The sequence below is a fragment of the Companilactobacillus formosensis genome (assembly GCF_005405305.1).
GTDB classification, from domain to species: Bacteria; Bacillota; Bacilli; order Lactobacillales; family Lactobacillaceae; genus Companilactobacillus; species Companilactobacillus formosensis.
The window spans coordinates 57,672-114,397 of the sequence record NZ_BJDU01000003.1 but is presented as its reverse complement, the minus strand read 5'-3'; the positions used below and the strand labels follow the sequence as shown (position 1 = coordinate 114,397).

Here is a 56,726-nt window from a genome sequence, read left to right as displayed (position 1 = left end):
ATATAAGTAGTTTTTTAATTGATTTATTAGTCAAAAGAACATAAATTTTGCGGTAAGAATTTAAATAAAAATTCTTGCAGGAGGAAATAATATGACCTATTTACTTTCATTTACCATAATTATGGTTTTCTTATTGATTGGTGAATGGGTATCAGCTGCCACAAAAGCTTTTGTTCCTTCGATTTTTATTACAGCCGTACTCTTTACCATCGGCTACTGGACGATTCTTCCAAAAAATGTTGTTCCACAAGCCTCTTATACCACTCAATTCGTTGGCGTTGCCATGTCATTGCTATTGGTTCAAATGGGGACATTGATGAATTTAAAGGAATTATTCAAGCAATGGAAAGCTGTCTGCATCGCTTTACTTGGCGTCGTTGGAACCTTAGCTTTGACTTTGACCATTGGTTCATTGTTTTTCAATTGGAAAACAGTTGTAGCTGCCGTTCCTCCATTAACAGGCGGTATTGTTGCCGCATTATTGATGACTAACGGTTTAAAGGCTGCTGGCATAACTACCTTAGTAGCTTTGCCAGTTTCAATGTTCATCATGCATTCAATGATCGGCTATCCTTTAACTTCAGTCCTTTTACGAAAAGAAGGTCTTCGATTAACTAAAATCTATCGAAAACAAAAAGATGATTCAAACTCTGAAGCTGTCAAAATCGTTCAGCAACACCAATCTTCAGAAAAACGACAAAAATTATTAATTAATTTGCCCACTAGATATCAAAGTCCAATTTTCATTATCGCTAGAGTCGCGTTGATAGCACTTTTAGCAAATTGGGTTGGGGTCTTAACTCACAATGTCATCAACGCTAATGTAATTTGTCTAGTTTTTGGTGTCATCGCTCATCAAGTGGGATTCTTGGAAACTGACGCTTTAAATAAGGCCAAAGTTTTCAATTGGCTGATGTATGGCTTACTAGCCTATATCTTTTCACAATTAAGCCTAACTACTCCACAAATTATCGGAAAAATCATTTTACAAATAGTTATTTTAATTCTATTAGGGATTTTGGGAATGTTCATTGCTTCATTTATTTTGGCTAAACCTTTTGGAATGAGCCGTGAAATGGCCTTTGCTTGCTCATTAACTGCACTTTTTGGCTTCCCAGCTGATTTCATTTTGACTACAGAAGTTTGCCACACGGTTGCTAAAGATCCTGATGAAGAAGCATATTTAACTGAAAAAATTCTTCCAAAAATGTTAGTTGGTGGCTTTGCGACAGTATCCGTTGCCTCAGTTATCATCGCCTCGGTATTCTTAAAATTACTCTAAAAAAAATCCTCCAATTCAAATTTTTGAATTGAAGGATTTTTATTATTGTTGATTAGGATTTAAAGTACTTAGCAATTGTTCATAAGCTGTTTCATACTTTTGAACATCACCGGCACCCATGAATATCATTACTGTATTGTGATATTCCAATAATGGTGACATGTCATCAAGTGTTAGAACATTACCACCCTTATGAATCTTGTTACCGAGATCTTTACTTGTAATATCACCATGTGCTTCACGAATTGAGCCAAAGATATTAGTCAAGTAAACTTCATCTGCCAAATCGAGTGATTTAGCAAAATCATCCATCAAGGCCAAAGTTCTTGTATAAGTATGTGGTTGGAAGACCGCAATGATCTTCTTATCTGGATACTTTTGTCTAGCAGCATCAATAGTTGCTTTGATTTCTTGTGGATGGTGAGCGTAGTCATCAATGATAACTTGGTCAGCAACTTTCTTTTCGCTGAAACGTCTCTTAACTCCACTGAAAGTTTGTAATTCACGGTTAATCAAAGAGTGGTCAAGATTTTCCATATGACCAACACCAATAACGGCTAATGAATTCAAGACATTGTGTTCACCAAATAGTGGAACTTGGAAGTTACCAATGTTTTCACCATTGATAGAAACATCAAATGATGAACCTTTAACGGTACGTTTGATGTTTGTAGCACGAATGTAATCTGATTCATCCAAACCATAAGTGTAAATTGGTGTATCAGCCTTGATTGATTTGGCGTGCTTGTCTTCACCCCAAATGAAAATACCCTTCTTAGTTTTTCTTGCTTCAGATTCAAAAGCATCAACAACATCGTTGATACCACCAAAGAAATAATCTGGGTGGTCAAAATCGATGTTAGTGATAATTAAGTAATCTGGTGAGTAAGCTAAGAAATGACGACGATATTCGTCAGCTTCGAAAACAAAGAACTTAGCATCTTTGATTCCTTTACCAGTACCGTCACCGATTAAGTAAGAAGTCTTAGCAATACCACTTAAAGTATGTGCTAATAAACCAGTAGTACTTGTCTTACCATGAGAACCGGCAATACCGATGGAAGTATATTCTGAAACTAATTTACCAACTAATTCTGGATATGTAATTACTGGTAAATGCATATCATTAGCTTTTTTAATTTCTACTTGATCATCGTTAAAAGCGTTTCCCTTAACTATTGTCAAACCTTCATGAATGTTCTTTTCATCAAAAGGCAAAATCTTGATTCCTGCTTGTTCAAGACCACGTTGAGTAAATGTATATTTATCAATATCTGATCCTTGAACTTCATATCCGAGGTCTTTAAGAATAAGTGCCAACGCACTCATTCCTGTTCCTTTAATTCCAACAAAATGATAGACTGTATTTTCCATAATAGCTCCTAATCTAATCGAACAAATTCTTTGCTGCTTCAAAATCAAATGCTTGTCCGGCTTTACCTTCATCAAGCACTAAAATTCCACGTTTTTGTGGTGCATTAGGAATACCCAATTCTCGAGCAGAACAAATCATTCCAAAACTATCTACACCACGTAATTCACCAGGCCAGATTTCGGCACCAGTAGGCATTACAGCACCAGGCAAAGCAACAACGACTAATTGTCCTTGATCAATGTTTGGTGCACCACAAACGATTTGAACCGGCTTATCGAAACCGACGTCAGTTTGAGTAATGTGCAAATGGTCTGAATCAGGATGTTCTTTGATTGCATCAACATGTCCAATTACAAACTTTGGACTATTGTCAGCTTCCAACTTATCAGAAAAACCTGCTTGTTCAAGAGCGTCGTTTAAGACTGCCACTTGTTGTTCATCGAGAAAGACTTGACCGGATTCATTTTGAATTCCAAGTTTTTCTCCGAGACCAAAGAAATTAAAACCAATTGCTTGGTCATTTTCTTCGTTAAAAATTCGTACTACATTATCTTTTTGAGTAGTGTCTTGAGTTGCAACATCTTCTTGTGTTTCAACAATCAAAACATCCCCTAAAACATCTGGATTATAAAAGCTTAATAGCAAGTTTTTTCCCTCACTTGATTAATTATTTGTTAACTACACTGTTAATAAAGGTCTCAACTTCTTCTTTAGTTTTTCGATCTTTATTTACTAGTCTACCAATTTCTTTGCCATTTTCAATAATAACAAAGCTAGGAATGCCCATAATTCCTAATTCTTGAGCAATTTCCATGTTATTATCACGGTTGAAACTGATCCAATTAAAATCTGAGTACTCTTTTTCTAGTTCTGGAAGCTTTGGTTCGATAAATTTGCAATCTGGGCACCAGTCAGCGTGGAAAAATAAGATATGCTTACCTTCCTTAGTTACTTCGTGCCAATCTTTTACACCATAGTCTTCAAATGTTTTCATGTTATTCACCTCATAAATAAGATACTTTTTATTTGTTAAACGGTCAATTAAGTGCTCTTGAGCCCGAGAATGATATATAATAGTGGTAATATATCAGTAAATCGAAATCAAGGAGTGATTTTTATGAGTAAAAAAGGTATCGGTTCATTAATCGTTGCTGGTACTGTATTGGCCGCCGGAGCAGCCGCAACAGTCTTAGTAAAACACCATCTAGATAGCGAAAAAATTATTGACAAAGTTAAGTCCGTTTTGGGCGAAGATAGTAAAGTCATCGGTTCATGGGTCGAACCATTCTACCAAAGAGTAGATGTTAATGGTCGTGCTACTTGGGGAATCGTTGGTGGCGTAACCACAATGGATGACTTCGATGTTGCCCAATATCACTTCATCGCTGATGCTTTAACCGGCGAATTGCTTAACATTAAAAAAGTACAATAAATTAAATTAATAAAACCAAATTTTAGAAATGGGCTTTCAGGTAATTGATCCTGAAGCCTTTTTTTGAGAACTTTTCTTCATATTCAGTTTCAATATTATTTTGATTGAGTGCTTCATCATTATGAAGATCTAATGAAATCTCATCAAATTTCATACCATAGTTATTCATACTGATCAAAGAATACTCGAACAAACCTTGATTATCAGTCTTGAAACGCAAATTACCATCGTCTTTTAAAATATATTGATATTGTTTCAAAAATGACTTATAAGTTAATCGACGTTTTTCATGACGAGTCTTTGGCCATGGATCAGAGAAATTCAAGTAAACTCCTGATATTTCATCTTCAGCAAAGTATTCTGATAGATCAGCACCATTAGCTAGCAACAATTGCAAGTTGGGTAATTTTAACTCAACTTGCTTTTTTAGTAGCAAAGCAATCGCACCTTCTTGAACTTCCATCCCAATATAATTATTTTGAGGATTTTGCTTAGCCAACTCGGTAATGAATCTTCCTTTACCAGAACCTACTTCAATAAACAAAGGTTGTTCTTTTTCAAAACGAGATTGCCATTTGCCAGGCATATTTTCTGGCTGAATGGAAATTAGGTCTAAGTTGTCATTGATCATATCCTTAGCCCAAGGTTTGTTTCTTAAACGCATAAATAATTACTCCATTAATCTAAATATTTTTTTAATTGTCTTGGCATGTAGAAATAGTTGACGAAGAACAAGACTGCTAACCCAGCCACGATGATAATCAAACTATTGATACTGAACCCAAACTTATATAATACTGCTAATGCACTGATAATCCACTGAATTAATAAAATAAACGTACTCAATTTAGTAAAATCATTGATTTTAGTCTTACCACTAATAGGATAAAGGCGTTGCATTAGATTTTGCATAACTTCTTTAAAGTAAGGTTTCAATTGGAACCCAACTAGATAAATAAATAACATTTCTACTACTAACGAGATATAGAAACTATCAATCAAGGCCAACATAATAGCTTGAATAATCGTCAAACGCAAAAATAGTCCAATATACTCATTATTTCTGACAAACCCTCTTGCAAACAAGTACAAATAAGTATTGCCACTGACTGGTTTAATCGACTTATATAAACCATCTAGCCACTTGCGACGCTTAATTTTGCTATTAACGCCAGGTACGTCAGTAAACAAGTTGTAGAAACGTTTGATACGAAACATTCTTTGATTCTCAGTTTCAATTGCATATTTCCATTGTAATTGTCCACTAGTCTCAAGTGTCTTAGTACGAGCGTTTAAATAAAGATAAAAGATCACTCCTACAATAATCATCAACCAACTGAAAAAATAGGTCGAAATTATTAGCGATACTAACAGTACTAAATTAGAAATCAAACGCATACTAGTATTGCCAAATTTAGCTTGACCGTACAATTCCATCAAATTAACGTTCAAAAATCCTAATTTATAAATAATTAAACCAATCGCCACTACGACAATATCTATTATTTTCATTCCACCTGCTCGAGAAGCAAATGCTGACAATAAGAAATTGACCAATATTAAAGTTACGATTGGCACAAAAACACTGTAATTTTTTGCTGCTTTAAAGTATTTATAAAATTCTTTTTCTTTAACTAGCAAGAAAGTACTATCTGGGTCTTCCAACAAGGTAGCAATGCCACCCACTTGAACTGCCAAAAATAGCAAAAGAATTACGATCGGCTTTCCCAGAATAATTGGTCCACTGATAGTTCCTAATAAATTAGAATACCAAAAACCTAAAGCTCCTATCAAAACAATAAACGCCAATACAAAATTATCGTTAAAAATCAATCTGAGATATTTGAATTGATTAAGTTGATGTCTTCTTAATCTTTCATTCCAAAGTTTTAACATTAGAGATCCTCATTTGACATCTTGAGATAAATATCATCAAGATTGGAGTCTTCTTGCATGTTGAACTTTGCCTTTAATTGATCCAAGGTACCATCGGCACGCACTTGTCCGTGATTGATCAAAACAAATTTATCGGCATGGTTTTGCACGGTAGCTAACACGTGAGTTGACATCAAAACTGAGCACCCTGCTTTTTTCTTTGCTTCAACAATATTCAACAAATCATTGACTGCCAACGGATCTAGTCCAGTAAATGGCTCGTCAATGATAAACAAACTAGCGTCGGTCATAAAGGCGCAGACGATCATAACCTTTTGTTTCATACCTTTTGAGAAATTCTGTGGGAACCAATCCAATTTGTTGTCCAAGCGAAAAGTTTTTAATAATTTATTCGCATTTTCCCACGTTTTATCTCGATCAAGATCATAAGCCATAATTGTTAAATCAATATGTTCCCTTAATGTCAATTCAGGATAAAGGATTGGCATTTCTGGCACATAAGCAATCTTTTTACGATACTTTTCCACATCGTCATGCAGACTAATGCCATCAATCAAGATTTGTCCACCACGTGGATTCAACAAACCGATGATATGTTTGATAGTTGTTGATTTACCAGCACCATTCAAACCAATCAAGCCAACAACTTGACCACTTTCAACGGTGAAGGTTTCTTTTTTCAATACTGATACTTGACCGTACCCTCCGGTCAGTTCTTTTACTTCTAAAGTCATGGATTAAACCACCTGTTATCTGTTTTTAATATGTGTATTATGATAGCATTATAGTAAATCTAATGCTGTTTTTTGAAAGGAGATTTTTACATGGATGATTGCGTCTTTTGCAAAATAATTAACGGAGATATTCCTAGTACAACGATCTACGAGGATGATGATATCAAGGCTTTCTTTGACATTTCTCAAGTAACACCTGGTCACACACTCGTAGTTCCTAAAAAACATGTCAAAGACATTTTTGCCTATGACGAAGATTTGGCAGAACGTGTTTTCAAGAAAATTCCTATGATTGCTCGTGCCATCAAGGCTTCTAACCCTAAGATCATTGGGATGAACATTTGCCAAAATAATGGTGAGATTGCTTATCAAAGCGTTATGCACTCACACATCCATTTGGTACCTCGTTATTCTAAAGATGATGACTTTTCAATGCATTGGGGAGACAACACTGGTTTAGCAAGTAACGAAGAACTCCAAAAACGTGCTGACAATATCAAACAACACTTGGAGGCCTAAGAATGAAATTCTCTACAGGATTTGTGATTGGAACTGTTTCAGGAATTGCTCTTGGACTATTTCAATCAAAAGATGCCACACCTAGTGTTAATGATACCAAGATATTTAAGAATATAAAAGATTTTAAAGATATATTAGCTGATTTGCAGAAAAACGCTGCTGTGGTACCAGAAGTAATTTCTGGAATTCAAAAAGACATCACTGACTACTCTACTAGCATCAAGCCTGATGTAGACGAATTGCAAAGTTCGATTGCCGAAATGAAAGCAAATCTGGCTAGTTTCAAGCAAAATTAGCCTAAATTATGAATTTTTTGTGATTTTTTCAATAAATGACAAACTATTCCTGAAGTTTTATGGTAGTCTTTTCAATTGTAGACATATTAATTAAGGATGTGTAAAGATGAATAAACGTTTAACTAAATGGATCTTAGCTATTGCTGGTCTATTTATGATAACAGTTGTTGCTGGATGTTCTGGTAACAAGACTGTTGCTACTCTTAAGGGTGGAAGAATTACCCAAGAAGAATACTACAAGGAAATGAAGAGTTCTTCATCAGGTAAACAAACCCTCCAAACTATGATCATCACTAAAGCTCTTGAAGATCAATATGGTAAGGATGTTTCCACAAAACAAGTTAACAAAGAATACAACAAGTACAAGAGTCAATATGGTTCATCATTCAGCTCAATTCTTCAACAAAACGGTATGACAACTGCCCAATTCAAGAAGAATATCCGTACTAACCTTCTTACAAAAGTTGCTTTGAAGAAGAATAAGAAAGTTACAAACAAGGATCTTAAGAAAGAATGGAAGAGTTACCAACCTAAGATTCAAGTTGCTCAAATCCTAGTAAGTAAGAAAGCTACTGCTGAAGAAGTTATTACAAAACTTCAAAACGGCGAAGACTTCTCAAAACTTGCTAAAGAATACTCAACTGATTCAGCTACAAAGAACAAAGGTGGTAAGTTAGCTGCCTTCGATAACGATAGTACAAGTGTTGATACTGACTTTAAGACAGCCGCATACAAGCTAGATAAAGTTGGCGATTACACAGATACACCAGTTAAGACAAGTTATGGTTACAGTGTTATCAAACTTCTTAAGAAACCTGCTAAGGGTAAGATGAGTGATCACACTGCTGAACTTAAATCTAAGCTATATGCTTCATGGCTACAAGATTCAACTGTTATGCAAAAGGTTGTTTCAAAAGTCTTGAAGAAGGCTGATGTTTCTATTAAAGATAGTGACTTGAAGGATGTTCTTTCAGGATATGTTTCATCATCATCTTCTAAGAAATAATAAATAATAAAAATGACGTTGAATTTTTTTAGCGTTATTTTTTTTGCAATATTTTCTTATGTTTATTCATCATTAGGAACAAAATGTTTTCTGAACTTTAATCTAAATTTATTTATTTTTATAATAAATTCTCCGTCTAAAACCTAACCTAGCCTAGAAAGTTTAGTTTCTTTAACTTTAATATCCAAGTTGTCTACTTTTCTATACGTCATTATGACAATGACATACCAGCTTATCTCCTCGCAACCCAACGTATTTTATGCTTGTCATATCAACGTTTTCAGGTATTATATGAATTGTAAGACGTTTTTAAAAGGAGGATGTTTATGGATTATCAAGAATTTAATGACCCATTGGTATACCGTCGTATCCTTTTAACAGTTGATGAGGATGACAATGAATCTACCATAAAAGCTTTTCGTTTTGCTACTACTATGGCACATGATTACGATGCTCGTTTAGGTATCGTTTCCGTTCTAGAGAGTGATGATATTAATATTTTTGATTCGCTGACCCCCGCAAAGTTAAAAGAAAAACGAGACGAATTACAGGATGTCGTTGATAATTACGTCAAGATGGCTGAAAATCTAGGTTTAAAAAAAGTTGACCCCTTGGTTTATGACGAAGGCGATGTTGACGATGTAATTGTTGATCGTGCAATTCCTGATTTTAAACCTGATTTGATTGTTACCGGTGCTGATACTGCTTTGCCACACTCTAAAATCACCGCTACAATTGGACCTCGTTTAGCAAAAAAAGCTCCTGTTTCAGTAATCGTCGTTAGATAAAATTAAAAATCCTCGTTGAAATGTAATACAAAACTACATTTCAACGAGGATTATTTTTTAGCTATGTTTGTAAAATGAACGATTATCCAATCCAAAAACACGTTCAGAAAATTTACCATTCTCCGTCTTATCCAAAGCTTTAGTAATCATATTGATTGAAGCATCCATCATATCAATATTGTGTAATACTTCAGCTTCCAATAATTTAGGACGTTCTGGTGAACCATATTCTAATAAACCATGATGTGATAAAATCATGTGTCTCAATAAAATCATGTCTTCGCTATCTAAACTAATATCCAAATCAGTCGCTGCTTTGACGATTTCTTCATCCACAATCGTAATGTGTCCAAGCATATTACCTTCAAAGGTATATTCAATGTCTAGGCTACCAGATAGTTCAATAATCTTACCAAAATCGTGCAAACAAGCTCCTGCAAGCAAGAGTGCTCGATTGATTTGTGGATACTGATCAGAGATGCTTTCTGCCATTCTCACCATGCTCAAGGTGTGATATGCTAAACCACCTTGAAAATCGTGATGATTACTCTTAGCGGCTGCACTAGTAAAGAACTGATCATGATATTTTTTGAACAAATATCTGACAATCCGATTCCAAGCCCCATTAGTAATTTGTAAAAATACATCATCAAATTCATTTTCCATATCAACTCGTTTCATTGGTGCTGTCTGAACGAATTGTGACATATCAACCGTGCTAGGATCTAACAAACCTAGACGAGTGATATTAACTTGTGGTTTACCCTGATAGACATCACGACGACCTTCTAGCTGTACTACTGCTCCGACATGAAATCTCTTGGCATCTTCTTCACTGGCATCCCAATACTTGCCTGGAATTTGTCCTGACTTATCTTCAAAAACTAATGATAGAAAGTTTTTCCCATTTTTTGCTAAACGAAAATCGGAACGCTTGATGATTACTTCCAAGCTCATGTTTTCGCCTTTATTAAAGTCTATTATATGTTTAGGCACTAACATTTCCCCCCCAAAGTCAAAATGTGTTCTTGTGAAACAGCAGCTGGTTCATTAGCTGTTACATAAATCACTTGATTATTTTTAGCAATTTCTTGAATCAATTTAAAAACATTCTTTGTTCTAGAAACATCAAAATCAACAAAAGCATCATCAATCAAAATTGGCAATTTGATCAAATCTGAAATTTCTGTTACAAAGGCTAATCTCAAAGCTAGATACAACTGAATCGTTGTAGCTTTTGATAGCTCATGAACATCAAAACGAATTTTATTTGCACTCAGCACTGTTAAATTTTTTTGATTAAAATCAATTCTAGAATAATTTCCATTAGTCAACAAAGCAAAATATTCAGCTGCTCTTTCCAACATCTTAGGATAACGATTTTCCGTCGCCACGTTCAACATATTTCTGATCCAATCGCTAGCTAACTTCTTTGATACCCATTCATCATAGTTCTCCAGAATATCCTGCTTGTTTTGAGCCAATGCTAAAACCACGCGTTGATAATGATTATTATCATAAATTTGTTGCATTTGTTCCTTTAATGAACCGATCTGACGATTTAATTCATTATTTTTTTCAGTTAAAGAACTTGTTTGCTTAGTGACTGCGGCCAACTTTTCAATCAACGACTGATGTGTTGGATAAGCTTTTAAAGACTCTAAATCTCGTCCCAAGAAGTCTTTATCTTGTTTGATTTGATCAGTAATCTTTTGATTTTGAACTTGCTGTGTATGTAGTCTCATAAATTCATTCATATTGACTGCATGATATTTCTGAAGAACAGCAAAGATTTCATTATTCAATTCTTCCAAACGTTGATTTCTTTGCTCATTCATTTGCTTAGTAGCAGCTTGATTTTTTTGTTCCAAATCAGCTTTAGCTTTGATAGCATCCAAACGAGCAAAATATTTTTCTATTTGTTCATTATAATTATCATCTTTATAAGAATCATCCAAAACGTCTAGTTCTATCAAAATCTTTCGCCATTTATTTAAATCAATTTCGATACCTTTGATTCCATCAATTAGACCTTTTTGAGTACCGTGGAAGTTATCCAATGCTATTACCGTACCCTGTAAACCAATGATATTTTCGCGTGAAACATTGGCGTAACCTTTTTGTTTAATAAATGGCAAACTATTCAAATCCGTTTGATTGCTTGATTGATTCTGGTACCAATACCAAACTCCACTAGCAATTGCTGCAATAATCAAAATTAATTTGAGTGGATTATTTACAACTAAGGCTAAAATGACTGCCACTACGCAAATCAATAAAAATATATTATTGTTATTGTTTTCCGCAGGCGTCATTTGATCAATTTCTTCACCCGTCAAAGGCAACATATCTTCCGAAAGGTCCGGATGATTCTTAAATAACTGATCTACTTGAGTATCTACCCGTAATAATTTGGTATTCATATCATCCCGATGAAATTGCAAGTTTTGTAATTCAAATTTTTGATTACGAATATAGTCCAAACGTGTTTGGTTTTGATGATAATTTTTTAAAATTTGTTTTTCAACATTATCTAGATTGGAAACTTTGCTCGTTGTAGCGGTATCTTTTAAAGTACTTAATTCCTGATTAGCTTTTAACACATTTTCCCAATCGGCATTACTAATACTTTCTACTTCGTTTTTAGGATCATTTTGTTGTTGCAATTGATCGAAACGGTACCACTTCTTATCTAAATTACGCAAATCATTTTCAGATTCGGTAGCCTTTTTTAAAGAAATCGCGTTATCATCAAAATCCTTTTGTATCTTTTCTAATTGTTGCTTTACGCGTTGGTAAGCTACTTGTTGATTTTCAATTTCTGACTTCTCTTCTAATAGCTCATTACGTTTCTTTAGATTCACAACCAAAGGTTGCTTTTGTCCCCTTGGCTTATAAAGATCATCAGCATCATGTGACAATTTATCAGCTACCTTTAGCCATTCTTTACTACCAACAGCACCGATCGACATGACTTCAGTCTCTAGTTGTTGTTCATTTAAACTGTAAATTGACAAAATATTTTTATCATCAAAAACATGCGTATTCTCGAAATCTTCTTTGGTGAAATTTCCGATAATTTGTTTGAGTGATTCACTAGTAACTAATTGATCATCATGAAAAACTGACAATTCACCGTCACCTTTGCCATCAACTCGACGAACTGTCCAATGGCTTTGATCCGGTGCCAAAAATAATAGTTCTCCGCCATAGCGACCACCATTTTTGGGCTTGTATTGTAAATATTTGTTATCTCCTCTAGCTGATGCAAATCCAAAGAGAATACTTTGGATAAAATTCAAAAGTGTTGTTTTACCAGCTTCGTTAAAACCAAAAATAACTTGATAATCTGAGGCAAAGTTAAATTCTTGGTCGATCCATTTACCGAAACCGTATATTTTCGCTTTAACTAATTTCACGATTATTCTCCAGTGTATTTTTGATTAATTGTATTCTTTACTAATTCGGTAATATTTTTTAAGAAGTCACGATCATTGATGTGATCTCGAATAATATTTTCGGCATATAATTTACTATCTAAATCTTTGATCTTATCCAGATCTATAGTTTGACTTTGCGCTTGTTTCCAGTATTTTTGATCAATTTGAGATAACTGTGGGTTGTCATTAAACCTCAAGATAATCTTGTACAACACACTCGGTGTATTCACACTTGCAAAATGATGTTGCAATTCATTGCGCTTGATAGTTTTAATGACATCATCAGATAAGTTTTGAGCATTATTAATCGTCAAGGTCAACAATGTATCCGATTGATTTAAACTATCAGTGATTTTAGTTATCAACTTATCAATCGAATCATTTTTAACATTTAATTCTACCTTGTCCCACGTATAAACGCTGCTCTTAACGAATTTCAACTTAGTCAATTGATCTTCAACTGTTACTATATAAAATCCCTTAGGGGTAGTTTCATTCTGATTACGGCCTTGAATATCGCCAGGATAGACGATTGCTGGACTGTCACATAGGACTTCTCGTTTGTGAATATGGCCTAATGCCCAATAGTCATAACCTTTTTTGATCAAGTCATTGATCTGAAATGGTGCATAATTGTCATCACCAACGCCAGCATGCAAGATTCCAATTTGATAATCAAAATCGCCACGACTTGGATAATTCTTAACAACCGTTTGATTAATGTGTTGTTGATAGTAACTAAAACCAGTAATACCAACTTTTACACCATCACTGGACATTAAAGTCTCAGTCGAAACATCTTGTCCAAAAATATGGACATTTTCAGGAAAGTTAATTACAGCAAAATTATTACGATAATAATCATGATTACCGTAAATCAAATAGACCGCGATGCCTGCTTGCCTTAGTTTCTCAAACTCATCGCGTAAAAACATTTGTGCCTTCAATGAACTGTCGGTGTCGTCAAAGATATCTCCCGCCAAAATAACAAAATCTACTTGCTCTTTCAAAGCTGTACTAAAAAGATTTCTAGCAGCTTGATAAGTCGAGTCTTGCAGTTTCTTTTGCAATTCTTTGGAAAAATCATTAATACCTACAAATGGCGTGTCTAAATGTAAATCTGCTGCATGTAAAAACTTCATTTCTACTCCCCTGTAAAAGAAAAGGACTTGAGCAAATTACTTAAGCCCTAAGTCCTTGTTATTTATCTTGATAAATTTCTGCGATAGGCTTTGAAATAATCTTATTCAACTCATCCATCATAGAATTCATCTTTTGCTCTTTTTCCATTAAGTTTTGGATTTCACTGTAATTTGAAAGTTGGTCTGTAAGTTCACGCATTGCCTTAATGTCGTCGTCTGTAATTTCTTGACCTTGCATTTGTTTTTGTTGTAATTCAAATTGTTTGTTTTGAACTTTATCAAAAAGTTTGTATGCCAAGTCATTAGCCTTAACAGCTTCAAAAGCAAGCTTTAATTCAGCAACTTCAGTTGTCTTTCTTAAGTCTTGTTCAAGTTGATTGGCGCTATCGTAAATGTTCATATAGTCCTCCTATTGACCAAAAAAGTTCTTAATATCATTGTACCATTCTGTGGCTTTATTTTTAATGTTATTTACTCCATCTTGGATGGATTTTGAAATATCATTGTCATCATCATCCGTATCAGTCGCATTAGCTAGCGTTGTGGCATCTTTGACTCCAAAACTAGTTTGTTTAGTTTCTGGTAGGATATTTGACATTTCATTCTTAAATAATGTTGACATGCCGTTTTCATTAGCCGAAGTTAGGAAATGATTTTGATCAGATTTATCAAATCCCATCCAACTAGCAACTACAACATCTGGTGTGTAACCTATCATCCACTGATCTTTAGTTCCGGCATAACCCCATGATTGAGGAACTTCTGTCGAACCAGTCTTACCAGCAATTTGATAACCTGAAGGTTTAGCATACTTACCAGTACCTTCGTTATAGACTCCTAGCATCATACTAGTCATTTCTTTAGCAGTACTCTTGCTAATAATCTGCTTAGTAGAAGAATTACTATTGTCAACAACGACTGTTCCGGTTGAATCAACGATCTTGGTAATAAAGTGCGTACTAGCAAGCTTCCCTTCATTGGCAAAAGCCGTATATGCTCTAGCCATTTGAAGTGGCGAAACACCATATTCCAAACCACCTAGTGCTAAAGCCAAGTTTTGATCAGACTTATGCACCTTGATACCAAAGTTTTCGACAGAATCAACACCCTTTTTGACACCAATTTTATCCAATAAAGCTACGGCAGGCACATTTTCACTTTGATAAAGTGCCTTATACATTGGAATCGTATCTGAATAAATTCCGTCAGCATTGGTTGGTGAATATTTATTCTTACCAAAACTAGTAATTTGGTTAGGCAATTTTGAATCATAACTATAACCATTTTCAATTGCCGGTGTATAAACTGCTAAAGGCTTAATCGTTGAACCTGGTTGACGTGCTAATTGAGTAGCTCGATTCCATCCTCTAAATGTATGATCTCCACGTCCACCGATAACGGCCAAAACACCACCACTTTTCGGATCAACTGCGACCGATGCACCTTGAACCTTTGTTCCATCAGCTGCATTAGCCGGGAACAAATAATTATTATCAAAAGTCTTCTGCATCGATGTCTGCATTTCTTGATCTAAAGTCGTATAGATCTTGTAACCTTTATTCAAAATATCGTCTTCTTTAAGACCATATTTATCAACAGCTTCAGCAATAACAGCATCAAAGAAATAAGGATACTTATAAGAACTGCTGACTTCATAATTATCATTCAAGTTAATGGAAGTATTTTTATAATAATTTGCCTGTGAAGCGGACAATTTATTGTTATCAACCATCAACCCTAAAACTAAATTACGTCGAGCTAGTGAGTTTTTCATGCTATCAATTGGGTTATAATAATTAGGTGCTTTCAAAATAGCGGCTAAAACAGCCCCTTCGGCAGGATTTAGTTCTGATGCATTTTTTCCGAAATACTTTTCAGAAGCATCTTGAACTCCCCAAACACCATTACCAAAATAAGCATTATTCAAATACATCGTTAAAATTTGTTTCTTTGAATATACTCGATTTATTTCAATCGAAAGGAATAACTCTTCACCTTTTCTAGCCAAAGTTTGTTTTTGTGTTAACAAGGAATTCTTTGCCAATTGTTGAGTCAACGTACTACCACCACCAGTAATACCATGGTGAATGATATAACCTAAAGCGGCTCGAATGTATCCTTTGATACTAAAACCTGGGTTAGTCCAAAAAGTTCGATCCTCAGTCGAAATAACCGCATTTTGAATATTCTTAGAAATTTTCCCATAACTAACGTAAGTCCCTTTGCTTGCATACAATTGACCGGCATCATCACCATCTTTATCGATGATCGTCGTTTTTGTTTGCAAAGAAGACTGTAAATCCGACACATTGGAAGTTTTGGCTTTATAAGTCCAATAACCACTTAAAACCAAAATCACGATCATAACGACCAAAATAATCCAACGAGTAATTTGGAATCTCTTCCAATATTTTTTTATAAAAGACCACGCAACTAGTAATTTGGGTTTAAACCATTCCCAAAAACCATTGTTTTTATTCATTATTCAATACCTCTATATAAGAACAAATTTTATCACATATTGAGAGTGTTTTTTAATTTGTCTTAAATCTTTAAGGAGCTAATTACTTTATGTATCAAAAAAACATAACTTATCATCAAGAAAACGGTGAAAATCTAACTATCCGTGAATTACTAAAAAAATGGCTGATTCCCAAGAAATGGCAGCATTTTTTCCGCGTTCAACAAGACGTTTTAATCAATGGAACTTATCATTCTTTTAATACGATTGTTCACAATCAAGACAAAATAACTTTAAATTTCAATTTTCCACCTCGATCAGAACAACATTATTTGCCCGGCAATGACCCAGTGGACATTGTTTATGAAGATGATGATATCCTCGTCGTCAATAAAAAAGCCGGAAAAAAGACCCATCCAAATATTAAGACGGAAGACGATTCTTTGATGAACGACGTAGAAACTTACTTAACTAATGGGCATCCCTACATGGTCCATCGAATCGACATGGAAACTTCTGGTTTAGTATTAATTTCAAAAACTCCGTACCTAGTTCCTATCTTCAATCGTCAGCTAACCACTAAAACATTACATCGCGAATATTTAGCTTTAGTCAAATTAGACAAAAAAATACCCGATTCTGGTACGATCGACCTACCAATTGGTCAAGATCCAAATGATGTTCGCAAAAAAATCATCAGTTCTACTGGCTTAGATTCAGTAACAAAATTTAAAGTCATACAAAAAAATAACGACTACGCCTTATTACGATTGAATTTATTGACCGGTCGCACTCACCAGTTGAGAATTCACCTTGCTAGTCAGGGCTGGCCTATCGTCAATGACCCACTCTATAATCCCCATAAAAAAACTGGAAATTTATTATTATTTGCTCATAAATTGGTTTTTCAACAACCTTTTAGTGAAAAATCCCAAATTATTTCAGCAAAGTTATCAAAAAATATGTATAATCTAATATGTGCTTATTTAAAGCAACCAAAAAGCTCACCTAATCCCGACAATTAGGTGAGCTCTTCTTTTATGTTCAGAAAGAAGTTTTAGGAGTGATTTTTATGGACTCTTTCTGAGAAGGCTGCAACTATAACACTGACATAACTAATTTAATAATCGCCCCGACAGCAATCAATAAAATATACGTTACCGAGAATTTACTTACAGCTTTAATTACTAAAGGATAAGTTTTTGTTTTTACTTGTTCCTTTAGATAAGGACGAAAATCGTCCCAAATGTTTGGATAAAGTAGCACGATCAATAGTGTAATGTAAGGTACTACTTTTGTCAGAGCTAAGATGGGCACTAACAGAAAGGCTATCGCCCAACTTGCTTTGAATAAACTTAAGGCATTGGCTTTCCCTACTTTACTAACCAATGTGTTACGACCATTTTTGAGATCTGCTTCTAAGTCACAAGTACCATTACTCAACTCTGCACATAGGAATGCAAAAGTGTTAGGCAGACAGGCCAAAACAATTGAGATGGTAGTACTAGAATCAAATTTCCCTGACCCGAATAACCCAAGATAGGAGTAGGCTATTGGAATCAATTGGCTTATGGCAATAGCCACCACGATTTCTCCGATAAAGGTAGAATTGAGTGGCTTAGGACCTGCTGAATATAACAAGCCAATGGCAACCCCGATGACCCCGATCATCAAGGTTATCCAACTAGTTTGATACGTCAGAAAGGCTCCAATTATTAATGGAAAAATGGCCAAACCGAACATCCATTTTTTGACTATTGCCAGTGATTCGCGATTAATACCAATGGTACTGATTTTTTGACGATATTCCTCACTCTGAGAGTTCTTATAATCCATATAATTATTATGAAAGTTAATGAACAGGTGTATGAAGAATACGGCGATAAAGCCTAAAATACCATACCAAATATTAAACGTTTGATAATTCAAATATATAAAACTTATTGCCAGCAACAACCATGCTAAATCTAGTGTGGTTGTTTTTATTTCTGATAATTCGTCAAAAATTTTTCGATTCACAATTCAGTTCATCCTACATTTCTTCTGGAGCTTTAACACCTAATAGACCAAGTGACATTTGTAGAACAATTGAAACTGACTTAACAAGTGCAAGTCTTGCTTTAAGACCTTCGTCATCGGCCAAAATCTTACTGTGTGCATAGTATTGGTTAAAGCTCTTAGCAAGCTTTAGAACATACTTAGCGACAACTGATGGTTCATAATCCTTAGCAGCACGTTTAACAACGTCTGGGAAGTTTTGAAGCATCTTGATAGTGTCCCAAGCTTCTGGATCTGTAAGAGCTAAGTCTTTAGCATCCTTGTAGTCTACATCGCCAGCTTTTCTCAAAATACTTAATGCACGGGCATTTGTGTATTGAACGTAAGGACCAGTTTCACCTTCAAAACGAACAACTTCTTCAAGATTAAAGTCGAAACTATCACGACGGTCATTCTTCAAGTCATGGAAGACTACCGCACCAACACCAACTGCTTCAGCAACAGCATCTTTGTTATTCAAGTTTGGATTCTTTTCTTCAATTTGTTTCTTAGCTAAGTCAACGGCATCATTTAGAACGTTTTCTAGCAAGATAACACGACCTGAACGAGTTGAAAGTTTCTTACCACCTGTTGTAATCAAACCAAATGGGATGTAGTCAATATCGTCAGACCAGTCGTAACCCATTTTCTTAAGAACAATCTTAAGTTTTGTAAAGTGTTCTGCTTGTTCGCTACCAACGACGTAAAGTGATTTAACGAAGTCGAAAGTATCTTTACGGTACTTAGCAGCTGCCAAGTCACGTGTGATGTAAAGTGTGGCACCATCAGTCTTCTTGATCAAAGCTGGTGATAAGTCGTATTCTGACAAGTCAACGATCTCAGCACCACGACTTTCTTTTAGAAGGCCTTTTTCTCCAAGTGTATCAACGATAGCATCCATCTTGTCGTTATAGAATGATTCACCTGTAAAGTGATCAAATTGAACATCTAGACGATCGTAAATCTTTTGGAATTCCTTTAATGAAAGTTCCTTGAACCATGTCCAAAGTGCCAAAGCTTCTTTGTCGCCATCTTCCATCTTCTTGAACCAAGCACGAGCTTCGTCATCAAGTTCTGGCTTTTCTTCAGCTTCCTTGTGGAAACGTACGTAATACTTCAATAAATTGTTAATAGGATCAGCTTCAACTTCTTCAACAGAACCCCATAATTTGTATCCAACAATCAACTTACCAAATTGAGTTCCCCAGTCACCTAAGTGATTGATCTTAACTGGGTTGTAATTTAGTTTTGAAATGATCTTAGCAATTGAGTTACCAATAACTGTTGAACGTAAGTGTCCCATTGACATTGGCTTAGCAATGTTAGGTGATGACATATCGATTGGAACGTTACGTCCCTTACCTTGATCAGCATTACCATAATTTGTTTGTTCAGTTAGTACTGTCTTTAAGATATCTTTTGAAAAGGCTTCTTTATCTAGGAAGAAATTGATATAAGCACCAGTATTAACAACTTTTTCAAAACCAGTTGTATCGATTTTGCCAACTAATTCTTCAGCAATCATGTTAGGTGCTTTATGCAATGTCTTAGCCAAGATAAATGTTGGGAAAGCATAGTCACCTAAATCTGAAGTCTTAGGCTTCTCGATCAATTTTGTAACTTGTTCCTCAGTAATTCCCTCTGGTAAAACTTTAACTAGTGCATCTACTACTTGTTTCTTAAAATCCATATTTTCCTCCTTTAGATAAAAAAAACGCCTCTTCCAATAAACTATATTGAAAGAGACGAGATTTCCCGCGGTACCACTCTAATTGATTAATATCCACTCATTAATTGATTATTCATTTTTATAAGAAGGGCGCGACTTAATCTTTGATTTGGTCAACTCTCACCAAGACATGACCTCGCTTAAAATCTTATGATTAATTATTCCCTCTTTTGCACAAGTATGATAGCACATTAATTTGCTAATAACAATAATTATTTGTGAATAACTGTTCCCTTATTACCAGCAATGATTTCTTTAACATCATCCAAGGCTCCAATTACAGCCGGCTTACCTGTGGCTTTAACGAAGGCTACGGCAGCTTGAACCTTAGGCATCATACTACCTTTAGCAAATTCCTCATTGTCAATGTGTTTTTGGATTTCATCGGCTGTTACGTCAAAAATCTCTTCTTGGTTTGGCTTGCCGAAATTGTAGAAGACCCCACCTACGGAAGTCAAAATAATTAATTTATCAGCATCAACTAATTGAGCAATCTTAGAAGCACCGAAATCTTTATCGATAACAGCTTCTTTACCAATTAGTCTGTCTCCATCTTTCACTACTGGAATACCGCCACCACCGGCAACAATTGGAATAACACCAGCTTTAGAAATAGCTTCAATGGCTGGATATTCATTAATTTCAACGGGCTTTGGTGATGGAACGACACGACGATAGCCACGGCCAGCATCTTCAACAATTACCCAATCAGGATGTTCTTCTTGAAGACTTGGAACCTCATCTTCAGTATAGAAAGGTCCAATAGGCTTTGTAGGATCACTGAAAGCTGGGTCATTTTGGTCAACAATCGTTTGTGTGATCAAAGTAACAACTTGCTTGTTAATACCATTTTTGAGCATAACTTCTTTCATGGCATTTTGGAACCAGTAACCGATACTACCTTCTGTCATAGCACCACAAGTATCTAATGGCAAAGCTGGATTCTTTTCACTGTCGGCTGCGGCTTGTTGCAACAACAAATTACCAACTTGTGGACCATTACCATGTGTAATGATCAAATCTTTATCACTCTTAACAAATTCTACTAGTGACTCACAAGTTTGCATAACAGCGTGTTGTTGAGCTTTTGCACTAGCATCTTTACTTAAAATAGCGTTACCACCTAAAGCAACCACGATACGTTCTTTTGTCATAATAACTCTCCTCAAAATGAGCGAAAAAATCGCCTAATTAGCTTGTAAATAATCTCCTAAAACTTCTAAACCTTTAGTTAAGGTCTCATGTGGTGCACAATATCCTAATCTGGCATATCCCGGTGTATCGAAAGCTTCTCCTGGGACTAGTAGGACCCCAGTATCTTTCAATAAATCTTTACAAAATTCCAAACTAGATTTCTTAGTTTCAAGTTTCACAAATGACGTCGACACCCCATTTGGAAAAACGCAACTAATCTTATCTGTTTTTTGAACCCAGTCTTTGAAATATGCTAAATTATCGAGCACGATTTTTTTATTACGATCTAATACTTTTTCTTTATTTTCCAAAATCAAACATGCCATCTGGTCGCTGAAAACTCCAGAACAAATCATCGTATAATCACGATATTTTCTAAAAAGATCAGCGAGCTGTGAATTAGTAGCTGTCCATCCTACTCGAATTCCTGGCATTGAGTAAGTTTTGGACAATGAATTAGTGGAAATTCCCTTGTCATACAAATCAACGATTGGGGCAAAATCAACACTGTCATCAAATGGTAAATAAACTTCATCCACTAAAATATAAGCACCAACGCTTTTAGCAACTTCAACGACTTGTTCCAAGAACTTCCTATCTAAAATCGTTCCAGTTGGATTATTCGCGTTATTAATGCAGATCATCTTAGTATTAGGACGAATCAATTTCTTTAATTCCTCGATGTCTGGATACCAGTTCTTATCTTCACGTAATTTCCAAAAGCTAACCTCAGCTCCTAATGATCTCGGGATGTCATAAAGCTGTTGATAACTAGGATAAACGCTGATAACGTGATCCCCTGGTTCAATCAAAGAATAAATCGCCAAGAGGTTAGCACCAGTAGCACCATTTGTTTGCAGAATATTGTCGGGAGCAACATTCTGATACATTTTACTTACTTCTTTTTTAAAAGTTGGTGAACCTTCGATCCAACCATAATTCATCTTTTGTTCGTTAAGTTGATTATAAATATCAGCTTGGGTCAATTTCTTGATCTCATCCATTGAAAATGATGTGATCGTACTTTGAGCCAAATCATACTTGGCCTCTCGTTCGTGGACATTTAACCACTCTTCAACACCAAATCCAGCTATTTTCATATTCAACACTTCCTAGATTTTAATTGAGCCGGTAGCAGTCATAACGATACTAATGATTGCTAACATAACGATAATTATTGACCACATAATCTCTGATTTTGTTAGTTTTCCACCATCGAGATTGTATTCTTTCTTAGCACGATAGTAGAAATAGATTCCTGGCAAATAACCGATACAAACTAGCATTAAGTAATGTAAACCAGCTAAAGCAATGGCAATAATTTGAAAAGCTGCTGCAAAGATTCCTATCCACAATTGTTTCGTATCTTTATTTTGGAGTGAGAATTTGATTTGATACAAACCAACGAAGATATAGCAAACTACGATAGCAGCCGTACAAAGTGACAAGGCAAAATTGTAAGCTTCTTCAGAGAATAAGAGGATCACTAAGAAGATTTGAATCAAACTGGCCGTCAAAACTAATGAGAAAGTTGGCGCACCTTTTTTATTCTTTTTACCAAATGAAGATGGCAACATTTTTTCTTCGGCCATCAACATTGTCGTGTCAGCTGGCAACATTGTCCAAGATAACCAAGAACCTAAAATAGCAATTATCAAGCCGATACCGATAAAGGCACCACCCCATTTTCCAACCATATCTTGGAAAATATAAAGCATAGCAGGTTGATTGATCTTAGCTAATTCATTTTGTGACAAGTAACCATATGGCAAAACTGAAGCTAAAACATAAATTACTAGTAAACTGATAATTCCGATGATTGTAGCTTTTCCGGCATCATTTTTACTTTTGGCACGAGATGACAACATACTAGCACCTTCAACACCAACGAAAACCCACATCATGATCATCAAACATGATCTAAATTGTTCGACTAAATTGCTGCTTCCAGCCACACCACTAGCTACATTGGACCAGAAGTGAGCTGTAAAGATTCCACCTTTAAATACGAAAATTCCGACAACGATAAAGGCAAATAATGGAATCAACTTACAAATAGTAATAATTGTGTTCATCGCAGCAGCTGATTCAACCCCGCGATTAACGATAAAGGTCAACATCCAAGAAACGATACTTGCAAAAATTACCGAAGGAATGTTTTGTCCACCTTTAAAGATTGGAAAAAAGTAACCTAATGAACTCATTAAGACGGTCGCAAAGGCCACGTTTCCTAACCAAGCTGATAGCCAATAACCCCATCCACTAACGAATCCAGCAAAATTTCCGAAGCCGACTTGCGCATAAGCCTGAATACCCTCAGATTCTGGTTGTTTCAATAACAAATTATTCAACGACATGGCTAACATCATAATTCCAAATCCAACGACGATCCATGCCAACAAAACTGGACCAGGAGCTGCTCCTGACGCTAGTGAGCTGGTTAAGGTAAAAACACCTGAGCCAATAGAACTTGTAACAACAGCCGCTGTTAAAGCTCCGAGTGATAGACCCTTCTTTTCTTCCATATTAATCATTCCTTATTTTTTTCAAAAATTAAAAAATGAAAAAGGGCCAACCATTACGATTAGCCCTTCTTCAATAACTGATTAAACCTTAGGGATGAACAAGTTACCTAGAGTTGCTGCCATAATGGCTTTAATGGAGTGCATTCTGTTTTCAGCTTCTTCAAATTGACGTGCATATTTGCTTCTGAAGACTTCGTCTGTTACTTCCATTTCACTTAGACCATATTTGTCTTTGATGTCTTGTCCATATTGTGTATTTGTATCATGGAATGCTGGTAAGCAATGCATGAAGATGATTTGGTCATCAGGTTGACCAGTCTTCTTGATCATATCCATGTTTACTTGATATGGTTTGAGAAGTTTAATTCTTTCATCCCATTGACTTTCTTCACCCATTGATACCCATACATCCGTATAGATAACATTTGTACCTTTAACACCTTCTTCGATGTTATCAGTAATTAAGAACTTGCTGCCTGATTCTTCAGCATATTTCTTAGCTGTGTCAACAACGCTTTGATCTGGGAACAATTCCTTAGGTGCAACGATGTGGATGTTAACTCCAAGCATTGAACCTGTAACTAAGAAACTGTTAGCCATGTTGTTTCTACCATCACCAACGAATGTCAAAGTCTTACCTTTGATGCTGCCAAATGTTTCCTTCATTGTCATAAAGTCAGCTAGCATTTGTGTTGGATGCCATTCATCTGTCAAACCATTCCAAACTGGAACGCCTGAGTATTTAGCAAGATCTTCAACAACTTGTTGTGAGAATCCACGGAATTCGATACCGTCAAACATGCTACCTAGAACACGTCCTGTATCCTCAACACTTTCCTTTTTACCTAGTTGAATATCGCCGGCACCCAAAAATTCGGGGTGAGCACCTAAGTCAATAGCAGCTATAGTAAAAGCTGAACGTGTTCTTGTTGATGTCTTTTCAAATAGTAAGGCAATGTTCTTACCTTCTAGATAATGATGTGGTATGCCCTTTTTCTTAAGAGCTTTTAAATGAAGTCCAAAATCAATTAAGTATTCCAATTCTGCAGGTGTGTAGTCTTTTTCAGCTAAAAGGCTTCTGCCTTGAAATACTGATGTTTCTTTTCCTTTATAATCCAAAATGATCCCTCCAAAAATGATGAGTTAAAGCTAGTCTAGCACATTTTTTCTAATTAAATTAAATTTACTTTAAGTCTTCACGTACTAATGGCATACTCATGCAACGAGGGCCCCCACGACCACGTGATAATTCACTTGAGATTGTTTCCAATACTTTCAAGCCGTGTTGTCTTAGCATTTCGTTTGAAACGTAGTTACGATCATAAGTAACAACGACACCAGGTGCAATAGCTAGAGTATTTGATCCGTCATTCCATTGTTCTCTAGGAGCAACGATAGGATCACCATTACCTGTTGGAATCAAATCTAGATCATCAAGACCAAGTTCTTTCTTTAGAACAGCCTTCAAATCTTGATTGTGTTCATAAGTCAAATCACCATCTTTAGTTGGGTGAATTGTCCAAGTATCAATCTTGCCACCTTCGCCAAGAATTCCTGGGTGAACTGTAAATTGATCGTAGTTGATCATTGTAAATACAGTATCCAAGTGCATCATTGCGTGGTTGTGTGGAATCTTGATAGCAATTACTGTGTCATATTTGCTGTCCTTGAACAAGTTTCTAGCGATGTCTTGAATAGCAGTTGCTGATGTTCTTTGTGAAACACCGATTGCTAATACGTGGTCGCTAAGTACTAATTCATCTCCACCTTCGATACGGTGTGTGTGGTTTCTATCACGCCATACGTGCAAGCCTTTGTTTGCAAAACGTGGATGATATTTAATAATTGCTTCCATAAACATTGATTCACGTTGTCTTGCAGCGAAAGTCATGTGGTTAATGCTCAAACCATCACCGATTGAAGCTGCCGGGTCGCGAGTAAAGTAAAGGTTTGGCATTGGATCCATGAAGAATGGATAATCTGAATCTTCAGCGGCACTAACTAAGTCAGTTGGCTTGAAGTCGATATCATTCTTACGAACACCGATCATTAATTGATTTACCATTGCGTGCGTATCAAGACTCATCAAGAATTCCTTCAATGCGTCATGATCAGCACCAACAGCGTAATCTGATTCGCGAAGCATCTTTTCTACAAATGCTTCTTTAACATTTCCAGCATCGATAGCTTCGGCAGCTAAATCTTCAAGATAAAGAACTTCTGTTCCGTTATCTCTTAAGATTTGAGCAAAATTGTCATGCTCCTTTTGGGCAATTGGCAAATATGGGATATCATCGAACAATAGTCGGGGCATTGTGTCGGGTGTAATGTTTTCAACTTCTTGTCCGGGACGTTTCAACATTACGACATCCAATTTTCCAATTTCTGAAGTAACATGGATTGGCATAGTCATAAAAAATCACTCCTTAATTTTGAATTCCGTTACCAACACCCACTATATCGGACAGGTATGGGTTTTGCAAGCGATTTCATGAAACTATTCCAGTATGAAATATTTTCTAATTTTTGAAGGAAAGCTAATTCGCTTCATACCTAGCAAGCGTTTACACTAATTAGAGAAATTTTAATCAAAAATTATTTTTCGAAATGTCGAAATAACAGGATATAATTTTATAAATACTTTTCTGAAATAAATTAATTTACAAAATCTTGCTCATTTAAAAAACTAATTATCTATTAAAAAAAGACTACTTAAATAAAATATTTGGCAGTCTTAAAATTTATTTTCAATATGTATAAGATATATTTTTTGAAATATGATTATGAAATAATAAAAAATATCATGTAAAAAAGTCCTTGCTTAAGTCATTTGGCGTAATATTCCGTTTTTCATAGCAAAGAACATTTAGCTGGAACGGTCAACAAAAAAACCACTAGAATATCTCTCCTATAAAAGGGATATTCTAGTGGTTTTTAAAATGTTAATTATTTTCCGTTCTTTTGAACTGATTTAATAGCGGCTTTATGTGAACCTTCATATAGTTTCCATTGCTTGCCATCAGAAGTCTTGATTGTAGTTTTGCCGACCTTAGTGAATTTCCAGTTGAAATCAGGTTCCTTGATAATTCTAAAGCCATCAATCTTGAACTTCTTAGCATTATCTTTGTCCATAACGATCTTAGCTTTCTTGAAATCAGTAATGACCTTCTTTGAACCGTTCTTGCTTACACGTACAAATTGAACAGTTTTCTTATCTTTACCAGTAAAGAAAGTGATGTACTCATCCTTGTTATCCTTGCTGACACCAACATATACCTGATTCTTAATCTCACTCTTTGTGATCTTCTTAGCAGAATGTTGTTCAGCTTGTTGAGTACTGTTATTTGAACAACCTGTTGCTACGGTTGCAAAACCACCCATTAATGAAACAGCGGCTAATAAAGTAACCAATGTTTTTTTCATTATTATCTTCTCCTTGATGCAATTTATTGATAAAAATTCATCGTCACCCTTGATTTTATGGTAATGAAAACTAAAAATCAATTTATATTGTAAATTCAAAGGACTTTTTTAAATATTTCTTATCATTTTGAATCAAAATATTGTATAATTATAGAGTTATCAAATGCGAACTTAGTTTAATGGTAAAATACCAGCTTCCCAAGCTAGTGTCGCGAGTTCGATTCTCGTAGTTCGCTTATATCAGTTTCGATGAGTTTCGATAGCTTATGAAAAGCCTACAAATCAATGTTTCTATTTTCATGAGTTACGATAAGTCACATATATAATACATAAAAGTGTGTCACGTGTGTGTCACGAAAATATTTTGTGGGAGCAAAGTTTTATCGCCAGTCAAACGACTAGCGATTTTTTTTATACAAAAATAATTGAATTAAATTTGCAATCTACCATGCAATGATTTTTTTATTTATTTTTAGACAACTAAAAAAAAGCCCACCACCTAAATTAATAGATGATGGGCTATTCTGACACTATCAAAGCTAGTTCAAAATCGAGATAGTTTTATAATGTTGTCCACATCAATGAACAACATTAAGATAACGCATATTATTATATTTGTCTAGCATTTACCGCTTAAAATTTATCCTTTATATCCAGAGCCTTGAGCATATTTGAGTGGTAGATACATGTCCGTGGCAATTTTGTAGCAGTAACCAACTTTAGGAACGTTAACAACCGCTACATACTTCCAGGCTGAACCACCATCGAGATTAGCACCTACTACTTCGCCTTTGAGATTTACGGCATGTACAGGGATGTCTGAATTGATCAGTACTTTGCCTTTGAACGTGGTAATTGATTGAGGAATGTAGATGTCTCTACCAATCAAGTAATGAGGCTTGCCATTAATCATCTCGATACCCAATGATACCCAGCCAGTGTTGGGGGCAATGTTAGTAGTAGGGTTAGCTGAACCGTCGAGCTTATATGTCGTATAGCCTTTGATATTGCCATTTAATACAGTAACAACGTTGTTGATATTAGTAAACGTCTTCTTAGGTGCTACTGGTTCGCTGATTCCGTTGGCAATGTCATGAGCTAGTTGGTCTTGTGTAATACCCCAGAATGGTTCCAGGTAGCTAACCACTGGATCAGTATGTGAACCCCAGATGTTATCGCTAATCCATTTGTGTGTTTTAACTCCATTTCCATAAGCATCAAGTGTAGTAGGGATGCTAAATTCTTGAGCCTTGGCACGTGCGAAATTAACGAACACTTCGTAGTCCTTCTTAAAGGCGACCTTATCGGTAGTTCTAGCTAGTTCAATTTGAACTGGCGAGTTGGCATTAGCATAGCTACCTGCTCCCCAGGCTTGATAGCCGTCAGCACCAACTTGATAAATTTTGCCACCGTCACCAATGACGTATTGGACGTACGTTTGAGTTGTCGCCCAATTATTCTTGAAGTAGCTTGCGTTGGCTTTGGCGCCGATATTTGTCGTTTCGTGCAAAACAATAAATTTATTAGTTGTACGTTGGGATGAACCTTCATAAGTTCCTAATTCAAAAGTATTGTCAACATTAAAATTCATTATTTGTCCTCCTTATTTTCGTTCTTTGGCTCGCCATTTTCAGCGTAATCACTAAGCTTATTAAGCCTATCCTTGATAAAGTGTGGTAATGGTAAGCCCATTTGTCCTACGTTCTCTGTGATTGACGTAGCATACATAAAAATCCACAACCACAGAACCGCATCGCCTACCCACTTATATCCGATAGCAATTGACCACGGATAAAGCAACCAAACTAGCAATATGATCGTGATATGAATAGCAAATCCTTTTTTTCCGATTGAACTGTCGGTAGTGGATGTTACTAGTGATTTTGAAATTCCAGTTATCACATCAGCGAAAATTAAAACTGCCAGTGTGAATAATAATGGATTTGTGTCTAAGTGTTCCATTGCGTCAATCCAATTCATTGGACCGACGTTTGGTAATGGTGCATACATATATATTTCATCTCCCCGTTTTTTCGTAAAAAAATAAGCCTATAAGGCTGTGATTTTGGTAATGTGGCAATCCTGGATATAACTAACCTTAAAGTATAGAACGTTTGAATTTTCGCTCCAGTTTCCTAATTCTATTCCATTGTTTACACCGACAAATGAATGATTTTTTAAATCCTCTCTTTTCACGGTTGCACTATATGGAATTTGAGGAGAGGGATCAATATACCAACTAATTTCCAAGCCTGCTAAGTTACTCCAATCATTATTTATTTTTTCAAGCTTTATGTAATTATTCTTATAATTACTAGTGTCTTTTTCCGAGACATTCGTATCTCCTTCCCAAATAACTGTCCCACTAGCCAACATATTCTCATATACCAATTTGTTATTATAGTACATCTTTCCAATAGTCTGTTTACCTAAATGTACTTCACCCTTGATTGGCTGATTATTAAGCATTAATCCCATAATTTTATATCTCCTATATCAATTTTTAAATTCATAATCTAACCTCCTTAAGCATCAGGAATCACATACATAATTTTCGGATTAACAGTTCCAGTTTTAACTAAAGCATCATAGTCGGCTTGACTGATTGAAGTGATCATGGTCTGAACAGTGTTCTGAAGTGCTGTAACGTCCGTCTTGTCGGCTTTTTTCGTGATTCCCTCATTGATAGCTTGAACACCGTCTTTATTTTCAGTCACGGCATTAGCAAGTTCCGCAATGGTATCAAGTGTTTCGGGAGCCGCACCGATAATTCCCTTAATGGTTTGCTCGGCGTATGTTTTGGCTTGTCCAACACCTGTAGAAATTTTACTGTCGACCTCGGCATTTGTGGAGTAGTCGGCTAAAGCGTTTTTGATAGATGTTTGAACACTTCCGTCAGTCGCAATATCTAGTGGGTTGAGCGAGTAATCAGTTGCTATGGGTCCTTTTTCAAGTTTTGGCCCTGCAATGAGCAAGGTATTGATATTGTCATTAGTTTTTTCAATACGCGCATTTATTATGCCATCAGTGGTTACGGTCGCAGTTCCTGAGACCCTTTGCCATGTCTCATTTAAAGAAACCACCACTTTCCCATAGTTTGTAATAATCGTACCTGAGGGTGAAAAATACATACTAGATTCACCAGCACCACTTTTGTATCTGGCATACACTGAAAAGGTATAAGTATCACCTTTCTTAGCTTGTAAATTTTGTCCTAAGCCCTGCCAATTAGCGTTCGTTTCCATGACTGTTAATCCATTAAATTTTTCACCAGTTTTACGCCAGTTCGAAAAGTAAGTCCATAAACCAGGGTTATCAAAATCACGAGTATCTTGGTATAAGTTAGTCCTGACACCACTAATATTTTGAGCGGCCAAATCCAATTGAGCTTTCAAAGCGTCATATTTATTTTTAACGTCTGTTGCTTGGCTATCTAAACTATCTAAAGATGTATTTAAATCTGCAACGTCTTTATTAATTAATGCTTTGAAGTCGTCATAGTCGCCTTGTAGCGTTGCCAACAGTGCTTTAAATCTGTTTTCGAAGTCTGCTTTTTGCTTACCAAAATCAGTTTCAAAGCCGCTTGTTTGATTATTAAAGTCACTTGCTCGTTTGTTTTGAGCATCTGTAAATTCTGTCTGTGAATTACTTTGGAATGTACTCCACGCCTTTTTAGCAGCATCTAAGTCTTCCTTTGACTTATCCACGAAGTCAGTCATCTTGCCGGTTAATTCTGCAACTTTATTATCAATCTTTGCATTTCCGTTATCGGAAAAGTCTTTTAAGGCTGAAACATAAGATTCGGCTTCCTCGATTAATGTTTCAAAGTCATCAATATAACTGCCTGCTTCTTTTATTGATCCGATTCCTTGCAGCACGACTAACTTCACGCTTGATGTGGAGTCGTCTCCGATTTTGAAATACATATTTCTGAAGACACCAACGTTTGTGTACATTTCATCTGGAAACTTGACTTTGAATGTATTTCCCGACTTATCGGTCACAGCCTGCTTAATTAGTCGTTGGTCGGGTGTTTTGGCGATGAGTTCAACATCAACTTTGGATAAATCGGTGTACTTTTCGAATGACTTTCCTAAAGTAACTTGTAGCTCGTCGCCTGTGTCACCTTGACGAATCTTTAAAGGCAGCTCGTAAATTGGAGTTGTCTTGTCTGTATCTAATATGATTGGCGGTAATGCCATCTAGTTTTCCTCCTTTTCCATTAAAGTTTTAGCTTGTGTTCGAAATTCTTCGAAGTCTTTTTCGATTGTGTCCATATCTGATCTGTCAATAATCGTTTCGGAAATATTAAAAGTACCAGCACCATTCAAGTTTGCATTGAAGTTTGCCAGCACGTCATTATTTTCGTTTGTAGATGTCCCGTTTAAATACACAGTTCTACTTGTTTTTAACATTATTTTCCTCCTTCAAAATGTAATCGCCAGGAAAAGCCTCAGGTGCCTTGTTAAACACCTCTTTAATTAATGCTTGTTGCTTTTGCAATTGAATAGCCATAATCATGTTTTCGGAATCCGATTGAGTTAATTTTTCTTTATATTTTTCAATCAATTCGTTAGCAGTCACTTCTGCTACCTTATTTGTATTTAATTTTTTCATTTAAATTTTTCTCCCATCCACATACACGGGTCCTTGTAAATACAGTCCTGACGCGTTACCGGAAATGTTTCCACTAACGTGTAGATATTGAATGTTAGCATTAACGGCCTTATCGATATCACCGTCCACAGTTAAAGCGGGTGTTGAAATACCATAACTAGCGACTGAAGTAGAAACCTGTCCAGCCGAGTTAAGAAATTGAGCATGTGACTTAGTTTTGATTGACCCAGCTACGAATTGAGCACCGTCAATAATTCCACCATTAATGTTTCCACCATTGATGGTAGTACCTGTCAAAGTATTGCCGGTTATAGAATCCGCATAAATTCGACCATCAGCAGATAGCCCGTTCATTACAGTTCCATCGTTTTTGTGGAAACCTGCACCAGCATCGTCTAATAGCCAATAACCATATGAAGTGTGAATTTTCATTTGAGTGGCATTCATTAAATTTGGTGACCACTCGATTTTATTGTTCCCACCATTGTTCATGACTTTGGTCATGTCCGATTGAGTGTTAGCTACGTCCTGCTTAACTTTGTCAATGCGGCGTTGTGCTTCTGCTGCGGTACTTTCTAGATTATCTTGAACGTCGCCGATTGCATCATTTGTATCTTTAACATCCTCTTTTACATCAGATACATCTCCGGAAACGTTATCAATTTTCTTTTCTAAGTTATGAAATACTGATGTAGCTTGAGTACCTGCTTTAATGACTGTTGCACTTTCATTAATAGGGTCGAATTGCATTTCATAAATTCTTAGTTGAACATTGATATCAAAATCGGGATCATAAATCTTAGCAAAGTCAGCAAGTTCAAACTTCTGTTTTCTAAGACTTCGATATTCAAATGTATTGATTTCAACATCATATGCTGGCTTATCGATTCCTGGATTGTCATTGAAATAATTGTTTGCTTCCGCGGAGAAATCCTTTCCGCCTTCGACTGCACTAGAAAAGTCCACTGCTTTCAAATACTCGTGCTGGTATTTTGAATAGAGTGGACTTTTTATTTTACTTCCATAAATGGGTTCTTTATTTTTTCCCTCTCTAGGCTTGTAATAAGGGATGATTGCTGTTACTAATCCATTAAGTGAACGTTTTACAGATATATTTGAGATATTCTTTCCTTTTCTCAAAACAATTGTCTTAAAATCATCGGCCTTAGTTAAATTCATATTGAATTTATCTTTTAACACGTATGTACCAGTTACTTTAGCAATTGAATTGGCTGAGCCTAGAACCATTTCATTGATGTTAGTATTAGGTTCAAAAATAACGTTAGTGTCTGTAAACTGCTCATCAATGTCAGTTGTCAAGCTGAACTGACTTGGCGTATTAGTGGCATTCTTGATGTAATCCAAAATATACGATGCTGTAAATCCATCAATTGGAATTTGACTTTGAGCCATGTAATTATTAAGAATCACACTAATATGACTACATGAAACCTTGACATATCCAGATGTGGAATCCTTATCGATGTCAGTAATCATAAACAGGTCATAATCTCGAACTGAATCAGGTTTAACTTTCACTATCATTTCTTCTTTAACAACATTATAGAATCGACTGTTCTTGGCCAATTCAAAGTCAAATGTATAAGCACCATTCAGTGTATTTTGAACAATAGCACTCTTTTGAATAATCCCAGTTATCTTACCTAATCCATTACTAGTGAAATCAGTTTCATCTGCTTTGTATAAAATTGGTGTCATATTGTTCGCCACCTTGGTCTAACGATTACTTGTGATACATCCCCATCCCAGGAGATTTTATTAACTCCACGAGAGAGAGAGGGAAATTCGTCTATAGTCGTATTCTCATTAACGAATGTGATGCTCCCATCGTCTTTGGTCTTAAAAGCATCTTGGTTTTCTTCAGCTGAATCCAACTCAATAAAACCGTCAATGTTTAAATCAAAAGTACGATCATTAATTTGAAATTTAACAGCGCCATTACCAGTAATTTTGAAATATGGTTTCGCATCAAATAAAAAAGAACTAACTAGCTCAAAAGGTTCTGAGAAAGTTAATTCTTTATCGATTTCAAAATATTTAAACGCTGCTGCTGACAATTTATATTTATAGATTCTAGCATTAGATAAACGTGTAATTCTATCAACTTCCACATTATCGATGTTCTTAACAAAGTATGTAAAATTAGGGTCTGTATATATTCTAAATGGCTTATAATCAAATCCGTCAAACAATGTAAATAGCTGACCCTCTAAGTTATATCGTTCCTGTTCGGTCTTAGCCATGGTTGCGAATTCTAATTCGAATTCACGATTCTCGTATGAATTTTCATCAGAAATTAAAGCTTTGCTAGAACCATCAATACTTGTCAAACTCCCTTTTCGCTTTGGAAGCGGAATTTTAACAAATGATGTAATACGTGAATTTAATACATCCACACTTGAAATATTATCGATTACAAATTCTCCATCTTTAATAGTTAACTCCTCCTCCCTGAGCTAGTATATTTCTATCATCTTTTCGCTTAATTTCTCTCATTACCTTATCCGCTAGCTTTCTAATATCCATGTCACTTGAGACAGCTGCTTGAATGTTGATTGTGTATTCATTGTGGTTGTTTACAGGACTGTTATTGACTGGGTTACTTGAATTAAAGTATTGAGTTGTCTGATTAGTAAGACTTGGACTTAATTCAGTAAAGTCTTTAACAACGCTTGAATATCCAGGAGTACCGTTAGCATATTGCTTAATTCCACCTAGCAAACGGTTAGTTTGATTAGCTGGCACAACTTGTGAATGTCGTGGAAGTGCCATTAATATATTTCTACCAGTTGGTACGAAACTTTCGCCGGTTGGTAGATGAATCAACTCACGGAATGTTGAGCCACGTTGATCATTGACCATAGCTACTTCACTAGAATTAAAATCGCTAGTACCATTTTCTAAGTGCAATGTTTTCTTAACAGTTTCGACAACCGTTCTAAGTGTCTTAGTAATGATGTTAGGCTTGCCTTGGAATCCACCAATAGCATTAGTAGCATTGTGGGCTGGGCCAGATGCATCATCTTTAGCTGGTAAATGTTTAGGTGGAACTTTTAAACCGTTATATCCATTAATATGTGACTTGGCATTTGTTACCTTGTTTAATAAATCAACGTTATTACCAGGAAGCTTCTTTATCTTTACCTTTTTAGCGTTGTGCTGATTCAGTGCGTTTTTAGCCGTAGTAATTTTACCTAAAACATCAATATTGTTACCTTTTAATTTTTTAATTTCAACGGATTGACCATTAAAATGAACGACGGCAGTTTTACCGACTTTAGTCTTAGAAATCAAGTCTTTATTTTCGGCTTTTAATTGCTTGAGTTGAGCTGGTTTCAAATTATAACTTTGTAATCCATATCCGGCTTCTCTTAAAGCTGTCATGGCTGACTGGTCGTGAATTATCAGATTTTTTTGTGAGTCAGATAATGCGTCAAAATTACCATAGGAAACAACCAAATTAGCTAAATCCATTGCACTATTGCCAGTGTTTATAATTGCATCTTTTTCAGTAGTAGGAAGTCCGTTCCATTTTCCTTCTTGAACTAATGCAGCAATAATAGGAGCACTGGCTTTATCATTTACAATTGCATCCTTGGCTCCAACATCTAAGTTTTGCCATTTACCAGCAGTTGCCAATGCTGTAACAATCTTTCCTGTTGCTTTATCATTTACAACTGCATCTTGAGTTTTTAAATCTAATTGATTCCAAATTCCAGATTTTTGTAATGATTCGACAAGTTTAGCAGTAGCTTTATCGTGAATGATTGCATCCTGTTGTTTCAAGGTTAACCCGTTCCATGTACCAGCTTTTATCATCGCATCCACAATAGGTGCAGTAGCTTTGTTATTAATAACCAATGATTTTTGTTCAGGTGTTAAGTTGTTCCACTCGCCTAAATTGTTCAATTCATCAACAAGTTCGGCATTGCCCTTGCCTTCGATAACGGCTTGTTTAGCACCGATACTTAATTTGTCCCAATCACCAGCCTTTGTAAGCAAATCAATCATATCTTTCTCGCCGGAAGTTTTAACTAAAGCTTCCTTTTGGTTAACAGTTAAATTATTCCACTCACCTGCATCAATCATAGCTAATGCAAGTTCTTTTCGGCCCTTGGCTCGAACAATAGCGGTTTTCTGTTCAGGTGTTAGCTTATCCCAATCTTTGATTTGCTTAACTACGCCAGTTAATTCTTTATTACCTTGAACTCGAATCATTGCCTTCTTTTCATTCCATGGTAGTGAATCCCAACGGCCAGATTGAATAGCAGCTTCACCAATCATCGACTTAGCATTACTGTTGATTTTGGCATTCTTTAAATCAAATTTAAGTCTTGCCCAACCTTGTTCAGTCTTAGCTGTATCGTTGATTGTTTCTTGAGCGTTAGTCTTAATCTTTCCAGTTTTTGGATCTAGAACTAATGAGTTCCAATCTGAACCAGCTTTTTTAGCAACGGTTCCAATCTTGCCGTATTCCTGGGCGATTGCTGAAAGCTTAGCTTTATGGTTCTTAGCTGTATTATCTAAGGTCTTATCTATATCGTTCCAGGTAATTTTTTCCTTGTTCATCAAATCTTCAAGTGATGTGGAATGTCTAGCACTGTAATTATTTTCCAACTTATCAATAGCTTGTAAATTCTTAGTCAAACTATTCTTGTGACCGTCCCTTAATTGAGACATGGCCTTGCTGTAGGCTTTCTCGCTTAATAGCCCTTTGTCACGATAAGATTTTAATGACTTAGCTTGTTTTTGATAAGCTTGCTGTTCCTTTAGGGATGTCTTTTCAAGTGCATCAATAGTTTGCTGAGCTTGTTGTTCAGTTAAACCTTTGACGCTACCATTCAAAGCTTTCATTACAGCAACTTTCTTCTTGCCTGTAATACCAAGCAATTTGATTTCGTTACTGCTTAATTTCTCTTGAGAGTTTTGAATATAAGTACGTTGTTCATCAGTTAGTTTCTTAACATTTCCATTGTGTGAACGAAGAATACCCGCTACATTAGAGCTTAATTGTCTTGATTGAGAAACAATCTTGTTGTTGCCAGATTTTTGCTCATTAACAGATTTTTCAACCGTACTTCTAACTGTATCAGGTAGGTCTTTCAAGCCTTTTGTTAAACTTTGGTTGGCTTTCTTCCCAGTATTCTCAATCTCTTTACCGATATTCTCAAAAGCTTTAGCAGCAGTCTTACCATTGGCTTGAGCATTGTTACCAAACTCTCCTAATGCTTGACTAGCTTGGCGGTTGAAACCTTGAATCTTGGTTAATGATCTATCAGCACTAGCTCCAACATCAGAACCCCATTTAGCTACTCTTTGGCTTGATTCATAGGCTTTCTTTCCATATGTTTCCCACCAAACACCACCAGCTACTAATGCTGCAGTAGTCAATACGATTGCACCAGTCGCTACTGGATTAGCGGCGGCAAATGTTAATACAGCAGAGCCGGCAGTTTTAACTTTACTTCCAAAAGTAGTGAACGTATTAGCTGAACCAGCTACTTTTTCACTGGTTGTAGCAACACTAGTAGCAGTAGTTCCAACTTTAGTAGCGAAGTTTCCACTTTCATAAGCAGTTTTACTGAATCCGGCCTTTAAGATACCTAGTCCAGTAGCTCCCTGCTTACTTGCACCAACCATTCTTGACATTCCAAGCAATGGAGCTACGAATGCACCAGATAATGCACCTAGTCCACGAGTTGCACCACCAAGAATTGATAATAATGGTCCAATAGCAGCGGCAAATGCAGCTGTTTTAACAATAGTCTGTTGCGTGGACTTATCTAAATTACCAAACGCCTTAACTACTTGAGTTGCATCTTTTACAAGTGGCATCAATGTTGGTGTTAGTTGATCACCAATGGTAATAGCTAAAACGTGTAGTGACTCTTTAAATTGAGCAAGCTGAGCGGCTTTAGTGCTGTTCATGGTATCAGCAATTTTCTTAGTTGAACCAGTAGCCTTTTCAGTCTTCTCAGTCAACTCAGTTAAGGCATCTCCACCTTCTGATACCAAAGCATTCATACCAGCTTGGGCTTCTGTACCGAACGCAGTAGCAATAGCTGCCGCACGTTGTTCTTTTGTCCAGCCCTGGGTATTAGTCTTAATCTTGTTAAGAATTTCAGGGAGCGTTAATGTGCCCTTCTTAAATTCAGCAACGTTAATACCTAATTCTTTAAATCCAGCAGCGTTTTGTTTCGATGGTTTCATCAGTCTTGTTAATGCTGAACGTAAAGCTGTACCTGCGACTGCAATGTGTTATCGTACGAGTTCTTTATCTCGTACTTCATTATGTTTCCATAATGTTCAGACTATATTTTCATCCAATATAAAAATTGGCGCTAACTCTTCGTGGATATTTTTCCATACAAAAAAAACTACTATATAACATAGTAGTGTTTGCTTAGGGTAATTTATCTAGTCGTTACACCTTCCGTGAGTTTCCTACACGGCTTGGCTCGGTCTTGACATGATTATATATAATTTTAGTGTTAACCGAATTGAATTAGTTCTTTTTCAAAGAGATTACTCTCTAAGCGGGCCAGTGAGAGCAGGATTTTTATTATTCTCGTTAACCCTTCGATACCTTGATTACTCATCAAACCAATAGCAGCAGCTGTTTCTTCCAAACTAATTCCGGCCGCGTGTGCAGTAGGTCCAACATAGGTCATTGCATCGCCCATATCTTGGAATCCAGCAGCGGTTGCATTAGCTGTATAAGTCAAACTATCGGTTACACGTTGGGTATTCTTAAGCATTCCAGCTGTTGTATTAGATTTCAATCCAAACTGTTCAAGTGTTGATGTTGAAACAGTCATAACAGAATTGAAATCATCGCCAGAAGCTTTAGCCGCATTCAAAATACTTGGCATAGCTCCAAGTGCCTGTTTAGCGGAATATCCACGTTTGACCAACTCTTCAAGTCCAGAATTAATTGACTTAGTAGAAATACCGTATTGCACTGACCACTTCTTAGAAGCATCAGCCATTTGAGTCATTTCACGTCTGACTTGTCCGGCACTCTCGCCATTAGCTTGTAATAGCGGACCGATGTTTTTAATTTGAGAATTAAAATCAATAGCAGACTTAGCGGCATAACCAAAACCAGCCACAATAGGTGCTGTAACGCGCGTGGTCATAGTTGAACCCATTGAACTCATTTTTTGTCCAGCTGATGTTGCCGCAGAACTAAATTTCTTGAGATTGTTAGCAGCTTTATACCAACTTGTTTCTTGTTGTGCTATTTGACGTCCTAAACGTCCCATCTCGGAATCGAGTTGGTTCATAGCACTTTTAGTTCTATTGATTTGACTAGCAGCGTTTTGCTGTCTACGAGTTAACTTCTCTTGTTCACCGGCTGTCTTAGCAGTCTGAGAATTAAGTTTTTGATAAGTTGCTTCTTGTTCTTTAAGTCTTGCATTATAGTTGCTCATTTGTTGAGAGAGAGTAGAATAATGAGTTCTCATTGAATTAAGTGCATTACCATAGGCTTTTACGTAGTTATCTTGCAGTTTTAACGCTGTGTTTGTGTTCTTAATCGTGGACATTAAAGCTGCTGATGATTGTTTAAAAGGGTCAATATTTAAGCTAACAGTAGCTGCTAAATGTCCTAATGATCCAGCCATATCTTATCCCCTTTCTTTATGAAATCTAGGCAAACAAAAAAGGAAACGCCTTATCAATGGTGGTTTCCTTCTCTTCATATATATGGTTAATCCGTTTAACGTCATCCATGGTCATAGAATCCAAATCAGCTAATTTATAACCCTGACCCATTAATGATTTATAAAACTCATCGAGTTTGTTAAGCGATTCCTTTAAAGTCTGCTCAGTTATTTTTTTGCTTTGCTCTTATCAGTATCGATATCATCCGGGTTCTTAACTCCTAAACATTGATCAATAATATTTGAGATAACAGTTACATTTTCACCGTCTGCCCCGTTTAAGAAGTCTTCTTGTGTGAATTGGTCCTTAAAGAATTGTGATGCAAATTTAGCAATTTCCTTTGAATTGTTATCAAAGTCTTTGTCAGTTGGGCCATCATTCTTGCCATACATTCTAACTTGATGCTGTTGTAATACCAATGCTCTAGTAATTTCCTTCAAAAAAGGTGGTTCAGTACGTTTAAATTGTTCTTTCTTTCCATTGATAATTAAGTTAACTTCATAAGCCATATATATTTCTCCTTTAAATTCAATTCCGTCCGCCACCGCTACCAGAGAGGGAGTATGCTCTTAATCAATTACGCCTCAGGTGCAGGTGTATCTAAAGCTGTGTAGTCGTCTGCCGTCTTAGGAAATACGAAGCTCTTAAACTTTTCTAAGTCAAAGTCAGCATTGTCTTCACGACCAATTGCAACCATGATTCCATCTTCTGAATCTCCACGAGGAGCAAATGTACCTGTAGTTTCATCAGCATTTGGATCAGGAGTACCGTCTACGGTCTTAGTATCAACACCAGGTAGTGAGAATTTACCTTTAAGCATTGCTACGTGAATCTTTGTACCGTCATCCATTTTTGTGTCAAACATGATTGCAATATCATTAGGCTTTAGGTTCTTGTTATAAAGTTCAACTCCGTTTTTGACTTCAATCCCAAAGAAATCTTTTCTCGCTTCGGAAGCAATATCTAATAACTTGATATCCAAAGTGGCTTCTGAAATACCACCAGAAAGAGTTACATATGGACCATCATCTGCCGCAATAGCCTTCATTTCATTTTTTAAATCCATTTTTGCTTCAGTTAGTCCTGGCATTTTCTTAGGACCATCGGCCACTAAATCATCCTTTACGACTCCATAATAAAAATTAGATGCACCAAATTTTGCTTTTCCCATTTAATAAATCTCCTTGTTTTTTTGTATTAAAAAAAGCCTTAGTCCTCGTTTGGACTAAAACCTTGATATTCAAAGTTTCCTTGGACCATTTGTAGGTCCGTCATGTCAACATCACGATTGTGATTTTTGTAATATCGTTCGAATCCGTGAGCAAACATTTTATCGTAAATCATTTGTTCTAACTTTAATAATTCTTCAACCTTATAATTCAATATCCAAAAATCTATTTGAACTCGTGGATATTCAATTAAACGTTTATCATCGGCATAAGTTACCTCGTCACCTGGAATTGCAGTAATTCGAATCCAAGGGGCGTTTTTATTTTGGATAAAGCCCTGGTCTGGTGTGCCTGTATATATTTGAGGCACATCGATTTCATTCCCACGAATTTCATTCATATAATTATTGATCTCATCAGAATTTAAAAAGCTAAAAACGTCGTACTCATTCATATCAGTCACCAACCTTTAAGTTATCAACAAATATTTGAAGTACGGCATCTCTAGTTCCGTCTTGAGTTTTCTCGATAAAATGTTGTGGGTCTTGCTTGGAAGTTCCAGAGTTTGGAAAGTGAGCAATAGGTCCTTTAGTCCGGTCATATCCAACTGGTACTTCATATTCACCAGTTTTAACTGAAACACTTCCAACTTTCATGTGATCACGTAATGGACCCTTTCCAGAGTGGTCTTCGGTGCTGACAGGCGTATTCTGTGCCAATGTTTCACCAAAATGCTTACCACCATCCCGTACCGCTTTTCTAGCCTTGCGGTCATAACCTGCTTCAAGCATTTTAATGTTACTTAAAAGTTCTTCAGCTCCAGTTACTGTCATTTTCCATCCACCGCCTTGCATTCCAATTTAGTTAAATCCCGCTTATCAAAATCCTCATCAATTCCGGTTATTTGATAAATGTTTCCACGCCACTTTACTTTCCAGGATGAATCAATCAATCTTTGAGGCTCAAACTTAATAGCGAAATTAGGTGATTCCTTACGATTACCAACTTTAGTCGTGGCGTCTTTAAACTCCCTAATTGGAGTATTAAGAACTTCTGCCCAACAGCTAAATAATGGCACATCCTTTTGTGGAACCATCACGCCGTATTTATTTTGAACTTCTTTACTTCCAAGAAATTCAATACGCTCAGTCATGTGAGTCAGTCTCATTACTATCGACCTCCTCAGCACGCAATTGACTGATAACATTGTTGATTGTTGTGTTTTGTAATGGGAATCTCATGACCTCCGAACCAGTTCCACGATAGTAGTAGTCTTCTTCAACATATTTCATGAGAGCAACAAAGAATCTATGATCAGAAATAAAATCACTAGGTTGTTTTGTGCTAGAAATAGCGTGAGCAATCTCGCTAGCTCCGGATTCAATCAATTCATTTAAAACATCATCATCAAAGTCCTGGTCAATCTTGCAGTAAAGTTTTAGTGTTTTAAATTGCTGGTCGGTTAAAAGTTTGGTATTTTCTTCCATTAACTAACCTCCTATTCGGTGGCTGTTACTGTAACTTCACAAGTTGCCGTCTTACTACCGTCTTCTGTTGTTACTGTTATAGTTGTTGTACCAGCAGAAACAGCAGTTACCTTACCAGCTTTTGGTGTCACTGTAGCAACCTTAGAATCGGACGTACTAAATGAATAATTCAAATTATCCGCATCAGATGGCTCAATGCTTGGCTTTAAAGTGGCTATATCACCTACTTTTAAAACTAGTTTTGAATTATCCAATGTCACGCCCGTTACGCTTTTGGGGCTTCACCTTGTGTTAAGAAGTAACCAGCGTTTTCATCAGCTTTTACAGCACAGAAACGTGTAACTGCTTGTAGATATTGACCGTAAATATCGTTGTCTACCCAACGTACTTGAATATCCAATCTGTCAGCCATAACAACGGCACGTTGCAAATCACCAATCCAAGCGTGAGCTTCTCCAGCTAGACCCAAGGCAGTATCTTCAACTACAATCACAGGAACACCTAGCAATGTGACTGGTGAACCGTCAGCGATTGGTTGATGTAGTAAATATTGGCCATTATTGTCCTTTAGAGTGTCTAGATAGTTATAGAAGCTTTGTGATGCAACAATTGACTTATTATAAGCAGGATCAAGGTCAACGTTGAGAATATGTTTAATATCGTCTACAGACTCGCCGGTCACTGTTTTTGCTGTGAATGATTTAAGAATTGTTGAAATAGCAACATTAGTTGTATTGATCTTTTGTTCTAGAGCGTTTCTAGATACCAATCCAGTTAAATCAATGGCTGAATCTTGAATAGCTTCGTTTGAAATTGGAATAGCACCACGATATGTATTAATCTTCCATGGAATATTTTCAAAATCAGGCTTTGCTAGTTCAGGATTCTTTGCCAATTCTTCAACGGTATTTAGTGTTGCTGTTGCACGTTTCAAAATTGGATATTCACCACTTGCTGTTGTAGCTGCAAAGTGTTGAACCAATTGAGATAAGTCAGTTGCTGATTTAACTTCGTTTTCAGGATTATAAACAATTGATTCTGGAATTGTTACACCAACGTTAGGACTTGTGATACCATCACGAACTTCACCCTTAGAATGTAAGAATTCATTCAATGACCGCTTTTCTTCATCTTCTGCACTAATTTTTCTACCTTCTGGTTCTTTGTGATTGTCAGGGGTCTTAGCAGTAGCTTCGTAGTTTCTAAGCTTTTCTTTGTCAGCTTCGATTTGTTCGTCCATTTTACGAACTTCACTTGCAGCCTTATTAGCAGAAGCAATTTCTTCGTCTGTAGATTCTTTGTTTTCAAGAATTGAGCGAGTTTCTTTTGCTTTCTTACTTCTTTTTTCTTCTTGATCCGCAATTTTATTGCGTAATTCTTTAATAATTTCTGTTAGCATTAACTAATCTCCTTATTTTTTGAGTATTAAAAAGGTCACCGATTAAGCTCAGCAACCTATTTCAAATAATCCACATTTAGTTTTCGTAAAGCTTCTTGTCGTTTAAGCTCTCTGGCTTTAATTAACGGTTCTTCTTTTAGTTTGTTAACTACTTCCATTGAACGTTTGCCTACAGACACGTTTGTATCCGCATAGGCTGGTGTGGTAACAATCGAAACATCATACAATTTATCGATTGAGAGAATTGTTCTTTCATACTCCACACCATCAATATCTGACTCATGCCATTCGCTTCCGCTACCATCGTCTGGCAACGAGAATGCGAAAGAACATTGAGACAAGATTCCCATTCTGACTTCTTCTAGCACATCGTTTGCAGTTGTAGTATTTGGTAAATCAATTTTAAATCTCAATCCGGTATCGTCCTTGGTCAAAGCTAAATTGACACCTGAACGACCTAACAATTTAGATTGATCGTGGTTAAAAGTGGCTACCACATTACTCATGTCAGTATTATCAAGGCACCGTTTATCTAGTGTTTCGATAAAATAGTTGTCAGCTAAAGGTTGTGAACGTGTATTAAATTTAAGTGCATAGCCTTCAACCGTTCGTGAATTTTCTTCGTCACTTCTGACTTCCACTTTGGTTTGTGTTGTTCTTAGTTCCATTAACATCACCTCCTTTCGGTTGAGCCTTATTATTCTTTTGATATTCATCTTTCAAGCCCAAAGAAACTGTGTTTAATGTTGATTGATATTCATTCATTTCAGAAGTTTTATCATCAGCTTTCTTACCTAATTCGGCTCTAACTTCATTAGGCGTTAAGACATTATGTTCGACCATAGCCATCAGTTCAGTGACTGGTCTTGCTGTTTGTTTACGAGTATCAAATTCAAAATGGTACTTGTGACGTTCTTTATCAGTCAGTAATTTCATTTCAAATTCACTAACGATTGGCTCAAAGTAAAACGGCAAGTCATTACTGATATATCCAGCCGCTAACTGATTCACCGATTGGTTAGGAGAATTAATTGCCAATTTATAGGCTGGTATTCTCATTGCTTTAGCAATCTGTGATGTGGACCAATTGTTGGAATTAATTAAATTCAGAACGCTTGTATCTACTTCTAATGGTTGATAGTCCATTGTCGAATCAGTAACGATAGGACCGTTTGAATCGCCTTCTTGAGCATATTCAAAATCAGTTCTAATCTTTCTACGTGCTTCTTTGCTGAGCTTAGCTCCATTAACCTTTAAAATTGAGCCTTTAAGACCTGACTTAAAGAATCGTCCTAGCGTATCAACACCAGACTTTTGTAAATTGATTTCGTCTCCAAGCGATAAAAGTGGCGACCTACCAACAATCCCGTCGGAACTAAAGAATTTAAAATGTATAACATCTTCTGGTTCTAAATCAAACGACTTTCTGTCATCTTCCGGGTAAAACGTATAGTAATATTCACGTTTTACACCTGGTCTATCTCGATAATTAATTGCCACTTGTGAAGGTGGGAAAAATTCTAATTCTATTGCTTTACCAGCGTTCTTACCGTATGTCGTAGGGTCACGAATAATACGTGTGTACGAATTACCAGTCAAAATCGCATTAACCATCATGGCAAATTTCCAGAAGTATGCGGAACTATCATCATTAGATTTCTTATTTAATAGGTAGGTAACAGTATTCTCGTCCACAATTGAATCATCACTATCTCTAATTTGCAAAATAGGGAATCTAGCAACATCACCAGCCACAATCGAAACAGCAGTCAATACATCTGAATTATTCAAAGCACCGATTCCCATAAAATTTCGATTGCTTGGCAAAATACCGTTATTCAAATAGTCCATAGCCCAATCATTGCTAGAATCATTTAAACTTCTAAAAAAGCTCATCTATTCACCTCCCTTCTAGTCAGATTTAATTATTAAAAATGCTAGGATAATCAATGAAATTCCTGTTGCAATCAACCCAGCTGGTAAACTAACGAAATACCAGCCAATCGAGAACACAAAAAAACCGCAAATCAATAAAATTTGTGGCAAGTTCAAAGCTATCCATTTAAATATATTTTTCATTTTCATCTCCTAAAATCCTAAAATCCAAAATCAGCACTCATAACATAATCATCAGTTAAGTAATTATCTATATTTTCAGTGAAGCAGATTGCATAAGGATTGAGAGCCGCATCAATCGGATCAATCTTATTTGAATATTTATTCTTGTCAATACGAACACCGTTGTTATCAGTCATTACCACAGCATTAGTAGCAGCAGTAGTAAGAATTGCATTCTTAGAATGCTTAATCTTGCCAGAAATAATATCATCTCTAAATTGTTTAGTTGGTGCTGATAATGTCATGGTCCCTTGTCTAATTGAAACTTGTTCCCATTCTGGATGATTTTTTTCAATTTTTGCCATCAACGGTCCATATTGGTAAGGGTCGAAGTAAATACCCTGGACATCTAAATCATTTCTAGCTATGAAATTCTCTAGCCATTCGTAAACTCTATCCTGGTCAATTACTCCTGACTCAAGCTTAGTAATCTCACAATATCCAAGTTCTTCAAACTTTCGATAGTCCATTCTATCTCGTTTGATTTTGGCATCTAATCCATATTTAGTTCCAACAAAATCGTAATTATCCAGGTACCAAATACCATCGATAGGAACCAACCAATCAACCGCAAATAAATCAGAACTCTTACCAACATCAATACCAATCCAGGCACGTTTACCTGTTATGTCTGGCATGTCTACTTCAGCATTTTTCCACGCTTCAATATCGATAAATGAATTCTCTTCTGCTTGACGCCACATATTAAAATTCTTAACTAATACGGCGTTTTTTTCGCCAGTTTGCTTTGCAACTTCCCAACGTTTAGCCAGATACTTATTCAATTTCTTTTGCAATCCTTTAACCTCAAGTAATGGATTAGATTTAATCCACATGTTTGGATTCTCAATTTCTTCAATCGATTCTTGCTCAGCGATGAAAGCAAAATACTGATCATCAGTAATTTTATTTTTAAGAATCTCTTTAGCTCGTGGATATTCCACAGTGAACATGGGTGCATTCATATTAAAATTGGCTGTTGAAATAATAACAATTAAAGGATTATCAAGTTGACCTTGACCAGATTCGAGTAGTTCCATCATTTCATTTGTCTTGCTTGCTCCGTATTCATCCAGGACTCCAAGTTGTGGTTCAAATCCATCAATTGCTCCAGTATCACGAGAGAGAGGACGAACATAAGAATCGTCATCCAAGTTAATAAGTAACTCGCGAATTTTCTTGGTTGACTTCTTAACATCTGGGTATCTAGCACGCAACTGGTCTAATTGCTTACGAGCCATTTCAAATGCAATCTTAGCTTGTTCCTTGTCATTAGCGGTACAAAATATCTGTCTGGAACGTTCTGGATTCTTACCAAATAGAAATTCATACAGGATAATCCCAGCAATTAATAGGGTTTTACCCTGTTTTCTTGCCATTGAAACAAACACCTTGTGATAGCGACGTAATCCATGATTATCTTTTCTAACCCAGCCATATATGTTTTCAATAATAAATTTCTGGAAACCGGCTAGTTTATGAGTGCCACCTTTAGGGTCTGGCAACATCTCGATAAATTTAACTGCTTTATTGGCAAGTTCTTGGTCAAACTCATATGGAAAGTCAGGGTCTTTAGTACGTTTCAAGTCATTTTCGTGACGTTTTACGGCGTTTAAAACCGATTTACATGTGAGTATGTCACCATTTAAAACCTTGTTAATATAATCTTGAATGCTACCACCTCCTTAAAAGCCTAATTTATCGGCAAGTGTTTTAGGCTTGTCTTCTTTCTTAGGTACATTCATACGCATTCTTGAATCCACAGTGAGCCCTATTTCACTAGCAGCAGAGCGAATATTCTTAGAAACTTTGTCCAATGTGTTTAAAACTTTCATACGATCGTCTAAATCTGCAATCATTTCAAGCCGCTTACTCAAGTCCACAAATTGCGAATACCAAAAACAATATTGTTCAACCATTGCCCTATCGACTGCTCTTACAGGCAAGTTTTTAAGGTCTGGTATAATTCGTTTCCACTCCGCTTTTGCAACTCCAGAGAGTCTATTAGGAGGTGAATTTTGCAGTAACTTGTAGCCATCACTAGCAAGTATTTCAGCATTGAATTTTGCCTCTTGTTGCTGCTTGGTTAAGTTAGCTTCAGACTGTTCCAAAACCTTATATTTACGACCTTTGCCCACCATATCACCACCTCCAATCTCAATCGCCACTTTTGTATATTATTTCTTATAATATTGGGTACTATTCTCCACTTTGGGCCTTTTAATTAATAGAATTTGGGACGCAAAAAAGAGGACGTGCGTTCAAGAAGCAGGGAGAATCTACGCCCCCGTTGACTTTGAGGGGGGTATGTCCAGAAAAATGTCCTCACCTATCCGGTCAGAATCTCAAGCCTCATAGATATTTTTTTCTGGTTCGAAACAAAAAGAAAAAAATAAAACTAAATTTAATTTATTAAATTAAAAGAAAATAATTTTATTTAATTTGTTTTTACTTTTTTAATTTCTAAATCTAATTCATCAATCAATCTATCAACATCATTCATGATCTTATATGAATCAGTTGTATCTCTATGTAGTCTATGTAGTCTACTGATACACTCATCCTTCGTAGTATCTAACATCAACCAATCAACATCATTAGATGATAGTAATGTAGTCAACCTTTCATCAGGCTTGGTCATGATCAACCAAACATTATTGAAAGTCTTTTCTGCTTTAATCTTTCGTAATATCGTCTCATATATAATCTGAACATAATCGTTCACATCTATGTTGTGCTTATGAATCGTTCGGCTGTTAGCTTCAACATCATTTGTGTTCAAGACGTTAAGCATTGAACCATCTAACGATGATGTAAGTAAATCATAATCATACACAAGATCATGTGATGTCATATGTCTAGCAACATAGGTAGACTTACCACTAGCTGGGTAGCCTATCACTACATGTATCTTCATAGCTCTATCACGTCCTTTGTGTTTCTTTATCCATTCACGTTTAGTCTTTAAGTTGTGACATCTTTGGCACAATGTCTCTAAGTTATCTATGTTAAGTCTGTCTTCCCAATCATCTTCCGATGGAACGATATGATCCACAATATTGCCAGACAATCCACATCGCACACAGGTTGAGTAGTCACGTGTCAGTACCTGTTGCCTGGTGTGTAGCCATGCTGTGGTCTTATAAAAGGACACGTACTCTTTATTCTCGTGGTTGCGTTTCTTGTTGTATGCTTTGTCCGTTTCAACTCGGGTCTGGTAATCAATAGGAACAAGTTGCCGTTTTCCATTGATGACCATTAATTTCTTTGGTTTTGGCATTATAAATCACCGTGTAGATAGAAGAATAACCATGCTAATAAGCTAAAGACAATAAGTATTAGGACTGGTCCCCACAGTGGAACGAACACAAGTAACCATGGCCATTGAATTAGATTGAATATCTTAGCCACGACAAAGATGAGAGTGAGAATGGATAGAAACCCTAAGCCTGTTTTAGTTGTATTGCTATCGTTGTTATTCATTACTTATCCTCCAAAATAAAAAGCCGATAGATATTATCTATCAGCTAATAATAAAGTGTGGATAGGAATCCAACCTATCGACGTGCACGCCATTTGCATTCACACTAACTTGGAAAGTCCCACGAGCCGTTGCCTCGCACCTTTCTATAACTTTCCACACCACCAACGATTATAGCGTGTCCAGGGTTCGAACCTGAACGCAAGAGATATGATCTCTTAGCTTCCCAACCATTCACGCTGCCAGAGTGAGGGAGACAACCTCACTTCGATTAGTATTAAACTTTTATTTCATACACTGTGGAAATACTTCCACAATAGCTAGGCATGGAATCGAACCAGCTTTCTTAGCTAGTGAGTAGTTGTAAGAAGTATGAGCTATTGTTATTCAATCGTTAGCCCTCCACTTTATATTTAAGGTTGTTATGTTCCACCATCTGAAACCACCCAGCTAATTCTTCGAAGTCAATTAGCTTTTGAGATTCAGACATAAATAGTTCCATACCTGTTATCTCTCTGCCAAATCCATCCATCGTATCTAATTGGTTAACTGATTTAACATAGATTGGACAACTATCATCTGGGTAAATAATATGTTTACTTTTGTCAATGTGATTGATACTAACTGATTGACTTAGCTTTCTTAAATAGCCATTAAAGCCACTGAAATTACTAACGATCACCAGCTTGCATTGTTTAACCATGCTCTCTCCTCCAAAATAAAAAGACCAGTAACAATTGACTGATCTAAAATTAATACGTGGATATTCGGAATCGAACCGGATTGCTAAGTCTTAGAAACAAGTTGGTATTCAAAAAAAGGAATGTCTACAATTATTATGTAATGATCCAAAGGGAGAATTTTTTGCTTAGCAGTAGCCATGCATCCACATAGCACATGACCAGCTTTATCATCACTGGTCACTGAGGGTTAAAACAGCTGTTTAACGTCCGCCAAGACGATTGTTATCTGTTGTGGACCTTGGTTGAATGGGTTGTCCTTCCCATGTTTGCTCCTTTTGTGTATCGGTAGAGTAACCGCGTGTATCTATAGTCAGGCATGGAGTCGAACCATGCAGCATCATTATATTTAGCGTTACCCGTTGCGCCACTGACTACCAGTTATCAAAAATGATATTTGTTGTTTTTTAAAAGGGAATAGACACCCTTTAGTTTAGGCTGTTTTCCGCCAGCCAATTGGATGAGATGGAATCGAACCACCGACGTAGAATCACTACCTTAGATACACTAGTTTCTACTACTATTACCGCTCTAGTCACCATCCAACCTTTTATTGTTTCAGAGGATTGTGTATGTACGAGAGTGGTCTAACTCTCGTATACAGGTATCGAGATTTGAACTCGAAAGCTATTCAGAACATGATAATTGATTACATTACTTAGATTCTATTAGCTTAGCCAGATTGCCTGCACCATAAACATGTTTTCCGCGCACGTTTATGTCGTCGTTAATTTATGAGGTAAGAAAGCTAACTTCCTGCTAACTTTCTATACTACTAATTTAACTCTTAAAGTACCGTCAAAAAGCTCACGTTTAGCTCAATTTAAAGCATTAAGGTTCAAACATGCCTAGCTTTTCAGATAGTTCAATTAAAAATCTAGTTCTCAAACGTTTAGCGGTTGCTATCGACACGTTAACTTTTTGATTAATCGACAATCCACTGATCGTATACGTCGGATGTTTCTTGAAATACAATTCTCTGATTATAGTTCTGGTGTCCTCATCAGTTTCTAAGTAGCAGTCAGTCACTGCCTTCTTCTGATTCTCTAGCATTCTTAAACGCATATCTTGGTCTAACGTGATAACGTACGTTTCTTGTGGACGTGATATCTTAGATGACTTCCCACCACCTACATTCTCATCGTCTTCATGAGGCTGGCAAGCAAGCTCACGTTTTCTATCTAAGATATAGCCATCAACGCTAGGATAGTCTCTAAGAATGCTTTCACATCTACTTCGTATATCTGGTCTTAATTTAATAATGCTCACTCTCCCTCAAAATAGACATTACATTTATCTGGATCATAATCGATTCTTTCAATATTAATTATGCTAAAAATAATACTTTCTTTATTGGTTTCAACTTCAACAATTCCAGATTGCTTATAAATAGTGATTGATGGTGAATCTTCTTTACTAAATATAGCTTTGTCTGTCGTGGTTAGAATGAATAATGCTGGTTTAATTACAGCTACCGACGATAGCTTTGCCTCGTCTCGGCTAGGAATTCTACCGAGATTTTTTTCGGAGGTTTTCACATTATGTTTTTTATTATCAAAAGCATTTAATAAAAGAACCGTTGCAATTCCTCCAAGTGCTCCAATCAAAATTGATGATATTAAACTCATTCATCGTCACCGTCCTTCTATTTAATAAACGATTTAATCAAATAATAATTTGGCGCTACGGCGTGTTGAATTGCTTGTTGTATATCGAGAAGTGCGGCTACAAATACAATCAGTACGCTAACCATAGTTACAATTGCTAAAACCGTTGCCGCTATGCCAATGAGACTTATGTCTGGATCGCTCCAATTGTCATGTTCAAAGAATATTGATTCCTTTTTATTATTAACCGCATGAGTTACGGTCTTAACGATAAGGTAAACAGCTAATACACAAATTACCATTGCTAATAAATCGTAAATAGCACCTGCAATATTTTGCCTAACGTATTCAGTAACCAGTTCTTGATATCCTTTTGGAATCTGCTTTTGCAAAACTTTTGATAGTTGAGCTATTTCATTCGATAGATTATTCATTCAATCACCTTCAATGGAAAATCCAATCTCTCGGCTTGGACATCATTCCTGTATATTTCATTGTTCTTAACTTTAATGTAATGATTAACCGCTTCGTAAGAATCAAACTCTTTAATTTCTTCTGATCCGTTGGGAGCTACTATATTAAACTTCATTCAATCGTCTCCTAAATTACGTCCGCACACTGGGCAATAATGAATTTCAAAAAAGCCTTCGTCGTCGCCGCCTACCGATAGGTAGTATTTTCCTTCGTATAAAACACCATTTTCTGCATCAACTTCTTCATGCGTTGTTGTACATTCTAGTAAATTGGCTCCACTCCATCGATTGTTAAACCCTAATGTTGATTCATAATCATCGTTATAATCCTTTATTTTAAAGTCACAATATTTACATTCTTTCATTCAATTTCCTCCCACATTCAGGACATTCATCGCACTTAATAATCGTTCCAATTCTTTCAGAGTAATGAGGCATTATGCCCCAGTAATCAAATATAGTAAGCGGTGGCATCAGTCTATCGCCGTTCTTTAAAGTTAAATAGGGAGCGTGGCAATATCTACACGTTTGCTGTTTTAACTGTTTAATGCTAAGCATGGTAATCCTCCAAAATCAGCATTAATAAGATCAATGTTAAGAATCCGAATTTTACCGTATCAGTTAAAGAATTACCGACTACAAGCATAAATAAATCAATAAAGAACATTGCTACTAAGATGAATCCCATTACTTTTGATTTCATTCTTCAACCTCATAACCGTATCGAATAGCATCGATACATTTTGAAATTCTATCTAAATCCTCTATTGAATTACTTTCTACAAGCCAGCCTTTTAGACTTGATTCGGATTCGTCATAGACGCTAGAATCTACAGTTAATAAAGCATTAAAAGATATAGCAAGAGTTTTTCTAGTGTTTGTTCCAACATGTGATTCAATTACATCTTTATACCATTCATCAAACACTTTAGGCATTACTGGTTTTGCATCCAATTCGTTCTCAATATCATCTAATATGTAGTGCTTAGCGTAGCCTGTATCAGTGTCTGGTACGCTTGCTAATTCTTGAGTTAGTTCAATAATTCTTGATTTATTCATGATTAGCCCTCCACAAAAGTTACAATCTTAAATTGCGTTTCTTCTGGATATCTGTATTTAATAGTTTTAATGGACTCCATAGCACTATCGTAATTGTCAAATACACATAACCTCGATTTAACTTTAGTTACTTTTCTTCTCATTGGTTGCCAGCCCCGACCGGCGTTGAAAGCTGCCAAATATAGTTTCATGGTCAGTCCTCCTAGTAAAATTCCCAGTGCCATTTTTGATTAACAGATAATTTCAAAAATTCTAAAAACTCTTTGAAGCTACCTTGTTTAAGTTCAATTTGTTTGAACTCTTCATATAGTTTCTTTAAATCAGCTTGCATAATTTTTTCATCACAATCTGAGTGTGAAAAGAATCTCGTTAAAAAGTCTTTTTCTTTTGTGCAATATAGTTGTATAGAAAATGGATTGTCACCCTCTCTATACTCGTAGCCCACTAATGGGGCAATCTCTTCACGCATATCTTTAAAATCTAAATATCCAATTTTAAAGTGATCAAATTCTTTACCATATTTAACGGCTGCTATTGTTAATCCCATGTTCTAGTCCTTCAATTCTTCAACAGGAACTTTTTCAAGAAACTCTAAGTATTTCGGATTGATGTCTTCTACTTCTGATTTAGTGAATTGTTTTTTAGTATAGAAATCTTGCTCTTTTCCACTGACAAAATAGGCGTCATCGGCAAGCTCGTAACTTAAATAGCTATCTTCATCGCTATTGACAAAATGCACATACCACTTTTCAACTGGAAATTTAGCATCGTCATTGAAATAATCTACAACATCATTAACAAACTGATTTTCTTGATCCATGTGAGCTCCACCACTAATACTTCTAGCTTTCTTGCACAAATTTGGATAAAATTCATATCCGCTGAATAAGTCATAAAACATCTTGAGCATCGATGATTTTGGTTCTTTTTTATATTCTTCTAATTCCCTACGTTCCTCATCAGTCCAGCCTTTAATAATTCGTCTATCGTCTGCCATGTCATTCAATTCCTTTGCTAGTCGTTTTATTTTTCTTTCTAAAATTGAAGAATTAATATCAATCTTCACCATCACATCTCTGATATCATCCATAATTAACTCCTCACTCTGATCAATTGATATTTTTCAGCGTGTGCATACTTTCTATAAGTCGATAGTTGACAATATCTAATTTGTCTCTCAGTTTTGCCGGTCTTATTAGCAATCTGCTTAATAGTGCCTTTAGCAATCAATTTATCTCCACGATAATAGCGATATTGAAACCTATGTTGTCTGTGTGCTAACCACAGTTCATCATCTAGTAATCCACTTGAGCATAGTTGTGAGAAAGTATTAACGTTAACGCCCACTAATTTTGCAATTTTATATTTTGGCTCGTTTAAAGTATCTAGTAGATGTTGAGCTTGTTTCATCTTCGCTTTATTCTTGGCAATCTCTGGTTGCTTAGATTCCGCTGGGTACATACGATGTATGTATTCAAGTCTTGGATCGTTAGCAGCTTCCTTACTTGCAACCGAGCCATAATCTCGTTCAATAGCTTGAACCATTTTTATTACTGAATTAGTCATTTTTTTCCTCCGCAAACTTGAAATCATTTATGGTAAAACATTTTATAAACGGCACAATTTAAATCTTGTAGCAATTTCATCATCCTCTAAAATTGAAAGTATTATTTCGTTCTTTGTAGCCTCGCTAAGTTCACTATCAGCATCCCTGAACTCTTTAGGCATACTTGGAAATCTTCTTCTAACGTACATAATGGCTCTAGTAATCGAATGGCATTCATCTCTGAATACCGCTTCTAAATGAGATTTATAAATTTGTTCATAATTCATAATCAATCCCCCGTCTTCATTATTTTGCTATATTCTCTCGACAATGATTTCATCATGCTTTCTACGATTTGAGCCTGTTGAGAAAATGAAACCTGCTTGAATTTTGGTAATCTAACAGTCATATATTCATTTTTACTTTTATCATCATCGATAACTATGACACCAACGCCACATGCTTTCAAAATATGGAATTTATCATCATCTTGAATCTGATCGAGTAAAGTTGGTGTAACGACAATGTAATTGTAATTTCCCCAAAAGCTTAAATTAGCGGTGCTATGAAAATCAGATTTAGAAACTTTAATTTCATAACATCTAATCGTATTAGTATTATCAATCGTGACAAAATCAACTCTATCTTTATTCTGCTGATAACCCAATGCTCGCAACGTAACTTCAAAACATCCATAAACAGATATCTTTTCTAAAACGTTGTGTCTGTATAGAACTTGTTTGATATACTTAGTCATTTTTGTTTCCATATTTTTCTCCTCACAAGTCAGTTTGCATATTCATTAAGAATATTCTCAATATCATACGTTGCTTCCAGAGCATCTTGATAACGCTCCTCGTCATCATCAAAGACTGAATGATCTTCAAAATATTCAATGATTGCTTCTCTTTGCTCATTATTCATTACGCAATCACCGTCACATGATTAGATTTAATTTCATCATCTAATTAAAATCGCTAAGATTTAACCTTCCTAATCTAATCATTTCTAATTTTGCCAAGTGTTCTTGATTAGCCTTGTCAATAAGTTCAACGTCCTCATCGCTAATGTGTAAAGCATCAGCAATTTCAACACACGGATACTTATTGCAACGCATTTCATACACGGCACAATTTAAATCTGTTAGCAAGTTCGTCCTCCCACAGAATCGATTGAATTATTCTGTTCTTGGCTTGATTATCAAGCTCTTTGTTGGCATTCTGAAATTCTCTTGGCATATTATAAAAGCGTTTTTGAATATACATGATCGTTCTAACAATGTCGTGGCATTCATCACTGAATACCGATCTTACATACAGCTTATAGATTTTTTCGTAGTTCATTGTTTGACTCCTTGACCGCTTTCCACTTTGTATCGTCTAAAATTCCCATCTCAATGTTCCGTATTAACTTTCCGGGGCTAATTCCAAACATCTCACAAATTTTTTTCTTCTGTATTTGTTTATCCAGCAATTCTTGGATTCTTAGAATATCATTTTCTGATAAATTTCTCTTTTGTTTATCGGGATGATTTATGTACCACTCATGTATTTTTTTCAATCTAGTGTCATTTTCGGGCCAAAGTGTATAGTCCGTTCCATAATCATTTTCGATTGATTGAACCATCTTCAATATTGAATCAGTCATTTTCTTGTTCCTCCACAATCATTATGATTTATATCCATACCCCACCAACTCCTCATCAATTATTTTTAAAGCATCTTCTGGGCTTCGTGCTATCCCGTGAATAATTCCATGATTAGCTAACATGTAATGAAATTGAATCTGATCATCACGAGCACGTCCAGTACGTTTTTTGACTTCTATATAAAATATTTTTCCGTTACTATGTTTGAATCCATACAAATCCGGATGGCCTTTAGGCAATCCTGTGTCAAACCATCTTCCGTCTGACATTCTTACCATTCCTACGTTTGTTCGGAAAATGGTGCAATTATGCTTACTTACCTCAATCATTATTCGTGATTGGACATCGTGTTCTGATTGTTCTTCGATAAAATCACTCCTTAAGTGGACCACTAAGGACCACTAAGGTGGTCCAGGG

68 protein-coding genes, 1 tRNA gene and 1 pseudogene are annotated in these 56,726 nt (G+C 36.1%); 8 read left to right on the top strand and 62 right to left on the bottom strand.

All coding sequences use genetic code 11. The features are described from left to right. Nucleotides 1-91 precede the first annotated feature (91 nt). Nucleotides 92-1,282, top strand: a complete 1,191-nt coding sequence (locus FFM65_RS04630; RefSeq protein WP_119317882.1) for a hypothetical protein — start codon at nt 92-94, stop codon at nt 1,280-1,282. Between the two features lie 42 nt (nt 1,283-1,324). Here the strand turns inward: FFM65_RS04630 and murC are convergent, their stop codons facing one another. From murC to FFM65_RS04615, 3 genes are read right to left on the bottom strand one after another with little or no spacing between them, the layout of a single operon-like run. Next, nucleotides 1,325-2,656, bottom strand: coding sequence for a UDP-N-acetylmuramate--L-alanine ligase (gene murC / locus FFM65_RS04625; RefSeq protein WP_119317881.1), 1,332 nt, complete (start codon nt 2,654-2,656; stop codon nt 1,325-1,327). Between the two features lie 13 nt (nt 2,657-2,669). Continuing rightward, entirely contained in the window at nt 2,670-3,302 is a 633-nt protein-coding gene (gene ytpR, locus FFM65_RS04620) for a YtpR family tRNA-binding protein (RefSeq protein ID WP_119317880.1), read from the bottom strand. Nucleotides 3,303-3,324: 22 nt separating this feature from the next. Then, nucleotides 3,325-3,651 (bottom strand): thioredoxin family protein, encoded by a 327-nt coding sequence (locus FFM65_RS04615; RefSeq protein ID WP_119317879.1) that lies wholly within the window; start codon nt 3,649-3,651, stop codon nt 3,325-3,327. 123 nt (nt 3,652-3,774) lie between these two features. Here FFM65_RS04615 and FFM65_RS04610 point away from each other — a divergent pair, with 123 nt between their 5' ends. Continuing rightward, complete coding sequence (locus tag FFM65_RS04610) at nt 3,775-4,089, top strand: hypothetical protein (protein ID WP_010019335.1); 315 nt, start codon at nt 3,775-3,777, stop codon at nt 4,087-4,089. A 22-nt stretch (nt 4,090-4,111) separates the two neighbouring features. Here FFM65_RS04610 and trmB read toward each other — a convergent pair whose 3' ends face one another. From trmB to FFM65_RS04595, 3 genes are read right to left on the bottom strand one after another with little or no spacing between them, the layout of a single operon-like run. Further along, nucleotides 4,112-4,753 carry a tRNA (guanosine(46)-N7)-methyltransferase TrmB gene (gene trmB, locus FFM65_RS04605; protein WP_119317878.1) on the bottom strand — a complete coding sequence of 214 codons (642 nt, stop codon included), beginning with the start codon at nt 4,751-4,753 and terminating at the stop codon, nt 4,112-4,114. 14 nt (nt 4,754-4,767) lie between these two features. Continuing rightward, on the bottom strand, nt 4,768-5,985 hold the full coding sequence (locus FFM65_RS04600; RefSeq protein ID WP_119317877.1) for an ABC transporter permease: 1,218 nt from the start codon (nt 5,983-5,985) through the stop codon (nt 4,768-4,770). Beyond that, nucleotides 5,985-6,719 (bottom strand): ABC transporter ATP-binding protein, encoded by a 735-nt coding sequence (locus FFM65_RS04595; protein WP_119317876.1) that lies wholly within the window; start codon nt 6,717-6,719, stop codon nt 5,985-5,987. The genes FFM65_RS04600 and FFM65_RS04595 overlap by 1 nt, the downstream gene beginning before the upstream one ends. Nucleotides 6,720-6,809: 90 nt before the next feature. On the opposite strand from FFM65_RS04595, the gene FFM65_RS04590 reads away from it, so the two are divergent. From FFM65_RS04590 to FFM65_RS04575, 4 genes are all read left to right on the top strand, one after another. Continuing rightward, nucleotides 6,810-7,238: an HIT family protein gene (locus FFM65_RS04590; protein WP_010019331.1), complete on the top strand. Its 429-nt coding sequence runs from the start codon at nt 6,810-6,812 to the stop codon at nt 7,236-7,238. 2 nt (nt 7,239-7,240) lie between these two features. Beyond that, entirely contained in the window at nt 7,241-7,534 is a 294-nt protein-coding gene (locus FFM65_RS04585) for a hypothetical protein (RefSeq protein ID WP_119317875.1), read from the top strand. A 106-nt stretch (nt 7,535-7,640) separates the two neighbouring features. Next, nucleotides 7,641-8,540, top strand: coding sequence for a peptidylprolyl isomerase PrsA (locus tag FFM65_RS04580; RefSeq protein ID WP_119317874.1), 900 nt, complete (start codon nt 7,641-7,643; stop codon nt 8,538-8,540). Between the two features lie 326 nt (nt 8,541-8,866). Continuing rightward, complete coding sequence (locus FFM65_RS04575) at nt 8,867-9,328, top strand: universal stress protein (RefSeq protein ID WP_119317873.1); 462 nt, start codon at nt 8,867-8,869, stop codon at nt 9,326-9,328. Between the two features lie 57 nt (nt 9,329-9,385). Here FFM65_RS04575 and FFM65_RS04570 read toward each other — a convergent pair whose 3' ends face one another. The 5 genes from FFM65_RS04570 to FFM65_RS04550 are packed head-to-tail and all read right to left on the bottom strand — an operon-like array spanning nt 9,386 to nt 16,392. Continuing rightward, the gene (locus FFM65_RS04570; protein WP_119317872.1) at nt 9,386-10,330 is read right to left on the bottom strand and encodes a 3'-5' exoribonuclease YhaM family protein; all 945 of its coding nucleotides are present in this window, start codon (nt 10,328-10,330) and stop codon (nt 9,386-9,388) included. After that, nucleotides 10,324-12,747 carry an AAA family ATPase gene (locus tag FFM65_RS04565; RefSeq protein ID WP_162897919.1) on the bottom strand — a complete coding sequence of 808 codons (2,424 nt, stop codon included), beginning with the start codon at nt 12,745-12,747 and terminating at the stop codon, nt 10,324-10,326. Before FFM65_RS04565 ends, FFM65_RS04570 begins: the two co-directional genes overlap by 7 nt. A gap of 2 nt (nt 12,748-12,749) precedes the next feature. Next, the gene (locus FFM65_RS04560; protein WP_119317870.1) at nt 12,750-13,910 is read right to left on the bottom strand and encodes a metallophosphoesterase family protein; all 1,161 of its coding nucleotides are present in this window, start codon (nt 13,908-13,910) and stop codon (nt 12,750-12,752) included. Nucleotides 13,911-13,968: 58 nt separating this feature from the next. Then, on the bottom strand, nt 13,969-14,310 hold the full coding sequence (locus FFM65_RS04555; protein ID WP_010019322.1) for a YlbF family regulator: 342 nt from the start codon (nt 14,308-14,310) through the stop codon (nt 13,969-13,971). A 9-nt stretch (nt 14,311-14,319) separates the two neighbouring features. Next, nucleotides 14,320-16,392 carry a PBP1A family penicillin-binding protein gene (locus tag FFM65_RS04550; protein ID WP_119317869.1) on the bottom strand — a complete coding sequence of 691 codons (2,073 nt, stop codon included), beginning with the start codon at nt 16,390-16,392 and terminating at the stop codon, nt 14,320-14,322. Nucleotides 16,393-16,481: 89 nt separating this feature from the next. Between FFM65_RS04550 and FFM65_RS04545 the strand changes: the two genes are divergently transcribed. After that, a complete protein-coding gene (locus FFM65_RS04545; RefSeq protein ID WP_119317868.1) occupies nt 16,482-17,396 on the top strand; it encodes an RluA family pseudouridine synthase in 915 nt (304 codons plus the stop codon). 73 nt (nt 17,397-17,469) lie between these two features. Here the strand turns inward: FFM65_RS04545 and FFM65_RS04540 are convergent, their stop codons facing one another. From FFM65_RS04540 to FFM65_RS04505, 8 genes are all read right to left on the bottom strand, one after another. Then, the gene (locus FFM65_RS04540; protein WP_162897918.1) at nt 17,470-18,390 is read right to left on the bottom strand and encodes a prenyltransferase; all 921 of its coding nucleotides are present in this window, start codon (nt 18,388-18,390) and stop codon (nt 17,470-17,472) included. Nucleotides 18,391-18,403: 13 nt separating this feature from the next. Further along, the gene (gene argS, locus FFM65_RS04535) at nt 18,404-20,098 is read right to left on the bottom strand and encodes an arginine--tRNA ligase (RefSeq protein ID WP_119317866.1); all 1,695 of its coding nucleotides are present in this window, start codon (nt 20,096-20,098) and stop codon (nt 18,404-18,406) included. A gap of 251 nt (nt 20,099-20,349) precedes the next feature. Next, nucleotides 20,350-21,291, bottom strand: coding sequence for a carbamate kinase (gene arcC / locus FFM65_RS04530; protein ID WP_119317865.1), 942 nt, complete (start codon nt 21,289-21,291; stop codon nt 20,350-20,352). Nucleotides 21,292-21,324: 33 nt separating this feature from the next. Then, the gene (locus FFM65_RS04525; RefSeq protein ID WP_119317864.1) at nt 21,325-22,431 is read right to left on the bottom strand and encodes an aminotransferase; all 1,107 of its coding nucleotides are present in this window, start codon (nt 22,429-22,431) and stop codon (nt 21,325-21,327) included. A 12-nt stretch (nt 22,432-22,443) separates the two neighbouring features. Beyond that, nucleotides 22,444-23,856, bottom strand: a complete 1,413-nt coding sequence (gene arcD, locus FFM65_RS04520) for an arginine-ornithine antiporter (protein WP_119317863.1) — start codon at nt 23,854-23,856, stop codon at nt 22,444-22,446. An 81-nt stretch (nt 23,857-23,937) separates the two neighbouring features. After that, on the bottom strand, nt 23,938-24,975 hold the full coding sequence (argF, locus tag FFM65_RS04515) for an ornithine carbamoyltransferase (RefSeq protein ID WP_119317862.1): 1,038 nt from the start codon (nt 24,973-24,975) through the stop codon (nt 23,938-23,940). A 64-nt stretch (nt 24,976-25,039) separates the two neighbouring features. Beyond that, nucleotides 25,040-26,269, bottom strand: coding sequence for an arginine deiminase (arcA, locus tag FFM65_RS04510; RefSeq protein WP_119317861.1), 1,230 nt, complete (start codon nt 26,267-26,269; stop codon nt 25,040-25,042). 533 nt (nt 26,270-26,802) lie between these two features. Then, nucleotides 26,803-27,279, bottom strand: a complete 477-nt coding sequence (locus FFM65_RS04505; RefSeq protein ID WP_119317860.1) for a hypothetical protein — start codon at nt 27,277-27,279, stop codon at nt 26,803-26,805. Between the two features lie 165 nt (nt 27,280-27,444). Between FFM65_RS04505 and FFM65_RS04500 the strand changes: the two genes are divergently transcribed. Continuing rightward, nucleotides 27,445-27,515 (top strand) — tRNA-Gly (locus FFM65_RS04500). A 404-nt stretch (nt 27,516-27,919) separates the two neighbouring features. Here FFM65_RS04500 and FFM65_RS04495 read toward each other — a convergent pair. The 43 genes and pseudogenes from FFM65_RS04495 to FFM65_RS04310 form a co-directional block, all read right to left on the bottom strand. Beyond that, nucleotides 27,920-28,870, bottom strand: coding sequence for a peptidoglycan recognition protein family protein (locus tag FFM65_RS04495; RefSeq protein ID WP_119317859.1), 951 nt, complete (start codon nt 28,868-28,870; stop codon nt 27,920-27,922). After that, a complete protein-coding gene (locus FFM65_RS04490; protein ID WP_119317858.1) occupies nt 28,870-29,289 on the bottom strand; it encodes a phage holin family protein in 420 nt (139 codons plus the stop codon). Before FFM65_RS04490 ends, FFM65_RS04495 begins: the two co-directional genes overlap by 1 nt. 39 nt (nt 29,290-29,328) lie before the next feature. Further along, on the bottom strand, nt 29,329-29,757 hold the full coding sequence (locus tag FFM65_RS04485) for a hypothetical protein (RefSeq protein ID WP_119317857.1): 429 nt from the start codon (nt 29,755-29,757) through the stop codon (nt 29,329-29,331). A 47-nt stretch (nt 29,758-29,804) separates the two neighbouring features. Next, complete coding sequence (locus FFM65_RS04480) at nt 29,805-31,481, bottom strand: phage head spike fiber domain-containing protein (protein ID WP_119317856.1); 1,677 nt, start codon at nt 31,479-31,481, stop codon at nt 29,805-29,807. Continuing rightward, nucleotides 31,482-31,694 carry a hypothetical protein gene (locus FFM65_RS04475; protein WP_119317855.1) on the bottom strand — a complete coding sequence of 71 codons (213 nt, stop codon included), beginning with the start codon at nt 31,692-31,694 and terminating at the stop codon, nt 31,482-31,484. Continuing rightward, on the bottom strand, nt 31,678-31,896 hold the full coding sequence (locus tag FFM65_RS04470; RefSeq protein ID WP_119317854.1) for a hypothetical protein: 219 nt from the start codon (nt 31,894-31,896) through the stop codon (nt 31,678-31,680). The genes FFM65_RS04475 and FFM65_RS04470 overlap by 17 nt, the downstream gene beginning before the upstream one ends. Continuing rightward, on the bottom strand, nt 31,897-33,615 hold the full coding sequence (locus FFM65_RS04465; protein ID WP_119317853.1) for a phage tail spike protein: 1,719 nt from the start codon (nt 33,613-33,615) through the stop codon (nt 31,897-31,899). Next, nucleotides 33,612-34,313, bottom strand: a complete 702-nt coding sequence (locus tag FFM65_RS04460) for a hypothetical protein (protein ID WP_119317852.1) — start codon at nt 34,311-34,313, stop codon at nt 33,612-33,614. Before FFM65_RS04460 ends, FFM65_RS04465 begins: the two co-directional genes overlap by 4 nt. A gap of 34 nt (nt 34,314-34,347) precedes the next feature. Further along, nucleotides 34,348-38,172 carry a phage tail tape measure protein gene (locus tag FFM65_RS04455; RefSeq protein WP_255311484.1) on the bottom strand — a complete coding sequence of 1,275 codons (3,825 nt, stop codon included), beginning with the start codon at nt 38,170-38,172 and terminating at the stop codon, nt 34,348-34,350. A gap of 236 nt (nt 38,173-38,408) precedes the next feature. Then, a complete protein-coding gene (locus tag FFM65_RS04450; protein ID WP_119317850.1) occupies nt 38,409-39,542 on the bottom strand; it encodes a phage tail tape measure protein in 1,134 nt (377 codons plus the stop codon). A gap of 207 nt (nt 39,543-39,749) precedes the next feature. After that, nucleotides 39,750-40,091, bottom strand: a complete 342-nt coding sequence (gene gpG, locus FFM65_RS04445) for a phage tail assembly chaperone G (RefSeq protein ID WP_119317849.1) — start codon at nt 40,089-40,091, stop codon at nt 39,750-39,752. Nucleotides 40,092-40,159: 68 nt separating this feature from the next. Beyond that, nucleotides 40,160-40,753 (bottom strand): major tail protein, encoded by a 594-nt coding sequence (locus FFM65_RS04440; RefSeq protein ID WP_119317848.1) that lies wholly within the window; start codon nt 40,751-40,753, stop codon nt 40,160-40,162. Between the two features lie 38 nt (nt 40,754-40,791). Beyond that, entirely contained in the window at nt 40,792-41,205 is a 414-nt protein-coding gene (locus tag FFM65_RS04435) for a hypothetical protein (protein WP_119317847.1), read from the bottom strand. 1 nt (nt 41,206) lies between these two features. Further along, nucleotides 41,207-41,584, bottom strand: a complete 378-nt coding sequence (locus FFM65_RS04430; RefSeq protein WP_119317846.1) for an HK97-gp10 family putative phage morphogenesis protein — start codon at nt 41,582-41,584, stop codon at nt 41,207-41,209. Further along, nucleotides 41,581-41,904, bottom strand: coding sequence for a phage head closure protein (locus tag FFM65_RS04425; RefSeq protein WP_170176902.1), 324 nt, complete (start codon nt 41,902-41,904; stop codon nt 41,581-41,583). Before FFM65_RS04425 ends, FFM65_RS04430 begins: the two co-directional genes overlap by 4 nt. Beyond that, the gene (locus FFM65_RS04420; protein WP_119317844.1) at nt 41,897-42,238 is read right to left on the bottom strand and encodes a head-tail connector protein; all 342 of its coding nucleotides are present in this window, start codon (nt 42,236-42,238) and stop codon (nt 41,897-41,899) included. Before FFM65_RS04420 ends, FFM65_RS04425 begins: the two co-directional genes overlap by 8 nt. A gap of 11 nt (nt 42,239-42,249) precedes the next feature. Next, nucleotides 42,250-42,498, bottom strand: a complete 249-nt coding sequence (locus tag FFM65_RS04415) for an Ig-like domain-containing protein (protein ID WP_119317843.1) — start codon at nt 42,496-42,498, stop codon at nt 42,250-42,252. A 5-nt stretch (nt 42,499-42,503) separates the two neighbouring features. Then, on the bottom strand, nt 42,504-43,637 hold the full coding sequence (locus FFM65_RS04410) for a phage major capsid protein (RefSeq protein ID WP_119317842.1): 1,134 nt from the start codon (nt 43,635-43,637) through the stop codon (nt 42,504-42,506). Nucleotides 43,638-43,693: 56 nt separating this feature from the next. Then, nucleotides 43,694-44,305, bottom strand: coding sequence for an HK97 family phage prohead protease (locus FFM65_RS04405; RefSeq protein ID WP_371851275.1), 612 nt, complete (start codon nt 44,303-44,305; stop codon nt 43,694-43,696). Continuing rightward, on the bottom strand, nt 44,262-45,533 hold the full coding sequence (locus tag FFM65_RS04400; RefSeq protein WP_119317840.1) for a phage portal protein: 1,272 nt from the start codon (nt 45,531-45,533) through the stop codon (nt 44,262-44,264). Before FFM65_RS04400 ends, FFM65_RS04405 begins: the two co-directional genes overlap by 44 nt. A 15-nt stretch (nt 45,534-45,548) precedes the next feature. Further along, on the bottom strand, nt 45,549-45,716 hold the full coding sequence (locus tag FFM65_RS12120) for a hypothetical protein (RefSeq protein ID WP_162897916.1): 168 nt from the start codon (nt 45,714-45,716) through the stop codon (nt 45,549-45,551). Between the two features lie 17 nt (nt 45,717-45,733). Then, nucleotides 45,734-47,428: a terminase large subunit gene (locus FFM65_RS04395; protein WP_119317839.1), complete on the bottom strand. Its 1,695-nt coding sequence runs from the start codon at nt 47,426-47,428 to the stop codon at nt 45,734-45,736. Nucleotides 47,429-47,440: 12 nt separating this feature from the next. Next, nucleotides 47,441-47,896 carry a phage terminase small subunit P27 family gene (locus FFM65_RS04390; protein WP_119317838.1) on the bottom strand — a complete coding sequence of 152 codons (456 nt, stop codon included), beginning with the start codon at nt 47,894-47,896 and terminating at the stop codon, nt 47,441-47,443. A 296-nt stretch (nt 47,897-48,192) separates the two neighbouring features. After that, the gene (locus tag FFM65_RS12480; protein ID WP_245954233.1) at nt 48,193-48,672 is read right to left on the bottom strand and encodes an ATP-binding protein; all 480 of its coding nucleotides are present in this window, start codon (nt 48,670-48,672) and stop codon (nt 48,193-48,195) included. Nucleotides 48,673-48,720: 48 nt separating this feature from the next. Beyond that, nucleotides 48,721-49,014: pseudogene (locus tag FFM65_RS12475) on the bottom strand (HNH endonuclease); the annotation flags it as partial. 616 nt (nt 49,015-49,630) lie between these two features. Continuing rightward, nucleotides 49,631-49,939, bottom strand: a complete 309-nt coding sequence (locus FFM65_RS04375; protein WP_119317835.1) for a hypothetical protein — start codon at nt 49,937-49,939, stop codon at nt 49,631-49,633. 868 nt (nt 49,940-50,807) lie between these two features. Continuing rightward, nucleotides 50,808-51,245, bottom strand: a complete 438-nt coding sequence (locus tag FFM65_RS04370) for a DUF722 domain-containing protein (RefSeq protein ID WP_119317834.1) — start codon at nt 51,243-51,245, stop codon at nt 50,808-50,810. After that, complete coding sequence (locus FFM65_RS04365) at nt 51,242-51,604, bottom strand: hypothetical protein (RefSeq protein ID WP_119317833.1); 363 nt, start codon at nt 51,602-51,604, stop codon at nt 51,242-51,244. Before FFM65_RS04365 ends, FFM65_RS04370 begins: the two co-directional genes overlap by 4 nt. Nucleotides 51,605-51,621: 17 nt before the next feature. Then, nucleotides 51,622-52,017 carry a hypothetical protein gene (locus FFM65_RS04360; RefSeq protein WP_119317832.1) on the bottom strand — a complete coding sequence of 132 codons (396 nt, stop codon included), beginning with the start codon at nt 52,015-52,017 and terminating at the stop codon, nt 51,622-51,624. Then, entirely contained in the window at nt 52,014-52,172 is a 159-nt protein-coding gene (locus FFM65_RS12115) for a hypothetical protein (protein WP_170176901.1), read from the bottom strand. The genes FFM65_RS04360 and FFM65_RS12115 overlap by 4 nt, the downstream gene beginning before the upstream one ends. Beyond that, on the bottom strand, nt 52,173-52,421 hold the full coding sequence (locus FFM65_RS04355) for a hypothetical protein (RefSeq protein ID WP_119317831.1): 249 nt from the start codon (nt 52,419-52,421) through the stop codon (nt 52,173-52,175). It abuts the gene before it with no gap. A 185-nt stretch (nt 52,422-52,606) separates the two neighbouring features. Continuing rightward, a complete protein-coding gene (locus FFM65_RS12110; protein WP_162897915.1) occupies nt 52,607-52,759 on the bottom strand; it encodes a hypothetical protein in 153 nt (50 codons plus the stop codon). After that, nucleotides 52,756-53,115, bottom strand: coding sequence for a hypothetical protein (locus FFM65_RS04350; protein ID WP_119317829.1), 360 nt, complete (start codon nt 53,113-53,115; stop codon nt 52,756-52,758). Before FFM65_RS04350 ends, FFM65_RS12110 begins: the two co-directional genes overlap by 4 nt. 2 nt (nt 53,116-53,117) lie before the next feature. Further along, nucleotides 53,118-53,306 (bottom strand): hypothetical protein, encoded by a 189-nt coding sequence (locus FFM65_RS04345; RefSeq protein ID WP_119317828.1) that lies wholly within the window; start codon nt 53,304-53,306, stop codon nt 53,118-53,120. Between the two features lie 11 nt (nt 53,307-53,317). Beyond that, entirely contained in the window at nt 53,318-53,662 is a 345-nt protein-coding gene (locus FFM65_RS04340; RefSeq protein ID WP_119317827.1) for a hypothetical protein, read from the bottom strand. Nucleotides 53,663-53,665: 3 nt separating this feature from the next. Next, nucleotides 53,666-54,205, bottom strand: a complete 540-nt coding sequence (locus tag FFM65_RS04335; protein WP_119317826.1) for a hypothetical protein — start codon at nt 54,203-54,205, stop codon at nt 53,666-53,668. A 2-nt stretch (nt 54,206-54,207) separates the two neighbouring features. Then, nucleotides 54,208-54,681, bottom strand: coding sequence for a hypothetical protein (locus tag FFM65_RS04330; protein WP_119317825.1), 474 nt, complete (start codon nt 54,679-54,681; stop codon nt 54,208-54,210). A gap of 42 nt (nt 54,682-54,723) precedes the next feature. Next, nucleotides 54,724-54,948 carry a hypothetical protein gene (locus tag FFM65_RS04325; protein ID WP_119317824.1) on the bottom strand — a complete coding sequence of 75 codons (225 nt, stop codon included), beginning with the start codon at nt 54,946-54,948 and terminating at the stop codon, nt 54,724-54,726. A 2-nt stretch (nt 54,949-54,950) separates the two neighbouring features. Further along, nucleotides 54,951-55,430 (bottom strand): hypothetical protein, encoded by a 480-nt coding sequence (locus tag FFM65_RS04320; protein WP_119317823.1) that lies wholly within the window; start codon nt 55,428-55,430, stop codon nt 54,951-54,953. Nucleotides 55,431-55,447: 17 nt separating this feature from the next. Then, a complete protein-coding gene (locus tag FFM65_RS12105) occupies nt 55,448-55,585 on the bottom strand; it encodes a hypothetical protein (protein WP_162897914.1) in 138 nt (45 codons plus the stop codon). Between the two features lie 40 nt (nt 55,586-55,625). Then, nucleotides 55,626-55,778 carry a hypothetical protein gene (locus FFM65_RS12100; protein WP_162256535.1) on the bottom strand — a complete coding sequence of 51 codons (153 nt, stop codon included), beginning with the start codon at nt 55,776-55,778 and terminating at the stop codon, nt 55,626-55,628. Between the two features lie 203 nt (nt 55,779-55,981). Beyond that, complete coding sequence (locus FFM65_RS04315; protein WP_119317821.1) at nt 55,982-56,308, bottom strand: helix-turn-helix domain-containing protein; 327 nt, start codon at nt 56,306-56,308, stop codon at nt 55,982-55,984. A 21-nt stretch (nt 56,309-56,329) separates the two neighbouring features. Then, nucleotides 56,330-56,677, bottom strand: a complete 348-nt coding sequence (locus FFM65_RS04310; protein ID WP_484014269.1) for a VRR-NUC domain-containing protein — start codon at nt 56,675-56,677, stop codon at nt 56,330-56,332. Between the last annotated feature and the right edge of the window lie 49 nt (nt 56,678-56,726).

Bases quoted from the DNA above. Each gene is read 5' to 3' on its own strand.
- FFM65_RS04630 (WP_119317882.1), top strand. From the start codon at position 92: ATGACCTATTTACTTTCATTTACCATAATTATGGTTTTCTTATTGATT.
- murC (WP_119317881.1), bottom strand. From the start codon at position 2,656: ATGGAAAATACAGTCTATCATTTTGTTGGAATTAAAGGAACAGGAATG.
- FFM65_RS04615 (WP_119317879.1), bottom strand. From the start codon at position 3,651: ATGAAAACATTTGAAGACTATGGTGTAAAAGATTGGCACGAAGTAACT.
- FFM65_RS04610 (WP_010019335.1), top strand. From the start codon at position 3,775: ATGAGTAAAAAAGGTATCGGTTCATTAATCGTTGCTGGTACTGTATTG.
- trmB (WP_119317878.1), bottom strand. From the start codon at position 4,753: ATGCGTTTAAGAAACAAACCTTGGGCTAAGGATATGATCAATGACAAC.
- FFM65_RS04600 (WP_119317877.1), bottom strand. From the start codon at position 5,985: ATGTTAAAACTTTGGAATGAAAGATTAAGAAGACATCAACTTAATCAA.
- FFM65_RS04595 (WP_119317876.1), bottom strand. From the start codon at position 6,719: ATGACTTTAGAAGTAAAAGAACTGACCGGAGGGTACGGTCAAGTATCA.
- FFM65_RS04590 (WP_010019331.1), top strand. From the start codon at position 6,810: ATGGATGATTGCGTCTTTTGCAAAATAATTAACGGAGATATTCCTAGT.
- FFM65_RS04585 (WP_119317875.1), top strand. From the start codon at position 7,241: ATGAAATTCTCTACAGGATTTGTGATTGGAACTGTTTCAGGAATTGCT.
- FFM65_RS04580 (WP_119317874.1), top strand. From the start codon at position 7,641: ATGAATAAACGTTTAACTAAATGGATCTTAGCTATTGCTGGTCTATTT.
- FFM65_RS04575 (WP_119317873.1), top strand. From the start codon at position 8,867: ATGGATTATCAAGAATTTAATGACCCATTGGTATACCGTCGTATCCTT.
- FFM65_RS04570 (WP_119317872.1), bottom strand. From the start codon at position 10,330: ATGTTAGTGCCTAAACATATAATAGACTTTAATAAAGGCGAAAACATG.
- FFM65_RS04560 (WP_119317870.1), bottom strand. From the start codon at position 13,910: ATGAAGTTTTTACATGCAGCAGATTTACATTTAGACACGCCATTTGTA.
- FFM65_RS04555 (WP_010019322.1), bottom strand. From the start codon at position 14,310: ATGAACATTTACGATAGCGCCAATCAACTTGAACAAGACTTAAGAAAG.
- FFM65_RS04550 (WP_119317869.1), bottom strand. From the start codon at position 16,392: ATGAATAAAAACAATGGTTTTTGGGAATGGTTTAAACCCAAATTACTA.
- FFM65_RS04545 (WP_119317868.1), top strand. From the start codon at position 16,482: ATGTATCAAAAAAACATAACTTATCATCAAGAAAACGGTGAAAATCTA.
- argS (WP_119317866.1), bottom strand. From the start codon at position 20,098: ATGGATTTTAAGAAACAAGTAGTAGATGCACTAGTTAAAGTTTTACCA.
- arcC (WP_119317865.1), bottom strand. From the start codon at position 21,291: ATGACAAAAGAACGTATCGTGGTTGCTTTAGGTGGTAACGCTATTTTA.
- FFM65_RS04525 (WP_119317864.1), bottom strand. From the start codon at position 22,431: ATGAAAATAGCTGGATTTGGTGTTGAAGAGTGGTTAAATGTCCACGAA.
- arcD (WP_119317863.1), bottom strand. From the start codon at position 23,856: ATGGAAGAAAAGAAGGGTCTATCACTCGGAGCTTTAACAGCGGCTGTT.
- arcA (WP_119317861.1), bottom strand. From the start codon at position 26,269: ATGACTATGCCAATCCATGTTACTTCAGAAATTGGAAAATTGGATGTC.
- FFM65_RS04505 (WP_119317860.1), bottom strand. From the start codon at position 27,279: ATGAAAAAAACATTGGTTACTTTATTAGCCGCTGTTTCATTAATGGGT.
- FFM65_RS04495 (WP_119317859.1), bottom strand. From the start codon at position 28,870: ATGAATTTTAATGTTGACAATACTTTTGAATTAGGAACTTATGAAGGT.
- FFM65_RS04490 (WP_119317858.1), bottom strand. From the start codon at position 29,289: ATGTATGCACCATTACCAAACGTCGGTCCAATGAATTGGATTGACGCA.
- FFM65_RS04485 (WP_119317857.1), bottom strand. From the start codon at position 29,757: ATGGGATTAATGCTTAATAATCAGCCAATCAAGGGTGAAGTACATTTA.
- FFM65_RS04480 (WP_119317856.1), bottom strand. From the start codon at position 31,481: ATGGCATTACCGCCAATCATATTAGATACAGACAAGACAACTCCAATT.
- FFM65_RS04475 (WP_119317855.1), bottom strand. From the start codon at position 31,694: ATGTTAAAAACAAGTAGAACTGTGTATTTAAACGGGACATCTACAAAC.
- FFM65_RS04470 (WP_119317854.1), bottom strand. From the start codon at position 31,896: ATGAAAAAATTAAATACAAATAAGGTAGCAGAAGTGACTGCTAACGAA.
- FFM65_RS04465 (WP_119317853.1), bottom strand. From the start codon at position 33,615: ATGACACCAATTTTATACAAAGCAGATGAAACTGATTTCACTAGTAAT.
- FFM65_RS04450 (WP_119317850.1), bottom strand. From the start codon at position 39,542: ATGGCTGGATCATTAGGACATTTAGCAGCTACTGTTAGCTTAAATATT.
- gpG (WP_119317849.1), bottom strand. From the start codon at position 40,091: ATGGCTTATGAAGTTAACTTAATTATCAATGGAAAGAAAGAACAATTT.
- FFM65_RS04440 (WP_119317848.1), bottom strand. From the start codon at position 40,753: ATGGGAAAAGCAAAATTTGGTGCATCTAATTTTTATTATGGAGTCGTA.
- FFM65_RS04435 (WP_119317847.1), bottom strand. From the start codon at position 41,205: ATGAATGAGTACGACGTTTTTAGCTTTTTAAATTCTGATGAGATCAAT.
- FFM65_RS04430 (WP_119317846.1), bottom strand. From the start codon at position 41,584: ATGACAGTAACTGGAGCTGAAGAACTTTTAAGTAACATTAAAATGCTT.
- FFM65_RS04425 (WP_170176902.1), bottom strand. From the start codon at position 41,904: ATGACTGAGCGTATTGAATTTCTTGGAAGTAAAGAAGTTCAAAATAAA.
- FFM65_RS04420 (WP_119317844.1), bottom strand. From the start codon at position 42,238: ATGGAAGAAAATACCAAACTTTTAACCGACCAGCAATTTAAAACACTA.
- FFM65_RS04410 (WP_119317842.1), bottom strand. From the start codon at position 43,637: ATGCTAACAGAAATTATTAAAGAATTACGCAATAAAATTGCGGATCAA.
- FFM65_RS04405 (WP_371851275.1), bottom strand. From the start codon at position 44,305: ATGGAACTAAGAACAACACAAACCAAAGTGGAAGTCAGAAGTGACGAA.
- FFM65_RS04400 (WP_119317840.1), bottom strand. From the start codon at position 45,533: ATGAGCTTTTTTAGAAGTTTAAATGATTCTAGCAATGATTGGGCTATG.
- FFM65_RS12120 (WP_162897916.1), bottom strand. From the start codon at position 45,716: ATGAAAAATATATTTAAATGGATAGCTTTGAACTTGCCACAAATTTTA.
- FFM65_RS04390 (WP_119317838.1), bottom strand. From the start codon at position 47,896: ATGGTGGGCAAAGGTCGTAAATATAAGGTTTTGGAACAGTCTGAAGCT.
- FFM65_RS12480 (WP_245954233.1), bottom strand. From the start codon at position 48,672: ATGAAGATACATGTAGTGATAGGCTACCCAGCTAGTGGTAAGTCTACC.
- FFM65_RS04375 (WP_119317835.1), bottom strand. From the start codon at position 49,939: ATGGTTAAACAATGCAAGCTGGTGATCGTTAGTAATTTCAGTGGCTTT.
- FFM65_RS04365 (WP_119317833.1), bottom strand. From the start codon at position 51,604: ATGAGTTTAATATCATCAATTTTGATTGGAGCACTTGGAGGAATTGCA.
- FFM65_RS04360 (WP_119317832.1), bottom strand. From the start codon at position 52,017: ATGAATAATCTATCGAATGAAATAGCTCAACTATCAAAAGTTTTGCAA.
- FFM65_RS12115 (WP_170176901.1), bottom strand. From the start codon at position 52,172: ATGAAGTTTAATATAGTAGCTCCCAACGGATCAGAAGAAATTAAAGAG.
- FFM65_RS04355 (WP_119317831.1), bottom strand. From the start codon at position 52,421: ATGAAAGAATGTAAATATTGTGACTTTAAAATAAAGGATTATAACGAT.
- FFM65_RS12110 (WP_162897915.1), bottom strand. From the start codon at position 52,759: ATGAAATCAAAAGTAATGGGATTCATCTTAGTAGCAATGTTCTTTATT.
- FFM65_RS04350 (WP_119317829.1), bottom strand. From the start codon at position 53,115: ATGAATAAATCAAGAATTATTGAACTAACTCAAGAATTAGCAAGCGTA.
- FFM65_RS04345 (WP_119317828.1), bottom strand. From the start codon at position 53,306: ATGAAACTATATTTGGCAGCTTTCAACGCCGGTCGGGGCTGGCAACCA.
- FFM65_RS04340 (WP_119317827.1), bottom strand. From the start codon at position 53,662: ATGGGATTAACAATAGCAGCCGTTAAATATGGTAAAGAATTTGATCAC.
- FFM65_RS04335 (WP_119317826.1), bottom strand. From the start codon at position 54,205: ATGGATGATATCAGAGATGTGATGGTGAAGATTGATATTAATTCTTCA.
- FFM65_RS04330 (WP_119317825.1), bottom strand. From the start codon at position 54,681: ATGACTAATTCAGTAATAAAAATGGTTCAAGCTATTGAACGAGATTAT.
- FFM65_RS04325 (WP_119317824.1), bottom strand. From the start codon at position 54,948: ATGAATTATGAACAAATTTATAAATCTCATTTAGAAGCGGTATTCAGA.
- FFM65_RS04320 (WP_119317823.1), bottom strand. From the start codon at position 55,430: ATGGAAACAAAAATGACTAAGTATATCAAACAAGTTCTATACAGACAC.
- FFM65_RS12105 (WP_162897914.1), bottom strand. From the start codon at position 55,585: ATGAATAATGAGCAAAGAGAAGCAATCATTGAATATTTTGAAGATCAT.
- FFM65_RS12100 (WP_162256535.1), bottom strand. From the start codon at position 55,778: ATGCGTTGCAATAAGTATCCGTGTGTTGAAATTGCTGATGCTTTACAC.
- FFM65_RS04315 (WP_119317821.1), bottom strand. From the start codon at position 56,308: ATGACTGATTCAATATTGAAGATGGTTCAATCAATCGAAAATGATTAT.